The following is a 56823-nucleotide window of genomic DNA, read 5'->3' as shown; positions in this document are numbered from 1 at the left end:
GCCGTCACCTGGATCTCGAACCCGGTGACCTCGCTCGGATACACCCGCGCACCAGGCATGACCTGGACCTGTGGACCGCTCGTGACCCGAGGGATCGACTGATCGAGCTCACGCTTTCGCTGCGCCGACTCCTCGAGCCCACGCACCCACGCGGTGCTGGCCGTCGCGCCCAGGCTCTCGTCGAAGGTCAACGCAGGCCCCGTGAGCTCGACGACGCCGTGGTGGTGCTCGTCGGCCGTGGGCGCCGGGGCGGGTGGGGTGAGGAGCAAGGCAAGCACCAGCGTCGAGGCGTGCACCGCCGTCTCATGGCACAGGCGGGCAGCGCATGTCTGAGAGCAGGCTGAGAGGATCCTCAGAAATCACCGCGCGCTGGGCGACGCTCACTCGCGCGCAGATATGGGACGCTCTGGCATGCTTCACCACGCTCGAACCTTGCTGATCGTGTCGACCGCGCTGACCTTCGGCTGCGGCGACAGCGGGGCCACGGAGGTCGGGGGCGGGGACGCCAGCGAGACCAACCCGGGCGACGGTGACGGAGATCCGGGCGACGGAGATCCAGGCGATGGCGACGGGGACCCGGGCGATGGCGATGGCGACGGGGACCCGGGCGATGGCGATGGAGATCCGGGAGACGGCGACGGAGACGGAGACGGAGACGGAGACGGAGACGGGGATCCAGGCTGCGGCGCGCCCACGACCTTCGAGGACGGCAAGCGACCCAGCGTGCAGATCCACGTGGCGACCAACGGTGCCAACGCCCAAGCCTGTGGCGCCGCCGACATGCCCTGCGCGACGATCGAGTTCGCGGCGGGGCTCGCGAGCCCGGGGGCGGCTGTCGTCGTTCACGCGGGCACCTACCCGGGTGGCGGCTACATGGCCAACCTCGCGGGCACGGAGGCTGCGCCGATCTGGATCGGCGGCGCCGAGGGTGAAGCCCGCCCGGTGATCGACGGCGGCGGTCAAGCCTTTCAGCTCAGCTCAGCCCGCTACGTGGTCATTCACGATCTCGAGGTGACCAACGCCACCCAAAACGGCATCAACGCCGACGACGGGGGGAACCTCGATGATCCCGACGCCGCGCGCTTCATCGTGTTTCGAGATCTATGGATTCACGACATCGGCGCGGGCGGCAATCAAGACTGCTTGAAGCTGTCCGGGCTCGACGACTACTGGGTGCTCAACAGTGAATTCTCCCGCTGCGGCGGCGGTGGCTCGGGCAGCGCGATCGATCATGTTGGCTGTCACCGCGGGTTGATCTACGCCAACAACTTCTCGGATCTCAGCGCGGGGGGCGGCGCCGTGCAGAGCAAGGGTGGCGCCGCGGACATCGAGATCCGCGCGAACCTGTTCGACGATGCCGGCCAGCGGGCGATCAACATGGGCGGCTCGACCGGCTTCGAGTTCTTCCGCCCGCCGCTGTCGATGGATCAGCCCAACGTCGAAGCCCGTGATATTCGCGTGATCGCCAATGTGTTCCGCGGCGGCATCGCGCCAGTTGCGTTTGTTGGCTGTGTTGATTGTTTGGTGGCCAACAACGTGATTCATAGTCCGACGAATTGGGTGTTTCGGATCCTGCAAGAGACGACGTCGACCCAAGAGTATGAGTTCTTGCCGGCCAGCAATGGGCGGTTCATCAACAACATCGTGTACTTTGACGGGCAGGTCGGCGTGGCGGTCAACGTCGGCGGCAACACGGATCCGGGCTCATTCTCGATCGCGACCAACCTGTGGTACCGCTACGATGATCCGGCCCAGTCCAACCCGCCGGGCGGCCTGCCGGTCGCGGAGCAGGGCGGGATCATCGGCCAAGATCCGCTGTTCGTCGATCCCAGCGCGAATCTTCACCTCGAGCCAGGCAGCCCAGCGATCGCCGCCGGGAGCTCGCTCGCCGAGCTCGGCGGTGACCTCGAGAACCGCTGCTTCGCGGATCCGCCCAGCCTCGGCGCGCTCGAAGTCGAGCCATAGCGACCACCGCACGCACCCGGCGCAGGGGGTTGAGCGAATCCGACCGCGACGCACCGCGTGGCAACCAGTGCTCACCATCACCAGCGCAAACCAGGTTCGGGTCTGCCCGTCGGTGGCTCAGCGCCCCCAGAGCCACTGCGAGCAGCGAAGCCACGGTCCGCGAGGAGCGGTGCTCGGCCATCCAGCTTGCGCCCTGGCACAGGGTCGGTAGCTTATCGAGATGCCTCGCATGTCTTCGCTGGCCTTGGTCTCGCTCAGCTTGTTCGCCTGTGCCGATGACGGGGTCGGGCTCGAGGCCACGGGCGGCGCCGATGCCTCGGGTGCCGAGATGGACACGGGCGGCACCACGAGCGGAGGCGAGACCGGGGACGATGGGTCCGAGGGCGAGTCCGCGGACGCAGACACCGGTGACGGCGACACGGGCGACACGGCCGAGCCGCTCCCGCAGTGGGCCCAGCTGATTCGCAGCGACCCGTACCCGCGGCTGGTGATCGAGCTCGACTCGACCCCGGGCTTCGAACCCCGGCCCGAGGTCGCCGACGACATCGTGACGCTGTTCTCGGGGATCCTCGACAAGCCCGCGGGGATCGAGGTCGTCTGGGACGAGGAGATCACGCCGCCCAAGGGCGATGGCGCGTGGACGCCCAGCGCTCGCGCCCAGGCTGCGGCCGAGTATCGCAACCTCGAGATCTCCGATGACGCCGTCAAGATCCACGTGATGTTCGTCGACGGCCACGCGTCGGAGGACGATGAGATGTCCGGCGCGATCCTGGGCTACGCGTGGGGCTCGACGATCATGATGTTCAAGGACACGATCCAGACCAACTGCATGAGCGCGATCTTGGGGCCGCTGCAAGACCAGCTGTGTCGGGAGGCCGAGTATTTGATCTGGGTTCACGAGCTCGGCCACGTGATCGGGCTGGTCGACAATGGCCTGCCCATGGTCGAGGATCACCGCGACCCCGACCCAGATCACGGCGATCACGACGCGAGCTCCGACTGCGTCATGTACTGGGCGTACGCGAGCACCGACGCGCTCGACTCGATCCTCGATCGACTGGTGAGTGGCATGCCTCCGGTCAAGTTCGACGCCGCGTGTCTGGCCGACATCGACGCGGCCAAGCAGTAGGGGTTGGCGGCCAACCTGGGAGGCCAAGATGATCGACGCGCGCTGGGAATTTGGGTCTGAGTTTCACTGGCAGCCTGGCGCCGTGGTTGCCGACGACCCCGAGCGAGCGTGGCTGCTCGACCGGGCCGGCTGCGCGTACGCGAGCGGTCGCGGGGCCCTCGCGGCGCTGGTCGAGCAGCGCGGGTTTGCCCGGGTGTGGCTGCCCAGCTACGTGTGTGAGGAGCTGACTGCGGCCGCGGGCGCGTCGCTGCGCAGCTATCCGGATCATCCGGATCACCCGGGTCAGCCGTTCGATCCTGCGAAGCTGCTCGAGCTGGCGAAGCCGGGCGACGCGGTCGTGCGGATCAACTACTTCGGCCTGCGTGGGCCAAGCCCGGCGGTGGACCTGCGCGCGGCGGGGCTGGTCGTCATCGATGATCACACCCATGATCCCTGCGGGCCGTGGGCCGTGGCGTGCGACGCCGACTATGCGTTCGCGTCGCTGCGCAAGAGCCTGCCGCTGCCTGACGGGGCGCTGCTGTGGTCACCGGTGGGCGCGCCGCTGCCCGCCGCCCCTGCGCCGTGTGAGCCGGCCGCCGCCAAGCTGTCGGCGATGCTGCTCAAGCGGCTCTATCTCGACGGGCATGCCGTCGACAAGGCGACGTTTCGCGAGCTCGCGCTCGCCGGAGAGCGGACCCTCGGGGCGCTGGGCGGCGTCGGGATCAGCCCGACGAGTCGGGCGCTGCTCGGCGCCCTGGAGGTGAAGCGGCTGCGGGAGGATCGGCGGAATAATTTTGTCCACTTCATTCGCACGCTCGACGGCGCGGTCGAGGTGCTCGAGCCAGACCCACGAAGTCGGGGAGGCCTCGCGCCGTTCGCCTGCGTCCTGCGCCTCGACACCCGGGCCCGGCGCGACGCGCTGCGGGCGGGGCTGATCGCCCGCAACATCTATCCGGCCCTGCTGTGGGATCTCGATCCCTTCGTCGGTCATCGCGCTCGGTTTGCAGCCAGCTGCGCCCTCGCGGATCGGCTGCTGGCCCTCCACTGCGACGCCCGCTACGGCCGCGCAGACCTCGAGCGGGTCGCGCGAGCGGTCCGCGAGCTCGTCTCGTCATGACCCCTGTGGGTGGCCCCGTCGCCACAGGTTGTTCGGCCAGCGAAACTCGACGCCCGCTCGCACGCGCAGCCCCGCAGACCCTGGCTGATGCAGCACGCTCGCGTCCTCGATCCGGGTCACGGGTCGCGTCGCTCCGACCCAGCCCTCGACCGCGGCGAACACTCCGAACACGCGGGTGGGCGCCCAGCTCACGCCTGCGCTGCCCGCTGCCGCGACCCAGGCCGCGCGGACTCGGCTGTTGTCGTCCAGGCCAAATCCGCGGGCAGCGAGCGGGCCCGCCTCGACGCCGATGCAGATCGGGAACGCGACGGACGCGTGGCGCAGCGAGGGCTCGCCGCAGCCGCGCAAGCCCAGCGTCCACACGTGCATGCGCGCGCCCGCGTCGGGGCGCTGGGGCAGGGTGACCACGCGGGGAAAGCCGACGTTGCTCACCAGCTCGACCCGCGTCGCCCCGATGCGCAGGCCGAGCGTCCCGAACATGCCGGGTCCGAAGCCCGGGAGCGGGCCCAGGGCGGCCTGACCGGCGAGCTGGGTGATCAGGCCGAGGTCGCGGCGAGGGGGCTGTGGGGCGGGCTTTGGCTTGGGCTTTGGCTTGGGCTTGGACCCGGTTTCGGGCTGCGGCTCGGGCTCGGTTTCAGGCTCAGGCTCAGGCTCGGATTCGGTCTCGGTCTCGGGCTGTGGCTCGGTTTCGAGCTTTGGCTCGGGTACGGGCGAGGTACGGGCGAGGGCACCAACGGGATCGATCGCCGTCGCGATCGCGAGCGCCGTCGCAGCGATCGCCCGCTCGCAAGACGGCGCCGCGAAGGTCTGCTCGACCACCCGATCCGCCAAGCCAAGCCGCAGCGCGACCGACCACTCGTCGTCGTCGAGCTGCCGCAGCTCCACGCTGACCCGGACACCCTCGCCAGTGTCGAGTGGATAGCGGCCGAGCTCGCGTCGCAGCGCGGCCGAGTCGTCGCAAGCGGCCGCAGCCTTCCACTCGATCTCGAGCTCACCAGCGTCAGTGGCCGGGCTCCAGCTCAGCAGCGAGATCGCGAGGGCCGCTGTCGCCAGCACGCCGCACCATACTCCGGGCCGGGCGCTCGTGCAGCGGCGGGCACAGATTCGGCAGACATCGGCGCCCCAAGTCGATACAGTGCAGCTGCGATGCGCTGTTTGAATCGCCAGCCCAAATCGCAGCTGTGGGGCCCCGCCGTCGTGCTGGTGTGCTTCGGCGCGCTCGCGTGCGGCCGCACCGACGCGCAGTGGTGGGCTGATCTCTACGCGAGCGACACGGGGACCGACGAGGCGATCGGGGACGGCGACGGGGACGGGGACGGGGACGACGACGCCGAGTCCGACACGTCCACCGACACCGCGTGGGACACCAGCGACACGGACCCGAGCGACACCGACCCGGACACCGGTCCCACGACGACCACGGACACGGGCGAGACCGACACCACCGAGACCGAGACCGACACCACCACCGGCTGCGAGGACGTCCCGGTCGCGCTCAGCCCCAGCCCCGCGACCGTCGTGTTCCTGCTCGATCAAGGCGCGCACATGAGCCTCGACTACGCTGGCATGACCCGCTGGGAGGCGATCGGCGAGGCGCTGTTCAGCATTCAGCAAGGGGTGGTGTGGTCCTGGGAAGATCAGCGCGAGCTCGGCCTGGTCAGCTTCACCAGCTTCAACGGCAACCAGGGCGGGATGTGCCCGATCCTCGCAACTGTCGCGCCACTGCTCGGCAATGGCGCTGCGATGGACCTCGCGTTCGCCGGGCAAAACCCCGCCGACGACAACCCCGTGGCCGACGCGATCACGGCCAGCGTGCCGCTGTTCGCTGGCGAGCCCGGCCACCTATTGTTGCTCACCGGCCGCAACCCCGACACCTGCACCACTCAAAACCCGCAGCAGAGCGCGGCGGCGGCGGTGCTCGCCGCCCAAGATGCGTTCGCGGCTGGGGTCTGGACCCACGTGGTCGAGGTCGGACAGATCAACGCCAGCTACGCGCAGTCGCTCGCCAACGCGGGCGTCGGGCTGGATCCGCAGGGCCAGGTCGACGCGCCGTACTCGGAGCCCGGCAACGCCGACGCGCTCACGCAGGCGCTCGACGCCTTGCTCGCTGGGATCGTCGACTGCGAGCTGACCCTCGATCAGGCCCTGGCGCCCGGCGGGGAGCTCGAGTGCACGCTCGAGCTCGACGGGATGCCGCTTGGCTTGAACGACCCCGACGGCTGGAGCGTCGCCGCGCCCGATCGCGTGGTGCTGGGCGGGAGCGCGTGCACCAGCTTGTCGCAAGCTGCGACCCCAACCATGCTCTGCACCTGCGACGCGTTCTGAGCGTGCTCTACCCACGCGCCGGACGGGCGCCCTTGCCCGCGCGCACGAGCTCACCATCCGCGACCAGCTTGCGCAGGTGCGCCTCGACGGACATCGCGGCGATCGGCCACAGGTGCTTGGGCACGTCGTCGTACGCGGCCGCCAGGATCCCGAGGAACGCCCGGCTCTTGCCCTCGATCACCGCGCGCCGGATCTTGTCCTCGCGCGCGAGTCGATGGCTGACGTAGTGGTCGAGCACGGCGACGGGGTCGGGCAGCACCGGTCCATGCGCGGGCACGAACGCGGGCGAGCGACCCTCGGCCTGGAGCCGCCGCACGTGCCCGGCCATGCGCCGCAGCGAGTCCAGGTAGACGCCCATGTCGCCGCCGTCGCTGACGTCGACCAGGATCGTGCCTTCGCCCGCGACCAGGTCGCCCGCGTGGGCGACGTCGGTCTTGCGATCCCAGATCACCAGGTGACCGGGGGCGTGGCCCGGGGTGAACAGCGCCTCGACGACGTGCCCGCCGCCAAGATCGATCGTCCAGCCCTCGTCGATGTGGGTGTCGACCGCGAACTCGAGCCGGCTCGCCGTCTGCGGGTGGGCGAAGATCGGGATCTCGTGCGCGTCCCGAAGCCCGGGCGCGTAGCCGATGTGATCCACGTGGTGGTGGGTGACGACGATCCCCGCGAGCGCGCGGCCCTCGGCCAGCAGCGAGGCGATCAGCGCGTCGAGCCGGGCCCGCTCGCGCGGGTGCGGGGTGGCTGGCTCGACGATCAGCAGGCGATCGCCGCCGACGACCAGGGTGTTGGTCGCCGTCGCGGGCGGCAGCGTCGGTGTCTCGAGCGCGAGGACCCAGGCGCCCTCGGCGATGCCGTGCTCAGCCGCCACGCGCAGACACGGCCTTGTCCTTGCCCGCGGCCTCGGCCTTGGCGCGCAGGTAGGGCTCGTAGGTCTCGGCCAAGAACCGGGCCTTGTAGTCCCGATACGAGGCAATCCCGCCCAGCAGCTTGGTCAGACGAATCAACCACCACGCCGTGTCGAGCTGCCACCACAAGAAGCCCGAGCGGGCCCCGTTGGGAAACATGTGATGGTTGTTGTGCCACTCGCCCGAGACGGTGCCCGCGAACAATTGATTGATCGACAGATCCTCACGGTTGAAGTCGGCCCAATCGCGCTTGTCCTTGCCGCAGCCGTGTGCGTCATAGTTGAAGTCGCGGATCCCGATCGCCCACAGCGCCGACATGCCAAAGATCGCGCAGGCCAGCGCGTGGCCGCCGATCAGGTAGAACGCGCCGTACCAAAACAGCCAATTGAGCGAGAAGTGCAGGTACAGGTAAGCGGGGTGGCAGATCGAGCCCCACTTTTGATATTGCGCGTAGGTGTTGGCGTTGACGCCCGTGTGGTTGAGCATCGCCACCGCCCGCTTGTAGTCCTTGCGCGAGAGGTCCCGCGCGATCGGCTGGTGCAACTCTCCGGCCAAGAAGCAGTAGAGCCGGCCGCCGTGGGCATTGTAGGGATCGCCGGCCTGCTCGGTGTAGGCGTGGTGCACGTGGTGCGAGAGCACGTAGGTCTCTTCGGGCACCAGCCGCAGCGGGAGATTGCGGATCACGAACCGATAGATCGGGTGAGTGAACGTGAACGCGCGGTGCGTGCAATAGCGGTGCAGCCACACGATGTTCGTGGTGCCCAGGAACAGCATCGCGTACAAGAACCCGACCAGCAGCAGCGGCCAGCTGAAGTACTTGGTGAAGAACAACACCGTGAACGGCACGAGCGCGAGCGTCCACACCCAGTCGGTGAATGGCAGCCAGTTCTTGCGCGACGCGAAGATGTTCATGCGCGAGAACCAGTGCGACATGATCTCCCGGTGGGTGGGCCGGTAAAATTTGCCATCTCGAGACCAGCCGTAGGCCGGCGGCTCGAGTACCCGCTTGAGAAAGACGCTCATGAATTGCGGAGACTACCCTGTGATCGGGCGCACTGACTATCGTGAGGAACGCGCGGTTCGCTCCGGTCGGTGATCGAACCGCCGCAGAGTCGAATGCGTGGGAGCTCAGGCTTCGGTTCGCGTCATTCACGCGACAGGGTGGTCAGCGCGTGAGCTAAGCGAGAGGCCAAGACACACGCCAAGAACAATCGAGTTTGCCGGGGATCGCGCGATCCGGGCGTTCAGACCATCGCGCGCTGGTACGCTGCGGCTCCGAATGTCGAGCGCCACAACTCCCCGTCCGTGGCGACGTCGCCTGCTGCGTGGCTCGCTCGGCGTGCTCGCCCTGTTGGGGGTGCTGATCGGGATCGCCGTGGTCAACACCCTGACCACCCGCTCGCAGCAGATCGAGGTCGAAGCGTTCGAGCCCCTCCCGGTCGACGACGCGGAGGCGATCGGGCGGCTCAGCGAGGCGATCCGGATCCCGACGATCTCGCCCGAAGACCCGGCCGACTTCGACCCGGCGCCGTTCATCAGCTTTCACGCCCTGCTCGAGCGCTCGTTCCCGCTGGTCCACGCGCAGCTCGAGCGCGAGGTCGTGAGCGACTACAGCCTGATGTACCGGTGGCAGGGCGCCGACCCCAACGCCGCGCCGATCATCTTGACCGCCCACATGGACGTGGTCCCGGTCAGCGATCCCGCCGTGTGGTCGCACCCGCCGTTCGCGGCCGAGCAGGCCGAGGGCTTCTTGTGGGGTCGCGGCACGATGGACGACAAGGGCGCGTTGATGGCGATCCTCGAGGCCGCCGAGGCGATGCTCGCCGCCGGGATCACGCCGCCGCGGACCGTGTACCTGTGCTTTGGCCACGACGAAGAGCTGCAGGGCACGGGGACCGGCGCGGTCGAGATGGCCAAGCTGCTGCACGCGCGCGGGGTCGAGGCCGAGTTTGTGCTCGACGAGGGCACGGGCATCACGGTCGGCCTGTTTCCGGCGGTCGATCAGCCGGTCGCGGTGATCGGCCTGAGTGAGAAGGGCTCGGCGACGATCGAGCTGGTCGTCGAGCTCGAGGGCGGCCACTCGTCCGCGCCGCCGGACCAGACGGCGGTCGGGATCCTCGCGGCTGCGGTCGCGCGGGTCGAGGCCGAGCAGCTGCCGGGCTCGCTCGACGGTCCGTTTCGCCAGACCCTGGCCACGATCGGGCCCGAGATGCACGGGCCGCTGAAGCTCGTTGCGACCAACCTGTGGCTGTTCGCGCCGATCATGACGCGGGCGCTGCTGGCCGCGCCAACCACCGCGTCTTCCGTGCGCACGACCACCGCGGTCACGGTCATCGAGGGCGGCGTCAAGGCCAACGTGCTGCCGACCCGGGCCCGCGCGCTGGTCAACCACCGGATCAACGCGGGCGACACGGTCGAGGGCGTGGTGGCCCACGTGCGCGACGCCGTCGACGATCCGCGGGTTCAGGTCACGCTGGTGGTCGGCAATGACGTCCCGCGGATCTCCGACGCCGAGGCGCCCGCGTTCACGACGATCGCCCGGGCGCTGCGGGAGGTGAACCCCGAGGTGCTCGTCGCGCCTGGCCTGTTCGTGGCCGCGGCCGATGCTCGGCACTATGTGGGGGTCGCCGAGCAGGTCTATCGGCTGTCGGCGTTCTTCATCACCAAGCAGGATGTGCCCCGCTACCACGGGATCGACGAGCGCCTGGCGCTCGACCAGTACGCGGGGATGATCCAGTTCTACGGCAGGATCATGCAGGCGCCCTGACTACCCGCCGCCCAGCGCGAACTAGACGGTGTCTCGGTGGCTGCTAGCGTGAGGAGGACTGGGCGACGAAGCAGCGCAGTCGTCGTGAGCACGGATCGCGTCTTTCAAGGGCAGGTCGGCTCGCCGAGTTGGCACTCTTGCTCGAGGATCCCGCTCAAGCAGTCGAGCAGCTGCTCGATCGTGTCAGCCGAACAAGCGTCGAGATACGCCGCGTCCGGCAGCATCCTCCAGGTCGCCCGCTCGTCGCTGGCTAGATCCGCGAACGTCGCCTCGTGCCACAGCACCGTGCCGTCGCCGAACAGTTGCAATTTTAACGTCCACGAAAATTGCCCGCCGGGACAATCGCGGATGCCCAGCGAAGCCGCCGTATCCTGGCCATTCGCGAGCGCCTGCAGCAGGCAGTTGCCGACCTCGGGATCGTAATCTGCCTGAACCTCGCACTCGTCGGGGTTGCCGACGTACACGACGTCACTGGCGCACGAGGGGAAGCCGCAGTTGGGCGCGTTGATCAAACCCTCGGGCGGAGAGCTGTGGTCGTAGCAGACGTCATCGTCGGTGTCTGTGCCGGTGTCGGTGTCGGTGTCGGTCTCGCTGTCCGAGCCGCTCGCTTCCGCGGTCTCAGTGCCGTCGGTGGTGGCAGTGGAGGTGGCGGAGGTGGTGGTCGTGGTGGAGGTGTCGGACGTGGCGTCGTCGGTGCACCCGAGCGGGGCGAGGGTGACGAGAGCGAAGATCGAGAGCCGAAATTTAACAGTCATGGGGCCCAGGCTAGCACTTGATGACAGCCAAGCAGTCTGCACTTCACTGTGCGCGTGGATGAGTGACGCACCCCCGCAGGTAGGCCTTGGCGACATCCTCGTTGCGTTGCCCCTTGGGGTACGTGAAGAGGTTGAATCGCGACGACGCGCCCTGACTACCCGCCGCCCAGCGCGATCCAGGCCCCGCCAACCGCGATCGCCACGATCGAGGCGCCGAGCAGCGCCCAGCGTCGGACCACCTCGCGGGACCCCGGGAGCCGCCCGACGATCAGCGCGAGCAGCCCCGCGAACGCTCCCATCGCCACGATCGATCCCAGGCCAAAGCCGGCGAGGTAGCTGACCCTCGCGCTCGAGGTCAGCGCCAACGCTGGCAGCACCCCGTACAGGTGCGAGCTGCCGGCGATGCCGTGAACCAGGCCAATTCCAAGCGCCGAGCGGCCGTGCACGCTGTGGGCGACATGGTCATGGCCGTGATCCGGCCGATGGACCTGCCACAGACCCCACACGCCCACGCCCACGATCGCAACGCCGACGATCCGCTCGGTCCACACGCCGACCAGCTCCAGCGGGATCAGGCTCCCGAACGCCAGCAGCACCAGGCCGACCAGCCAGACCCCGCCCGCGTGGCCCAGGCCCCACGCCAGACCCACGCGCGCGCCGGTCCGCTCGCTGTCCGAGGCGGTCGCCAGCGGGGTGATCGCGGCCAGATGATCCGGCCCGCTGACGACGTGCCAACAGCCGAGCAACAGCCCCGTCAACGCGGCCAGCATCAGACCTTCGCCTCCGGGTCAGCTGGATCCGCGGGGCCGGACAGTCGGTTGACCAAGGTTGCCGCGTACGCAGCTCCAAATCCGTTGTCGATGTTCACCGTCAACACTCCCGCGGCGCAGCTGGTCAAGCACGACAGCAGCGCGGTCACACCCTGAAAGCTCGCGCCGTAGCCGGTGCTGGTTGGCACCGCGATCACCGGACAGTGGACCAGCCCCGCCACGACCGAGGGCAGCGCGGCCTCGAACCCGGCGACACAGATGATCACGCTGGCCCGCTCGAGCGTGGGCAGCTCGGCGAGCAGTCGATGCAGGCCCGCGACGCCGACGTCGGCGAGCCGCTCGACCCGGTTACCCAGGACTTCGGCGCAGCGCAGCGCCTCGTTGGCGACCTTTTGATCCGCGGTCCCGGCCGACAGCACGACCAGAGTCCCGCGCTGGCGCACCCGCTGGTCCCCGTGCAGCGAGAGCAGGCCGGCCTGCGCGTCGAACCGGAGCGCAGCGCGGGCCTCGGGCTCCAGCGCCTCGCGGACCGCCTCGTGAGCGGCCGCGGTGGTGCGGGTGCACAGCACGTTGGGGTTGCGCCTGGCCAGGCGCACGAAGATCTCGCGGACTTGATCCGTGGTCTTGCCGGGGCCGTAGATGACCTCGGGGAACCCGCGCCGCGCTGCCCGATCGTGGTCAATCCGAGCCCAGTCCAGGTTCTCGACCCGCGGCTCGACCCCGCGCGCCTCGAGGTCGGCGAGCGCCTGCTCGCGATCGATGCGCCCGTCGAGCAGCGCGTCGATGATCGCGCGGGCCGATGCGGTCGAGGGAGGCGTCACGTCATTCACTGGCAGACCTCAGCACGTTGAGCGAGCCCGAGCGAAACCCCGCGAGGTCGATCGTCACGATCGAGTAGCCCGCGCGCTTGACCGCGGCGATCAGCTCGACCCGCAGCGACAGGGCCCGCTCGAGATCGATGATCGGCAGCTCGATCCGCGCGAGCTCACCGTGGTGGCGCACGCGAAATCCTTCGAACCCGAGCGCGCGCACCCCAGCCTCGGCCTGCTCGACCCGGCCCAGCACCGCAGGATCGACCCGAGTCCCGGCCGGCACGCGGCTGGCCAGGCACGGCGACGCAGGCTTTTGATGATTGGGCAGCCCCAGCAGTCGCGCGAGCTCGCGGATGCCCGACTTGCCGAGCTCGGCCTCGACCAGAGGCTTGCGGACCGCGAGCTGCTTGGCGGCCAGCAAGCCCGGTCGGTGTCCGCCCAGATCGTCGAGGTTGTCGCCCGAGGCGACGCTCGCAAACCCCTCGCTGCGCGCGAGCGCGGTCAGGCGCTCGAACAGCTCGGTCTTGCAGTGGTAGCAGCGATCCCCCGCGTTTTGGCGGTAGCCCGGGCGATCCAATTCGTGGGTGTCGATCAGGCGATGGCGCAGCCCCAGCTCAGCCGCGAGCGCGACGGCGTGCTCGCGCTCGCTGCCGGCCAGCGACGACGACACCCCCGTGACCGCCAGCGCCCGCTCACCGTGGACCCGCGCCGCGACGACCGCGACCAGGGTCGAGTCGACGCCGCCCGAGAACGCCGTGATCGTGGGTCCGTAGCCGCGGATCACCTGCTCGAGTCGGGTCAGCGCGGCGGTCATTGGCGCGCCCGTCCGATCAGCAGGGCCGCGACAGCGTCGGCGACCTCGCGCAGCGGCAGCGCGCGGGCGCGGGCGATCCGGGCCAGATCCTCGTACTCCGGCCGGTCGCGGCCGCCCGCGTGCTTGATCCGGACTGGCCCCCACGGCGTGTCGAGGGTGGTGATCTCTCGCGCCAAGGTGGTTCGCGCGAGCAGCTGCTCGCGGACGCCGAGCGCCGTGGTCTCGCGCAGGATCGTCGCGACCGCCTGCTCGCGCAGCGGCGGCGAGACCAGCACCGTCATCGCGACCCCGGGCCGACCCTTCTTCATGGTCACGGGCCCATACGCGACGTCGAGCGCACCGAGCTCGAACAGTCGCTCCGACACCCACCCGAGCAGCTCGGGCGACTCGTCGTCGAGGTGGGTCTCGAGCGCGTAGACCCAATCGGACTGATAGACAGACTGATCGTGGGCGTTCGCCTCGGCAGCGGGCTCGACCACCGTCAGCCGCAACACGCTGCTGGCCCGGGTGCCCGCGCCGTAGCCGACGGCGTGCGTGCGGTAGCCAAGCGTGCCGGCCTCGAGCGGTCGGCCCCAGGCCCGCAGCAGCGCGGCGCCAGTCGGGGTGACCATCTCGCCCTCGCCGACGCCCGCGAGCACCACGAAGTCCTCGAGCAAGTGCACGACCGCTGGCGCCGGACAGGGCATGTCACCGTGTGCACACGCGATCGTCCCCGAGCCACCGGGCAGCGGACCGCAAAGCAGCTCGCTGATCCCCAGGCGATCCAGCCCAAAGCTGACCGCGCAGATGTCCAGGATCGCGTCCGCGGCCCCGACCTCGTGAAAGTGCACGCGGTCGATCGAGATCCGGTGGACCTTGGCCTCGGCCTCGGCCAGCAGCACGAACGCCGCGTCGGCTCGCTGCTTGGCCCGGGCCGGCAGCGACGACGCGTCGATCCGCTCGCGGATCTCCGGGAGGTGGCGATGATCGGCCTCGTCGGGGACCGTGAAGCTCGCCTTCACGCAGCCAAGCTGGCGCCGCATCGCAGCCGCGGTGTCGAGCCGCCAGCCGGGCAGACCCAGCGAGCTCAGCGGCTCACGCAGGGCCGCCTCGAGCTCGGGATCGAGATCGACCAACGCCCCGACCAGCATGTCACCGGCGAGGCCACCAAACGGGTCCAGCAGCGCGCTGCGCAACACGCTCGTTGAGTTGGGCTCGGACAAAGCTCGGCGGATCTACACCGGGACGCGGGGGTTGTATATGCCTCGACAGGCCTCCTGCGGTCAGTTGACCGAGGCCGTGTAACGGGGTTTACTCGCGCCCAGAGGAACCCAAGCCATGAGTCTCGAGACAGTTACTGAAACGATCAAGGGCCGCGTCGGGGACGACGCAGGGCTCGGTGCAACCCTCAAGTTTGACATGGGCACGGTCGGCGTCGTCTTCATCGACGGCAAAGCGCAGCCCAACACGGTGTCCAACGACAACAAGGACGCCGACTGCACGATCGGCCTCTCGCTCGAGGATCTCGAGGCGATGATGGCTGGCGACCTTGCACCGACGACCGCGTTCATGGCCGGCAAGCTCAAGGTCGACGGCGACATGGGCGTAGCCATGAAGCTCCAGTCAATTATGTAGGTATTCTACCCCAGTCAGCCTGACGCGGATCGTGCTCGCTATTTTGCCCCAGTCAGGCTGACGCGGATCGTGCTCGCTATTTTGCCCCAATCAGCCTGACGCGGATCGTGCTCGCTATTTTGCCCCAATCAGCCTGACGCGGATCGTGCTCGGCTTCGCCTCCGCGCGCTCCGCCACCCTCGCTTCGCTCGGGCTCGAGGTCAGACTGACTGGGGAACGCTTCGCTTGTTCTTGCCTCCGCGCGCTCCGCCACCCTCGCTTCGCTCGGGCTCGAGGGCAGACTGACTGGGGAACGCTCCGCTTTTTTCTAACCCAATCCGCTTCGATCTTGGAGGCGGTGGACCTCTTCGAGGGCCTCGACGCGGTTGCGGAGGTCGTCGAGCTCGGCGTGTGAGTCGTGCGCGGCGTGGTGGGCGGCGGCCTGCCTGGCGACCAGCGCGTCGAGGGTCGCGGTCAGCTCCAACATGCGGGCTGCCCACATGTCGCGCTCTTGTAGATCCGAGCGGTGCTCGGCCTCGCTGGCGTCGAAGTCAGGGTGGCTGACCATGGCGTCGAGCTCGCTCATGCGCTGGGTGCCCACTGTCGCAACCGCGAGCGCGTGGGTCATCTCGGCGTCGACCTCGGCGCGCTCGGTCTCGGGGGTCGCGTGGAGCAGCGCCATGACGCGCTGGACCACGGCGCGCAGTCCGGGTCGGTGACGCGCGCTCACGCTTGGCGAGACCCGCTCGACCTCGCGGAGCCGCTCGTCGACCAGGGGCGGCAGCGCGACGCGGGTGGTCGCGCTGATCCGCAGGGCCGGCTTCGAGGTCCACCACGCGACCGCGCCCACGTACAGGGGAACCAGCGGCAGCGCGAAGATCAACAGCACGATCATGAGCGGCAGGCCGACCAGCAGCAGCGGCAGCGCGACCTTGCTGCGCCGCGCACCGATCCGGGCCATCTTCTCGGTCATCTGCCCGTGTGAGAACCGGCCGCCGATCCGCGCCTGGGCGTGGATGCCGAGCTGGGCGAGCGACTCGGTCAGCGCGCCAGCGCTCTGCTCGGACACCCGGACCACCAGCGGAAACGGGAGACGCGGGATCTGCTCGGCGAAGGTGCCGATCTCGAGGCCCGCGTCGGGGTTGGCCCGCAGCCACGTCAGCAGACCATCGCGGCGGACGCTGTCGAGCTTGTCGCCGACCGCACCCGGGCCCACGACGAACACCGTCCACTTGCCGGGCTCGACGGTGACGCGCAACAGACCGCACTCCAGACACACGCGCACGCCGTGGATCACGGGCGCGCCACACCGAGCGCAGCGCCCCGCGGCCGCGGCCGCGAGCAGGTCACGCGGGCGCGCGCGGGCCAACGTCTGCGGGCTCGCGACCAACGCCGTGACCTCGCGCTCGTGGGGAGCAGCGAGCAGCGCGTCGATCGCCTCGACCACGGCCGAGGCGGCGTGGGGTCGGTCGCTCTGTTGCTTGGCCAGCAGCGCCGCGACCAGCTCGCGCAGCCCGTCCGAGAACACCTCGGGCAGCTTGGGCGCCGGGCGCTTGCGATGGGCGTCGAGCACGGCGAACGGGGTCGGTGCCGAGAACGGCGGCCGCCCGGACGCCATCTCGGACATGATGCAGCCCAGCGCGTACAGATCTGTGCGCGGATCCACAGCGAGCGGATCGAGGGTCTCGGGCGCCATGTAGTCGGGGGTCCCGAGCACGGTCAGTGACTCGCTGTCGACACCCGCGAAGCTGGTCGCCCGCGCCATCCCAAAGTCGGCGATCTTGGCGGTCTCGCCAGCCTCGCCCAGCTGGGCGATCAAGACGTTGGCGGGCTTGAGGTCGCGATGGATGACGCCACCAGCGTGCGCGACCGAGAGCCCGCGGGCGATCCCACGAGCGAGCACGAGCAGGCGGCGCTCGCTCAGCGGGGCGTCCGTGGCCAACATCTGGGCGAGCGTCGGACCGTCGACGAGCTCCATCAGCAGCGCCTGTCGACCCTGAAACTCGATCGCCCCGTAGACACCGATGATGTGCGGATCACTCAGCGTCCGCGCGAGCTCGGCCTCACGGGTGAAGCGTCGCGCGGCTCGGGGGTCGCGGGCGTTGCGGTCGTGCAGCAACTTGAGCGCGTAGTGGTGGCCCGTGGCTCGATCGTGCGCGCGAAACACCGTGGCCACGGCGCCGACGCCGAGCTCCTCCCCGAGCTCGAGCTGCTCGGGCTGGCTTCCTGCGGCGCTCGTCACGGCCCACAGCCTAGCAGGGCGTGGGGGCAGTTAGGATTTGGTTGTTAGGGGTGTAGGTGATTGAATTCGGAGGGCCGGGTCACTCCGGGGCGGTACACCGAGATCGAGTTGGCCAACCACCAATGGGTCGGTCAGGCACGGTCCTTCCAATAGCTTGGCCGCCGCTGTTGGTGCGCGACGGCGTAGACCACGGCGCTGTCACCCTCGAAGCCCACCATCAACGTGTAGCGGAAGACCCGCAGCGGGAACGCGCGCACATCCACCTGGGACGGGAAGCCGGGAACCTGGGCGCCGCTTCGGGGGAAGTGTCGGGCGCGGTCGAGGACAGCGTCGACCTCAGCCTCGAAGCGCTCGCCGTAGCCCTCGCGGCGCTGCTCGAGGTAGACGATCGCCTCCACGTACTCGATGCGGGCAAGAGGATGGAAGCGCAGCCGCATCAGCGTGCGAGGGCCTCGCGTCCGGCGCGGCGTACGTCTTTCCAGGACTCGAGTTCGACCTCGCCCCGACGAACCTCGCCCATACGGCGCAGAACCTCCTCCCGCCAGGCCCGATCGATCTGCTCCTGGGCGTCGGCGGGGAGGCTGTCGAACAGGGCCTCCGCGAGGCGCAGGCGCTCCTCGTCTGCCAGCGAGAGCGCCTGGTCGAGGATGGTGCGCGCGGCATCGGTCATGGGATCCAGTCTACGAAGCGCCGGACGCCGACGCCATCGGCACGTCTTTCGTCGCGGCCGCGCTTTAAGCGCTTCGGGCCGCCGAAGCAGCAACATGGCGCAGGTCTCGTCGCGCCAGTGTCCGCGGGTCGCGGCCCGCGGCGGGTCGCTGATCTCAGCGCCGAGAGCCGAGGGCCGCGAGCGCGATGCCGCGTTCGGCTTCTGCGTCGACGCGCACCGTCGTCGTCGCGCTGTCACAGCGCGGACACGCAAACGCGTGAGGTAGATCGATCAGGATGCGGCAGTGACCGCACACGCTGAACGGCAGCGGGCGCGATGCGACCTCCGCAGAGATGTCCGCGCTTCCGCGCGCGGGGACCTGCCGCGACCGGCTCAACGACACGAAGAACATGATCGCCGCGGCGACGCTCGTCACGATCGCCAGGACCAGGACCGGGATCCCCCAAGCCGGGGCGTCGCTCCAATCCCGGACCATGGACATGTAGCTCGAGCCCCGCCCTCGGGGCGGCGCGGCCACCATGGTGGCGAGGTACAGGCCGGCCCCGACGAGCCCCAGCACGCCGCTGATTTTGATCCCTAGAGCGGAGTTCGAGGTCATGATTCAGCCTGTTCAGGGCTTGGCGTAGATCCAGACGTTGCCCGAAGGGGTCCACGTCTCGCGCGCGGCGCTGCCCGTGAAGCCGACCGAGTGATAGCCGGTGTAGCGGAAGGGATCGTGGTTGCCCGAAGCGTTGGGCAGGCGGTAGCTGCCGCAGGCGTAGCGCGCGAGGTCGTCGGCGTGCACCGTGTTGCTCGAGCCGGGAGAGCTGCGCATCTCGATGCTGCGCGCCTGCACACCCGGCGGGGGGTCGATCCACTCGCAGGTGCCGGTGCGCCCGGTCCAGTCGTCCCCGGTGGCGCCGGACAGGCCACAGCTCAGGGTCGCGCCCTTGGTGCCGATCCAAGCGTCGCAGCTCGGCTCGCCGACGTGGCCGCAGCTCTTCATCTTCCCCTCTTTGCGGATGGCCTGCGTGCCATGTTCGTCGAGCCCGTGTTGTGCGAGCGAGGTGCACTTGGCCTGAAATCGCTTGAAGCTGGTGTCGAACCACATCACGAAGCCCGGTTTGTGGCGCCAGACCAGGTTGGTGCCTGGCTCGGTCCAGCTCGGCTCGGCGAGGGTGAACTCGGGCAGCGGCCCCTTCCGCATATCATCGGGGCCGCCGAAGCGGTAGCTCCACCAGCCCTTGGCGTACCAAGTCTCGCGCGTGCCTGGGTGATCGCCAGTGCGATGGCCCTGGTAGCACCCACACATGTAGTCGCCGAGCGTGGCGCTCGACAGGCTGTCCATCTCGATGCCGGCCGCAGGCGTGACGACGGTGTCGGGCATCCCAGCGATCTGACACAGGAAGCCCACGGCAGGCTGGCCGTCCGGTCCGTCGTAGCTCATGGTGCTCCCACAGTTGAACGACTTGTTGTGCGTACTCAGCCAGCTCTTCGAGCTGCCGCTCTTCTTGACCTTGCCCAGGCCGACTTCGGGCGGCGCGGTGCACATGCCCTTGGTCGGGCGGCGTGCGTTCGCCGGGGGCGCGTACCACTTGCTGCACGCCCCGATCGCCACGACCTTCGCGGCCTCGGTCGGACCACCCGGGAGGGTCGGGTTCTTGGGTTTGACTGAGGGTCGCGGCGCCAGTGGACCAGGTTTGATCGTGCCTGGGGGCGAGGCTGTGGCCCCGGCGGCGGAGGCCAGAAGCAGACAGGCGCCCACGCCGGTTCCGAGGATCGAGAGGCGGACAAAACGAGACAGTTCGACGGTCACCTCTTCAGGGACGGAGTGGCTGGAAAATTGATCCCGGGTGGGAGGAAAAAAGGCGAGGACTCACGATCCCAACATCGAGGTGGGATCATCCCGGGGCCGAGCCCGTCCCCCCATGGCGAGTGGGAACACAGACGAAGCATCGTGCTAACGTCGCGGCCGATGTCGGACGACCTGGCCCTCATGGACGCCTGGAAGCGCGGGGACACCAGCGCAGGCAAGGACTTGTTCGAGCGCCACTTCGACTGCGTCTTTCGGTTCTTGTCGCGCAAGATCGACCATGGCGCCGAGGACCTCGTCCAGCAGACCTTCGTCAAGGCCATCGAGTCGGCAGCTCGGTTTCGCGGGGACTGTGGCATGCGTAGCTACCTCCTGGCGATCGCGCGCAACCTGCTGATCGATCACTTTCGAGCCCGCGCGGGAGACCGCTTCAACCCCGAGGTCGACTCGCTCGTGGATGTCGGCGTCTCGCCCAGCACCTGGATCGCCCGCCAACAGGACAACAAGGTGCTGCTCGCGACGCTGCGCCAGCTGCCGCTGAGCGCCCAGACGATCCTCGAGCTCTATTACTGGGAGGGGCTGGCGGGTGAGGAGATCGCGGTGGTGCTGGGTATCAGCCCCCACACTGTCCGCAGCCGCCTGGTCCGCGCGCGCGCGAAGCTGCGGACGCTGCTCGGGGAGTTCGAGGACAAGGTCGTGGACTCGACGGCGACCGAGCTCAGCGAATGGGCCGCGCGCCTCGCCGCGCTGCGAGCAGCGTCGGCCCCAAATTCGAGCGAGGACCTCGATGCCGAACCGAACGTCTGACGAGACCGCGCCGCCCGTGGGGGACCTCGACGCGTTCGAGCGCGCGCGTGTCAAGTCGATCGCCGCGCGGGGCTTGTTTGGGGCCCAGTCCGCCGAGCGAGTCACGCTGGGTCAGTACGAGCAGATCGAGCTCGTGGCTGAAGGCGGGATGGGCCGAGTCTACCGAGCCCACGACTCGCGGCTGCAGCGCACGGTCGCGCTCAAATTGGTCCGGCCGGACCGCAGCGACACCGTCGGCGCGGAGGCGCTGCTCGCCGAGGCGCGGGCGGCCGTCGCGGTCCCTCACCCCAACGTGGTCGACGTCTACGAGGTCGGCGAGTCGGCCGGCCTCGTCTACATCGCGATGCAGTTCATTGCCGGTGCGTCCCTCGATCGATGGGTCGAGAGCGACCAGGCAGCTCTACCGTCGCTGCTGCGGGGGCTGCTCACCATCGCCAGCGCGCTCGCGGCCGCCCACCGCAACGACGTCGTTCATCGTGACATCAAGCCTCGCAACATCCTGATCGCCGACGACGGCGGCTTCTATCTGGGCGACTTCGGCCTGGCCGAGATCTGGCGGACGAGCGTGCCCGACCCGTCGAGCGAGGAGAGCACACGCAGCGTCGGCGGCACGCCACTGTTCGTCGCGCCCGAGCTCCTCGATGGGGGCGACGCCACGCCGGCCTCCGACATCTTCTCCCTCGGCGTCACGATCTTTCGCTCGGTCTACGCGAGGCCGCCGTTCCCGGGCACGACCTCGCGCTGGGTCGCGGCGGGGGCCGAGCAGCCCAGCTGCCCACGCCGCGGGCGCTTTGGGCTGGTCCCGCGAGCGCTCCGACACACGGTCGCGCGCATGTTGGCGATCGATCCGAGCGCGCGGCCCTCGGTCGAGCAGGTCGTGGCCACGCTCGAGACCGTGTGCCAGGCCCCCGCGACCCGGCGCCGCGCAACCCTGGGACTGGGACTCACGCTCGCGTTCGCGGCCGCCGTCGCGGCTCGCCCAGGTCCTCGCCCGCAGCACCTGTGCGCCGCAGCGGGGCAGCCGGTGCTCAGCGAGGCCGAGCTGCGAGCGCTCGGCCTCCACCTGCAGCGCCTCGAGCGTCCCTTCGCCGCGAGCACGGCCGCAGCCGCCGACGCCTTCTTCCGGCGCGAGAACGAGGCCGCGATCCAGGCTGGCGTGGCCGAGTGTGAGCGCGACGCCGATCGCGGCCTCGCGCGGGCGCTGTTCGCCGAGGACAGCTGCCTCGCGCGCGAGGTCGAGGCTCTCCGGGCGCTGCACGCGAGCTTGCTCGACATCGACGCCGAACGACTCGGTCAGATCGCGCCGCTCCTGGCACGGCTCGAGGTGCGCGGAGACTGTGAGGCCGCGCCCCAGCTGGGCACGCGCTTCGACCCCGCCCAGGCCGCGAGACTCTCGGACCTGCGCGACCGATTGCAGCGCTTCGACACGCTCTTCGAGCTCACCGCCTCAGGCGAGGCCGCCGACCAAGCGCGCGCGCTGTGGACAGAGGCACAGGCCCAAGGTGACGCGCTCACGCGCGCCTGGGCGGGAGTCTTGGCCGGTCGAGCTGCGGCCCGCGTCGGCGAGGTTGAGACGGCCGAGGCCGCCCTCGAGGCCGCGTTCACGGCCTCGCTCGAGGCCGGCTCGTCGCTGTGGGCTGCGCGTGCCCTGACCCAGATCGTCTGGGTCGACGCCAGCTTGCGCGAGCACCCGAACGCGGCCACCCGGGTCGCTCAGCTCGGCCTCGGCTACGCGAGGCAGGTCGGCGACCGCGAGCGCGCGGCGTTGCTCGAGGTCGAGCTTCTCGACTACGTCTCGACTGCGCTGGACCTGGCCGGCGAGCCCGAGCGCGCCGAGTCCAGCTCGCGTCAGGCGCTCGCCATGCTGCTCGCGCTCGACGGCCCGCACGTGGTCCAGGAGGCACGAGTCCGGGCGAACTTGGCGGTCGTGCTCAGCAACCTCGATCGCAACGCCGAGTCCGTGGTCGAATCCGAGGCCGCCTACGACGTGCTCGCGCGAGCCTACGGCGAGACCCACCCCCACGTGGTCTCGGTGCTCAACAACCTCGCCCTCCAGCGCCTCATCGCCAACGATCTCGCGGGGGCGCGACGCGACTTCGAGCGTGCCCTCGCGCTCAAGGCCCACATCTACGGCCGCGCCCACCCCAGCTCGATCTCGACTCGGCTGGGCCTGGCCGGCGTCGCCGAGTCACAAGGCGCGATCGAGGAGGCGCTGAGCCAGCTCGAGGCGGCCCGCGCGATCGCGGAGCTGGCCGTCGAAGCGGGGGCGAGCAGCCGCCAGCTCGAGGCCGTCTGTTACGAGCGGGCGCGCGTGAGCCTCAACGCAGGCCGGCTCGAGGATGCAGGCGCAGCGATCGAGCGTTCGCTGGCGCTCGAGCGTGCCCGCGAGCCGAGCGGGGCGTGGGTGACGTCGGACCTGCTCCACCTACGGATCTTGCGGGCGCAGCTAGCCCCTCGCTTCGCCGCCGCGCTCGCGCAGGTCCGCGACCAGGTCCAAAGTGGCGCGCTGCGAGCGAGCGAGTGGGAGCAGCTGTATCTCGAGTTCTTGGGTCTGAGCGTGGAGCTCTCGCCCTGCCACCAAGCCGACGACCCCCAGCTGCGCGCCTTCTTGCGCCGCCTCGAAGCCGAGCCCGACCCAGGCGAGCTCGCCGACGACGTGCAGGCATGGTTGAGCTGCTAGCAGCCCGTGGTGCAATGCATCGCGGCTCCTCGCGCCGGAATTTTCGTCGAGGGCGAGGCGTCGAAACGCAGCTGTACCGGGTGTACTGCAAGTTTCGGCAACGCTGCCCTCGGCGAAAAGGCCAAGCGAGGGGGCGTGAGGCATTGCACCACGGGCTGCTGAAGCGCCAATCCGTTTGGATTCACGACGCCAGGCACATCTGGGGCCGCCCCTGCCGTCGCCGACTCGGCATCGCACCATACGTCGAGGCACGAGAGTGCGTCAGTAGAACTTGGGCGAGTCGAAGCGCATGTACATGCGCCACTCTTGCGCGTGGACCTCGGCGTCGTGATCGCAAATCCACTTCTGAATTGCGGCGAAGCTCATGTCTTGCTCGTCTCGGTGACCCTCGAGCGCGTACTCCGTCTCTCCCTGGGCCCTCATGAGCTGAGGCTGGGTGCACACGAAGCCACCCCAGGGATCGCAGAGCACCGCCTCCGCCCCCCAGTGAAAGGCCTTGGTCTTGCCCATGCTCTCCGTGTCGTTGCGGTTGAGCACCACGAAGGCGTGGTCGGGCACGCTGATGTACGTCCAACTGGACACGAAGCGCGCGTGCTCGTAGAGCCACCCGTAGGCGACCGCGGCGTGCTCCTGGCAATTTCCGGTCCGCGCGGCGGTGGCCCGGCGGGCGAGCGTCTGGACATGCGCTCGATCGAACTTGTCGGGCTTCTTCAGCGGGCCAGGCAGATCGTAGACGAACCCCTTGTCCTTGTCGCGCACGAGCTGAGGGACGACGACAGGTTGGTTCATTCCGAGCTCCGGCCCGATGTCGACGTTCTGCCACTCGCCGTGCACCCACTTGACGGGAGCCCGGCGCATGCGGAGCACAGACTCTTGGCTCCAACCACCAGTCTTCTCGACGTTGGACTCGATGTTGCTGGCGCCGATCACCAAGGTCCACTTGGTGTAGTCGACGGCGTTCTTGGCGAAGTGCAGGAGCCGTTCTCGAAACGTCATGTGAGGCATGAAGTCCTCCGTCGCAAAAAGACCTACGACACAGCCAGCGCCGAGGCAAATTTCTACCCCGACAGTCGCGCGGACTGTCGGCTCGTCGGCTAGGCCCTTCTCCTTCAGCGCTGACAATCAAACTCCCGATCACGAGCAACCGCGTATTTGTGGGGCACATTGATTCTCTCCGAAATTGCCGCGATTGCCATATGTTGATTCAATGGTTCGCGCCCACTCCGCGAGCCCGCAGCGACGCCAGCGCGGGCGCACCTCGGATTCGCATGGATCAGCAAAGAACGCCGTTGGCGGGGCCATGGCGGGTCCTGTGAAGGTCGCGCGACAACCGGCGACCCGCGCCCAAGAAGCTCGCTATCTTCGAACTCCAACCCTGCGATCACATCGCACCCATGCGTGTCTTCAAATCAGTCGACTCAACCGCTACAGTCCTCTCGTGGTTGAGCTGAAGGCCGGATTGATCAACGACATTCTCGCGCGCATCGAGACCGACACCAGCTTGCAGGGGCGCTCAATCGCGGGGCGGATCACCGAGCGCACGCGGGCAAAGATCCGCGTGTGCACGCGCGCCGACTGGCTGGACGCGGAGTACATGATGGACCTGGATCAGGCCTTGTTCGATGTCCTCGGTGAGGCCGGCTTCGTGAACTACTGGGCGAGCTTTGCGATCGAGGCGACCGACATCCCCGTGCTGCGACCGATCTTCTCGGCGGTGTTCACCATGCACGGCTGCGGTGGGTTCACGCGGCCGAGCTTGTTCGGGCTCGCCAACCTCGGTGGGATTCGGGGTGGCTTCGCGCTCGCGGGCGCCGACGCCGAGGTCGACCTCGAGCTGCTCGAGCTGCTCGAGCTGCTCGAGCTGCTCGAGCTGCTCGAGCATGGCGCGAGCGGGTCCAGCGGCGCTGGTGATCTCGCGCTGCGGTTTCCGATCCGGTGGTGACCTGCCGCGACACGCGCCGACCTCCCGCAATACCCGGCGGGGCCAGGCCACGCTGGCCAGGTCGCGCTGTTCAAGCCGTCCAACTCGGGGTAGTAGAGCCACCTTGGACGACAGCCCGCGCCAGCTCGTGGTCAGCGATGACCAGCACGAGTCGACCCTCGCCGCGCTCGTGCGCGAGCTGATGGACGGCCTGGCGTGGAGTCGTGCGCGCGACCTGGTCCGCAACGGTCGGGTCAAGGTCGGCGGCGCGCTGCGCTTCGATCCCGCCGCGCGGGTGTCCGCTGGCGCGCTCGTCGAAGTCAACCCCACGGCCCAGCGTCGACAGGCGCCCGTGCTCGAGCGCGAGCGATTGATCCACGTCGATCGAGACGTGGTCGTGGTCCGCAAGCCGGCTGGGTTGTTGAGCGTCCCGTTCGACGATCGCGACGACCGCGACACCTTGATCGAGCGGACCCGTCAAGCCCTGCGCGAGCGGGGCTCGGACGACGACGCACACAAGTCCGACAAGCGCGATCTGCTGGGGGTCGTCCAGCGGCTCGACAAAGACACGACCGGGCTGCTCGTGTTTGCCCGCACCCGCGCCGGTCGCAAGGGCCTCGAGGCCCAGTTTCGGGCCCACACCGTCGAGCGCCGCTACGTCGCCCTGGTCTACGGCCGGGCCGAGGCCGCGGTCCACGACAGCTTCTTGATCCCCGACCGCGGCGACGGCCTGCGTGGATCGTGGCGGGGTCGCAACCCGCCCAAGGCCGCCAAGCGAGCGATCACCAAGGTCCGGGTCGAGACCCGGCTGAGCGGTCCGTTTGGTGAGATCACGCTTGTCTCGTGCCGGCTCGAGACCGGCCGCCAGCACCAGATCCGCATCCACCTCGCCGAGGCCGGAAACCCCCTGGTGGGTGAACAGGTGTACGGGCGTGGCCATCGATCCCCGCCAGGTGGGCCCGCGCCCAAGCGCCCCGCCAGGGTCGAGGCCCTGCGGCCGATGTTGCACGCCGCCAGCCTCGGGTTTCACCACCCCGTCAACGAGCGGATGCTCCGGTTCGAAGATCCGCTCCCTGACGACTTTCGCGCGCTGCTGGACTCTCTGCGCTGATTGGTCGAGTTTTGGGTCGGGTTTTGTCTTGGACCGGGTCGACACATGATAGGCTCGCGGTCCGTGGCAGATCCGCGAACGGATCACGTGACGGCCAGGATCGGGCTGGCGTCACCCCAGGCTGGCCAGCCAAGCACACTCGACCAGGCCCAGGCGAATGCGTTGGCGCAGGCGCAGGCGCAGGCGAACGCAATGGCACAAGCCATGGCCGGTGGTGATCTGCCGCCCGGCACGTCCGTCATCCAGCAAAAGCGCTTCGAGGTGGTCGAGCGGCTGGGCGAGGGCGGGATGGGCAAGATCTACAAGGCCTACGATCCCACCATGGATCGCTACGTCGCGCTCAAGGTGCTCAAGCCCGACGTGCCCGAGAGCGAGCAGTCGCGCTTCCACCGGGAGGCCGTGATCGCCGCCAACTTCTCGCACCCCAACCTGGTTCGCGTGCTCGAGGTCGGCCACTCCGAGGCGTTTCAGTGGTTCGCCATGGAGTACCTGCGCGGCAACGACGTCGGCGACGTGCTCGCCCGCCGCCGCTACATCTCGTTCCGGGTCCTGATCGACATCTTCACGCAGACCCTCGACGCGCTGCACTACATCCACACCCGCAACATCGCCCACTGCGACATCAAGCCCGAGAACATCTTCATCACCCGCGACGCCTACGACCGGCGCCTGGTGATCGTGAAGCTGATCGACTTTGGCATCGCCCGCGAGTACGGCGGCCCGCTCGAGCTGCACACCCACATCACGGGCGATCCCCGCTACATGGCCCCGGAGCAGGCGGTCATCAACGGTCGCATCGATCACCGCGTAGATCTGTACGCGCTCGGCGTCACGTTCTATGAGGTCGTGACCACGCGCCACCCCGTCGAGGAGCACTTCGATCTCCCGGCGACCAAGCTGCTCGCGCTGCAGGTCAAAAAAGAGTTCGAGCCACCCAGCCTCTACATGCCAGAGAACACCCCGCCCGAGCTGGCGGCGGCGGTCGACGACTTCGCCGCCCGAGCCTGCGCCAAGGATCCAAGCCAGCGGCACGCGAGCGCGCTCGAGATGCAGGCCGAGCTGGTCTCGATGCTCGGGATCCTCAACCAGATCGCCAGCACCGAAGAAGAAGACCGCGACCTGGGGACCTAATCTCCACTGCCCAGGAGCGCTTGGCGCAGCGAACTGCGCCGAGTGAGGTCCGGGGCGGAATCTGGCTGCAGATCTGGCCGATGCCATTGGGCTTCGCTCGGCTCTAGCCACTAGAGCGCGGACTCGGCGGACACGAGATCTCGCGGGGTGGTGATGGGTTCTAGGTCACGGCCGGGCACCTCGAAAGAACACTGTTTGCTGGTCCCGCCCGGTGAACTCCTGCACGGCCTCATGCGAGCGACCCGCAGATCAGTCTGGTCCCTGCGCCAACCTGCCATAGCTCCAAACCAGCCTCGGCACAGCAGGCTTTGCTGTCGGAGCCGATCCTGGGCCTCCACCCCAAATAGGGATTTTCCTTGTAGAATAGAGTGCTGGTGCCGCAAAATGACAGCCACGCGAAGCCCTCGATCGAGGTTCTCCTGTCAGGCCCCGCACTGCACCCCCGACAGACCAGCCGCAAGCTCCGGTTGGCTTGGAGTCGCGCCACACGAGCGGCGCCGACGGCAGCGATCGCAACCGCCCCCCATCTCATGACGACTCTCCGCCAACTCGACAAGGTCTCTGAGGTCTCTGAGCCCATGGGGGCAGTCCCTGTCGGATCACGAGTGGAGCGACAATTCAAATGGTGATGTCTAGCAGTATGAACCTGGACGCCAGCGGCGATCCGTTGATCGGCCAAACTCTTGGTGGCAAGTATACCGTCGAGCGACTGATCGGGCGCGGGGGCATGGGCCACGTGTACTCGGCGACCGCGACCGACGGCGACGCCGCGGCCCACGATCTGGTCGTCAAGATGATCGCCCCGCCGCTGGCCCAGCAGCCCCAGGCGATGGCTCGGTTCGAGCGCGAGGCCAAGCGGCTCGACGGCCTGCGTCACTCCAACATCGTCGAGATGTTCGACTACGGCCGCGAGGGCGGCCGGGCGTACATCGTGATGGAGTACGTCGACGGCGAGCTGCTCAGCGACTTTCTGGCGCGCAAGGGCCGGCTGTCGCTCGCCGACTTCGTGCCGATCGCGGCGCAGATCCTCAAGGGGGTCGGCCACGCCCACTCGCGCGACCTCATGGTCCGCGACATCAAGCCCGGCAACGTGATGCTGTGCGAGCGCAAGGGCCGGGCCAACTTCGTCAAGATCATCGACTTCGGGCTCGCCAAGATGCTCGAGGGTGACGAGGACATCACCAAGCAGCACTTCATTGGCACCTCGGGCTATCTCTCGCCCGAGCAGATCAAGGGCCTCGATATCGATCTGCGCGTCGACGTGTACGCGCTCGGCGTGCTGTTCTATCAGATGCTCTCGGGCCGCATGCCGTTCGAAGCGGAGAACGACACGACGCTGCTCTACAAGCACGTCCACGAGTTCCCGACCCCGCTGTCCGAGGTCCTGCCCGACAACCACGAGGTCCCCGACGAGCTCGTGCACCTGATCCACGACTGCCTCGAGAAGGACCCGGACCAGCGCCCGCGCGACGCCAACGAGATCGTCGAGAAGCTGATCGACTGCGTGCCCATGGCGATGTTCAAGCTCCCCGCGGTCAGCGAGACCGCCGAGCACGTCGCGATCTCGGCGCTCTCGACCGCGGCGCTCAACGCCCCGACCGGCCAGACCGCGACCTACATGCAGGTCCAAGAGCACGCCGATCACGACGACCTCAGCAGCGGCAGCACCGTGCGGGTCCAGGCCGGCTCCGCGAGCCCCAGCCAGACCTTCGTCCCCGAGCCCCCGGCCAAGGGCAAGCTGATCTGGATCGTGGGCGGGGTGGCCGTGGCCGCGCTGCTCGGCCTGGGCGCCATGCTGCTGTCCAACTCTTCAGGCAACAAGGACGAGACCCCGCCCGACACCGCGCCGGTCGCCTCCAACACCGCCGAGCTCGAGGCCGCGATCGCCTCGGCCAAGCAGCTCGTCAGCGAGGGTGACTTCGACGCGGCCGCGCGCGAGCTCGATCCCGTTCGCGGCCAGCTCGCCGACGCGCCCAACCTGTCCGGCACGGTCACCCACCTCGACAAACAGATCGAGGTCGGTCGGCTCATGACTACCGCCAAGTCGCTCGACACAGAGGGCAACACCGGGGCGGCGATCTCGGCCTATCAAGCGGTGCTCGACGTCGACGCCTCCAACGCGGAGGCCCGCAAGCGCATCGCCGAGCTGCAGGCCTCGATCGGCGCAGACAACGGGCTCTTGCAGATCTCCACGGTGCCCCCGGCTGATCTCCTGATCGACGGCTCGCCAGCCGGCAACACGCCCTACGGCAAGCCGCTGCCCGTCGGCAAGCACACGATCACGATCAGCGCGAAGGGCTACGAGACCTGGGAGCGCGAGATCGAGGTCAAGGCTGGCGACAACCCCCCGATCGACTTCACGCTCACGCCGGTCACCAGCGAGGCTGACAAGCCCAAGCCGACGAACACCACCAAGAAGCCGGTCACCGCCCCGACCCCCGCCGAGGCCGAGCCGAAGCCGGAGCCGAAGCCGGAGCCGAAGCCCGACTCCAAGAGCCCCTTCTTGCCGCCCGAGAAATCGAACAAAGACAGCGGGCCGTTCCTGCCCGCCGGAAAGAACAAATGATCCCCGTGACCCCGCTGCTGTCCGCGCTGTCCTCCATTACCTTGTCTCTCTCGCTCGCGTTGGGCTCGACCGTCGCGTTGGCGGCCCCCGCGGCGACCCCCGCTCCCGAACAGGACGCCCCCACCGAAGAAGAAGAGCGCAAGTCAGAGGCCGAAGAGCTCAGCGACCAAGCGATCGTGAAATTTCAGGCCAAGGACTACGACGGCGCCGTCGCGCTGTTCGAGCAGGCCTACGCGGTCGACCCTCAGCCCAACTTCCTGTTCAACATTGGCCGCGTCCATGAAGAGGCGGGCAACCTCGACAAGGCCGTCGAGTACTACGCCAAATTCGTCAAGCAACCCGGCGTCGATCTCACCTCCCGCGAGACCGCGCTCGACCGCCTCAAGGTGCTGCGCGCGATCCTGCAAGAGACCACCGAGAAGCCGCCCGAGACCAAGCCAGACACCGAGGTCGAGCCGATCGAGCCGCCGCCGCCGCAGCCCGATCCCGTCGACGAAGACGCCAAGCGCAAGCGCAAGGTCCTGCGCGCGGCCGGGTTTGGGCTCACGGGCGTCGGCGCGGCCGCGATGATCGGCGGCGCCGTCGTTGGCGGGCTGGCCCAGGGTGACTTCAACAAAGCGGGCGAGGCCGAGTCGCCCGGTGACAACCAACCGCTGCTCGACAGCGCCAAGACCAAGGCGTTGACCGCTGACATCTTGTTGGGCGTGGGAGGTGCGGTGCTGCTGACCGGCGTGATCCTGGTCGCGGTGGGCTTCAGCAAACCCAAGCAGAGCTCGCGCGTCGCGTTGACCCCCAGCTTCGGTCCCCGCGGTGGCGGTGGTGTCCTGCGCGTGCGTTTCTAGCCACTGGAGAACTTATCATGACTGACCTCACCGCATCCTCACGTCAATCTGCGTCATGGTCCACCGCTTGGGCCACCCGCCTCACTGGCTGGAGCGTAGGGTTCTTGGGCATGGCCATCGCCGTGCCTGGCTGTTCGCTGATCTTGGGCGGCGACGGCGGCTTCCTTCAGTGTCAAACCGACAGCGACTGTGACCAGTTCACGGGCGACTGGGTGTGCGATGTCGCGAACAACACCTGCGTCGAGGACAGCGTCGCCGACGACACCGCCACCGACACGGAGACCGGCGACGGCGACGGCGACGGCGATCCAACCGGTGACGGCGACGGCGACGGCGACGGTGATGGCGACGCGGCCTGCACGACCCACACGGAGTGCGTCGACCTTCACAACGAGAACTGGATGTGTGGCTGCAGCGGCACCTGCGTCAACGCGCTGACCCCCCAGTGCCAGCTGGTCAAGTGGCCCAACGACACCCCCCAGGACAACGTCGTGTTCGTCGGCTCGATCATGCCGACCTCGCCGCCGTTCGACACCCTGGTGCTGCCGCTGCAAAACTCGATGCAGCTCGCAATCGCGGACTTCAACAAAGAGGCCCAGCTCCCGGGCGGCGAGAAGATCGCATGGGTCGCCTGTGACTCGGTCGCCGGCACCCAGGCCGTGCAGGTCGCCCAGCATCTCGTCGACAACGTGTGCGTGCCCGCGATCGTCGGCCCCGTGTTCTCGGAGGCCGTGATCGCCGTCTCGGAGATGGTCACGATCCCCGCCGGGGTGTTCACCATCACCCCAACCGGCACCAGCAAGAAGATCACCGACCTCGTCGACGACGACCTGGTCTGGCGCCCGATCGCCAGCGACATCTACCAGGCCGAGGCGATCGCCGATCGGCTCGAGGCGATCGCGGAGCCCGGCGACAACGTCGTGATCCTCAACAAGAACGACGAGTACGGGAACTCGCTCTCGCTCGACGCCTACGCCAAGACCATGGGCGTCAACGTCACCGACGTGTTCGCCTACGACCTGCAGCTGGATCCGAACGATCCGATCGCCGACGTCGCCGATCACATCGCCAACACGATCTTCACCGACGGTGGCGCGAACCCGCCAGAGGTCATCGTGCTGGTCGGAACCAGCGAGGTCCAGGCGTTCATGCTTGGCTACCTGCAGGCGATCTCGGTCATGCAGCCCCCGCCGTTTCCAAAGTTCTTGGTCTCGCACGGCGCGGTCCCGTCGATGGTCGACGTGATCAAGCACCCGCTCGTCATCGACGAGGACATGACCCAGCAGCTGCTGTACTCGATCCTTCAGGGGGTCGCGCCGATCATCTTCGACGAGCAGAACTTCACGGCGTTCAACACCCGCTACATGGTCAAGTTCATGGAGACGAACTCGATCTCGACCTCGTCGCTGGCCTACGACTCGGCGCTGGTCACGATGTTCGCGATGGCCGCGATCCCTGACGGTCAGGCGATCACCGGGGCCAACATCGCCGCGCAGATGAGCAAGCTCGTCGATCCAGAGGGCGTCTTCATCAGCTTCGGCCCCGAGATCAACACGACCTTCATCAAGACCGCCGTCAACGCGCTCTCGGTCGGGGGCACGGTCGATCTCAAGGGTGTCTCCGGCGAGCTCAGCTTCGACCTGACCACGGGCGACGTCCGCACCGACTTGATCGGCTGGCAGCCCGAGCCGATCAACGCCAACCTCGACACCCCGGGACTGGTGCCCAAGCGCGTGTACGTCCTCGATCCCGAGCCGGCCACTGCTGGCACGTGGATGGAGCTGCCTTAGTACCGCGATAGTACCGCGAGAGTTCCGCGCCCGCCCCCAATCTACCCCAGCTCGACCGAGCGACGCAGCCGCGAGTCAGCCCCCGCGGCCACGCGCTCGAACACCGCGTCCGCGATCTCGAACACCCGCCAGCGCGGTTGCGCCGTCTGGTGGGCGAGGTGCTCGATCACCCGATCCTCGAGCTCGATCACGCGCTTGCCCTTCCACAGCTTGTCGGCGAGCGCGACGAGCAGATCCTCGAGCGCGAGACTCGGCGAGCTCCAGTTCGCGTGGGTGATGCAGAATCGAGCCAGGTGCTCGGGCACGCGCCGGTCGATCAGCAGCGCTCGTCCGGCCAGTTCATGGGCGTGACCGGGTCCGCTGAGCTCCGCTGGATGCACGAGCTTGCCGACGTCGTGCAGCGCCGCGCCGATCTGGATCTCACCCGCATCGAAGCGGGCTCCGAGCTTGCGAGCGAGCGCGTCCGTCAGCTCGATCGCAGCCTCGAGCACGAGCTCATGGTGGCGAAGCAGCCGCGCGGGGACCTGCAGATCCACCAATAGCGCGAGCGCGTCAGTGCCAGTTTCGAGCCTGGGTTTTGGGGCGTTCATTCAAACAATGCTCTCGACAGAAATAGGTGCCTGCAAAGATTACGGCGCTCGGCCGATCAACGCGATGCACAACAATTCTGCGGGGACGGTCGCGTTGACAATGGAGAGTCTCGCACCATCCTCGCGGCATGCACCAGACCACGATGAACGTCGTGCTTGCGCTGTCATGCGCACTACTCACCATGGCCGCCTGTGAGGGCACCAAGGTCGACGACCAGGCCGGCAAGGAGATCGATCGCGCCGCCGACAAGGTCGAGGTAGAGGCCAGGCAGGCAGGCGAGAAGATCGAGGCCAAGGTCGAGGCCGCTGGCGACAGGATCGAGGGCGCTGCCGCGGAGCTCCGCGGGGAGGCGCGGGCCGAGTGGGAGCGTGCCGAGGTCCGGATGTCGGAGCTCGACGAGCGGTTCGCCGACGCCAAGCGCGACGCCCAGGCCAAGCAGCGAAAAGTAAGCGCAGACGTCGAGCGTGACGTCGAGCAGGCGATGTCCAAAGCCAAGGCCAAGGCCGAGGCCGCCAAGAACGCGGCCGCCGACAAGGCGGACCAGGCGATCAAGGAGCTCAACGAGGCGCTCGACGAGCTCGACAGGAAGATCGAGGCCTACGAGACCAAGTAGCTCTGACCAAGTAGCTCTAGCCGGTCTTTGCGTGGGTGGCCGCACCCACGAACGCGTGGACCCGATCCAGCAGCGCCATGCCATCGCGGGCGCCGAGCTCGATCGCCGCGATCACCCGTTCCGGCGAGGTGTAGTCCCAGACCCGCACGGGCAACGGCGCGCGCGCGGCCAGATACAGCACCATCGCGCCATCCACCCACTGCACGGGGCGCTCGGGTACACGCACGTGATGGCTGACCAGACACAGCACGCGTGAGCCTGGCCCTCGCGCCGGCTCCGGGAGCGCCCGGATCGGCACATTGTCGATCAAGCCTCCATCGAGATACCGACGCCCGGCCCGGCGCTGAATCGGCGTGATCGGTGGAATCGTCGACGACATCAGGGTCCAGTCCAGCAGTTGCTGCACGCTCTGGGCCTCGTGCGAGCTCACGACCTCCAGGCCCAGTCCTGGCGGCAGCTGCCGCGGGCCGTGCAGAACGCCGCGACGCCGACGATCCGCGAACGCCCGAACCGCGGCCCAGCTGGTCGAGACAAACGGATGTCCGGCCTCCACGTAGCTCAACAGGATGTGGACCGGAGCGCCCTCGCGGACCTGATCAAACCCGCGATCGCGGAGCACGAAGCGGACCGCGTCGCGGTAGATCTCGTCGTGCGGAAACGGTCGCTGGGCCCGCAGCGCGCGGTCCAGGTAGAAGTTGCGCTGGTTGGCCGCGACGCTCTGGAGGAACCGAGTGAAGGTGTCCTCGAACCGACCCGAGACCTGGGTGAGGGCAAACGCCGCGCCCGCGCTCGCGCCCGCCCAGTGCTCGATCGGCGGGAGCGAGGCGCTGATCGATCGCAGCACCCCGTTGGCCCAGAAGGCCTTGCAGCCGCCACCAGAGAGCACGATCGAGAAGCGACCGGACATGCCGCTAGTATACCCCGGAGAAGGCTAATCTAGGCGGCCGCGATCACGCGCTTGTGCGAGCGTCGGCGGTAGCGAAGTCGGCAGGGATGGCGCGGCCCAACGAGCAAGCGCGAGTAGTCGGGCGCGTAGCTGTCCTCGACCGGCTCGAAGTCAAAATTGCGCAGCAGGTGGCTCCACAGGGCGCGCAGCTGCAGCTGGGCAAACATGATGCCCATGCAGCGATGCCGGCCGGCACCAAACGGGATCCACGCCATCGGGTTCTTCTTGTCCTCGTTGCGTGGATCCATGAACCGGGTCGGGTCAAACCGCTCCGGCTCGGGGAACACCTCGGGCATGTAGTGCGACACGGTCGGCGAGGCGAAGATCATGCTCCCATGCGGGATGTCGTAGCCGCCGAAGCTGAAGTCGTTGACGACCTTGCGCATCATCACGACGATCGGTGGGTACATGCGCAGCACCTCTTTGATCGTCGCGTCGAGCTTGGGCATCGCGCGGAGGTCCTCGAGCGTGAGCTCGTCGCGATCACCGAGCAGCGCGCTCTGCTCGGCGCGCAGCTCGGCGACCCACTCGGGGTGCTGGGCGAGCAGGATCCCCGTCCACGAGAAGGTCACCCCGCTGGTGTGGTGGCCGGCGAACATGATCGTGAGCAGCAGGCCGCTGATCTCGTCTTCGCTGAGCTTGCGGCCGTCCTTGTAGCTGGCGTCCATCAGGCTCTGCAGCATGTCCTCGCCGACGGTGCCGCGGCTGCGCCGGTCGTCGACGATCTTGCTGATCAGCTCGACCATCCGCGCGCGGGCCTTGTCGCGCTTGCGAAACGCGGGCGTCGGCAGGTTGGGGGCCATGAACGCGAGCGCGCTGAGGCCCGCCTCCATGTCGGCGTAGAGCTTCGCGAACTCGCCCGAGAGCTGCTGGCGAAATTCATAGCCGAGCAGCGAGCGGCTCGAGGTGTAAATCGTGAGCTCGTTGCCGACCGCGTACATGTCGACGACGCCGAAGTCGTCCCAGCTCGAGAAGTAGTCGACCGCCTCGTCGATGAAGCCCTGCGCGTAGGTTCGCATCTGGGCCTCGCGCAGCGCCTCGTGGAAGAACCCCAGCTGCTCTTTCATGATCGGCGGTGGCGCGTCGTAGGCGATGCCCTTGCCGAAGATCGGCGTCATCAGGCGGTAGGCCTCGGCCTGGCTGACGTCGTCGTCGCTGATCCGAAAGAACTTCTCTTGCGCCTTGGCGCCCGTCATCACGATCGCGTCGGTGCCCGGCATCGAGATGGTGCACAGATCACCGTGCAGCCGTCGGGCTCGGGTCATGAGGGCGATCGGATCGTTGCGAAACTCGAGGGCGTGGCCCAGCAGCGGCAGCCCACCCTCGAGGCGCGGCGGCAGCTTGGGTTCGGGGATGCTGGGCTTGCTCGGGGCAGAAAAGATCGTGCGGCGCATGGCGAGAGGAGCAGCTCCTGGCGGGACCTTAGCGGCGCGATGGCGGGGACAACAGCGAAGCGGGCGACCGTGTGCCAGGGATCACCTTGGTGGACGCGGCGCGGCGAGTCCCGCTACCTTCTCTAGGTGCACTTGCGCGGACTGATCGGCGTCGTTCACTTGCCGGCCCTGCCCGGGGATCCGGCCTACCGAGCGGGCGGGTTCGCGGGCGCCTACGCGCGGGCCTGGGCCGACGCGGAGGCGCTCGTCGCTGGCGGCGTGGCCGGGTTGATCGTCGAGAATTTTGGCTCGGCGCCGTTCGTCAAGGGCAGCGCCGGGGACCGCACGCCACCCCAGCAGGCGGCGGCGCTGGCCCTGGTCTGCGAGCGCAGCAAGCAGCTCGGGGTCCCGGTCGGGGTCAACTGTCTGCGCAACGACGCCCACACGGCGCTGGGGATCGCGGCCGCGTGTGGGCTCGACTTCATCCGCGTCAACGTGCACACGGGCGCATATGTCACCGACCAGGGCCTGATCGAGGGCGAGGCCGCCACCACGCTGCGCCAGCGCGAGCTGCTTGGGGCCCGGTCCGTGCAGATCTGGGCCGACGTGCTGGTCAAGCACGCGACCCCGCTCGCCCCGCTCGAGCCCGAGACGGCGACCCACGACTGTATCGACCGGGGGCTCGCCGACGCGGTGATCGTGACCGGAGCCGCGACCGGGGCTCCCGTCGACGTGGCCCTGCTCGAGCGCGTGCGCGGGGCGGCCTCGGGCCGACCGGTCGTGATCGGCTCCGGCCTGGGGCCCCACAATGCGCAGGCATTGCTGCCTCACGCTGACGCCGCGATCGTCGGGACCTGGTTCAAGCGCGGGGGCGTGGTCCGCGAGGCCGTGGACCCCAAGCGCGTGCGCGACCTGGTCGAGCGCTGCAGTGAGTTGTTCGCGTCCGTGTGAGCCTGTTCTCACGGCGCCATCGAGCCAGCGCGACTGCCCGCGACCGGAGCCACGAGCCTGGCCCGAGCTGAACACAGCCGGTTTCTCACGCAGAATTTCTATCGCCGTGGGGGATGGTCGGGGCGTGTGGGTGAGCTACAGTGCCGCGTGGCTTTCGAGTACGAACGCGCAGCCGCGCTCCGGATCCTCCAGGGCATCGAACAGGGCCTCCTGTCGACGGCCGACTCGTACACCTTGGTCGAAGAGGCCGACCCCACGCTGGTCTACTTGATCATCACGTGGCTGCGGACGCGGTATCGCTCCGACCCGGCAGCGGAGGGCGTGATCGGGCGGCTGGTCGAGCTGTGTGAGGCCTACCCAGCGGTCACGGAGATGGTCAAGCAGGGCAAGGAAGACTCGGTCGTCGAGTGGTTCGAAGACGGCTACTCGTACCGAGCGCTCGAGGCCGAAGAGTTCGTCGACCTGATCGTCGACAAGCTCGAGAGCTAGCGCGAGCTTCTGCGCGGGGTCGTGATCGATCCAGCCGTCGCGCGGCACATCATGTTGGAGGCCGGCCTCGCCGGACCCATGACATGAAGACGCCTCGCCTGACCTCGATCCTCTCCTGCGCGCTGCTTGCCAGCCTGACCCTGGCCGGCTGCGATCGCACCATCGAGACCCTGGACTCCGGTGGGCCCTTGGACGCCATGGGCGCGCCCAGCGATGGCGACTCTGAGACTCCGACCGGCGATGCGTGCAGCGTGCCCGGCGAGGCCATCACGTGCGGCGATGACGAGTCCACGGCGTACTGCAGCCTCATCGAGAGCGAGCAGGCCCTACAGTTCGGCCCTTGCCTGACGCTGGAGGAGCGCGAGTGCGAGCCTGGCGACTGGAAGCACGTTCCAGGACCGGCGGCGCCGCCAGTCGACGAAGAAGAGGACTGGGGAGATCCCTGCAGCGGCACCGACTATCTGTGCGAGATCGAGGGCGGCGTGCCCTACTGGGCCGAGCAGTACTGCGACACCCCGCTGGTGTTGAGCTTCGACGCCTCACCAGTAGAGATGATCGCCGCCGAGTCGACCCCAGCTGCGACCTTCGACATCTCGATGCGCGACGACTCGTGCATCAGCACCGACTGGCCGAGCGCCGTGACGCCGTGGCTGGTCGTCGATCTGGACGGCAACGGCAGCATCGACGGGGGCCACGAGCTGTTCGGCTCGGGCACCAGCTTGGTCGACGGCAGCCACGCTCGCAACGGCTTCGCGGCCCTGGCCGAGTTCGACGCCGACGGCGACGACGATGTCGACGGCGCCGATCCACGGTTTGCAGAGCTGATGCTGTGGCGGGACTGGGACGCCGATCGGGTGTCGACCCCCGATGAGCTCACGTCGCTGCTCGACAGCGGCGTCGAGCGCCTGCCGGTCGAGTTCGAGATCGCCGTCGAGTGCGACGAGCGGGGTAACTGTGGGGTCCAGCGCGCGGCCTTCGAGCACAGCGGCGGCGTCGGAGAGCTGGTCGACGTGTATCTCACTTGCCACTGACGAGCGGTCGACCCTCACTCGCGCGTGGCCGTGAACCACGCCAGACTGCCGCCGTGATCGACGAACACGTCGCAGCCAACCTCGCCGAGAACATCCGCTCACTCCGCGACGGGCGTGGGCTCTCACAGGGCCAATTGGCCAAGGCCGCCGGGATCCCGCGTCCGACGTGGACCAACCTCGAGTCCGGCAGCGCCAACCCGACGCTGGCCGTGCTGCTCAAGGTCGCGGCCGCGCTGCACGTGCGCCTCGAAGAGCTGTTGGCACCCCCGCGCGGGATCGGGAAGATCTACAAGGCGTCCGAGCTGACGGTTCGCAGGCGCGGCAAGGTGACCGTGCGCAAGCTGCTGCCCGAGGTCCTGCGGGGCCTCGACATCGAACGGTTCGAGCTGGCCGTGGGCGCGACGATGATCGGCGTGCCGCATACGGCCGGCACTCGCGAGTACCTGACCTGCGAGCGGGGCAGCGTGGAGCTGTCGGTGCGCGGGCGCAGCTTCACGCTCGAAGCTGGCGATGTGGTCGTGTTCGCGGGGGACCAGCAGCATGGCTATCGCAACGTCGGGCGGGGGCTCGCCGTCGCGCACAGCGTGGTGACCTTCGCCCCTCGCAGCGACTCGGACGAATTTCTATAGTCAGCGTCTGACGACCCTTGCAGCCTGATGTTTCGGGAGTAGTGTTCCGCGATGAAGCGTGCTGCTTGGAGTGTTTGGCTTGTCGTGCTCATGTCAGCTTGCCCAGCCGAGGAGGCCGAAGAATGCCTCGGCACCGTTCCGGACGATCCAGAGTCCCTGCCAACGCGAGCGCTCGAGCTCGGCGAACTCCACAATCGGAAGTTCAGCTCCTATCAAGATGGCGACGTGGTCGAGGTCGAGACCGGGGGGCAGGGCTTTCAGATGATCACGCCCTACGTCGAGATCCCGCTCATGAAGGGCGACTCGGACACGGAGTGCTGGTGCATCTCGGGCCAGTTCGTCGACGAGCCGATCGGACCCGACGCCTGGAACAACGAGTACTGCATCGGGCTGACCTTCGAGGAGGTCGACGGGCGCATGCGGGTCGGCCCGGTGATCAGCATCCTCGACGGCAGCGAACCTCGCGGGGTGCCGTTGCTGTTTCAGGTCCGCGTGGCGGGCCAGAACTTCACGGCCTCGAGCACGGTCGAGCTGGTGCTGAGGTAGCGAGGCGTCAGCTGGCGCTGATCGCGGGCACCTGAACGCGCACGGATGTGCGCGAGAGCACGGGCCCGCCGCCGCCGACCACCCCGCGCGACTGCCCCTCTACTTGTCAATCCACACTGCTTCGCGTAGATCAGCCGCCCCCCAGGGACCACGTCCCTGGGCTCCTTGCTCCGCGGATGGTCCGCGGGGCCTCACGTCCAAGAGGAGACCCAATGGCAGAAGCACAAATCCGGTCTTACGGCGCCCTGCGAAACACGCAGCGCGAGTTCGAGACCACGCTGATCCTACGCCCCGACAGCAACAAAGACGGCATCGCCAGCATCGTCACGCGGATCCAAGCGATCTTCGCGAAGAACGGCGGCCGGATGCAGAAGATCGACAACTGGGGTCTGCGGACCTTGGCCTACCCGATCGAGACCAACAAGCGCGGCATCTACCTGTACATCCGCTTCCTTGGCGGCTCGGACATGGTCAAGGAGCTCGAGCGCAACCTGCGAATCTGGGACAACGTCATGCGGTACCTGACCGTGGTGATCGACGGCGACGTCGACCCGGCGGCGCGGCCCAGTGACGTCGACGACCAGACCCTCGACGCGGCCTCCGATGTCTCGGCCGATCCGCTCGACATCGAAGCCGAGAAGGCTGCGGCGCTGAGCGCAGAGATCCACGACGCGGACGACGACGACGACCGCGATGACGACGACGACGACGACGAGGAGGAAGAGTAATGTCCATGTCTGAAGACACCGACGAACGTGAAGGCGGACGGCGCGGGAGCCCGCGTCGCAAGCGCGTATCTCCGCTGGCCGACCCCAACGTCGTCATCGACTACAAGAACCCGCAGCTGCTCAAGCACTTCCTCACCGACCGCGGCAAGATCGTCCCGGCCCGGATCACTGGGGTCACCGCGCGTCAGCAGCGATCGATCACCAAGGCGATCAAGCGCGCGCGCTTGCTCGCCCTGCTCCCCTACTCGGTGCAGTGATGGCCATGCTGCAGATCATTTTGACCAAGGATGTCGACAACCTCGGCCGCGCCGGGGAGCTCGTCCGCGTCAAGCCCGGCTACGGCCGCAACTACCTGCTGCCCCGTGGGCTCGCGTTGCTCGCAACCAAGTCCAACCTCGCGCAGCTCGATCACCATCGGCGCGAGATCGCGTCGCAGCAAGCCAAGCTCCGCACCGAGCTCGAGGCCAAGGCCGAGAAGCTCAAGGAGGCCGTCGTCTCGATCCCCCGCAAGATCGGCAGCGAAGGCAAGATGTACGGGTCGGTCTCGACCAAGGACATCTCCGAGGCACTCGCCGCGCAGAACGTCGAGCTCGATCGCCGGCTGATCAAGCTGAGCGAAGCGATCAAGCTGGTCGGTGAGCACGAGGTCGAGGTCCGGTTCTCGGCCGACGTCTCGGTCTCGATCAAGGTCGAGATCATCGGCGTGCCGGCCTAGTCGCCGCGCTCGTCGCCGCGTTTCCTGGCGGAGCTTCCGCCGGGTAAAGAAGAGGGACCGTCACGGTCCCTCTTTTGTTGTTGGAGCGGTTGGTCGATGGGAAGCTCGAGCTCGTGGCCAGGGTGTTGCTGTTCAATAAGCCCTACGGGGTGTTGACTCAGTTCAGGGCCCAGGGGGATGTCCAGACCCTGGCCGCGTACATCGACGTCCCCGGGGTCTACGCGGCGGGGCGGCTCGACAAGGACTCCGAGGGGCTGCTGGTGCTGACCGACGACGGCGCGCTGCAGCATCGAATCAGCGCGCCCAAGCACAAGATGGTCAAGACCTACTGGGTGCAGGTCGAAGGCGAGCCTCGCGACGAGGCCCTGGCCGCCCTGCGCGGGGGCGTGGAGCTCAAGGACGGGTGGACCAAGCCCGCGAAGGCGCGACGGCTGGCGGCGCCGAGCGTGTGGCCGCGCGACCCACCGATCCGCGAGCGCAAGTCGATCCCCACCGCGTGGCTCGAGCTGAAGCTCAAAGAGGGTCGCAACCGGCAGGTGCGGCGGATGACGGCCGCCGTGGGTCATCCGACCTTGCGATTGATCCGCTACGCGGTCGGCCCGTGGACGCTCGAGGGCATCGCTCCCGGCCAGTTCGTCGAGCTCTGCGCTTGATGTTCTTTGGGGGCTAGCTTGACCCCGGTGAGGTTCTGGCCCACACTTCGACCAGTGGTCAGACCAGCGGTCTGAGTCAGGCCAAGCGACACCCCAGCAGCTCCCCGAGGAGATCCTCATGCAGGCTTCCACGACACTTTCGCCCAGCGTCCCCACCCAGATGGTGGTCCCAGAGTTCGGCATGCGCGGTCAGTACCAGATCGCGGGCACGTCGATGACCCTTCGCGAGGGCCTGGCCGAATACTATCGGGTCAACCCGGGGCTCGCGGACCCGGCCCAGATCGACGACGTGGCCAGCGCGACCTTCTTCCACAACCACGATTGTACCCACGTCGTGTTTGGAACCCACACGGGGATCCTCGATGAAGGGGTCAACGACATGTGGACGCTGTTCGGGGCGGACATTCGTTTGCGTGACTACTTCAAGGCCTACATCTCGACCGAGGAGTCCAAGTCAATCAACAAAGAATTCCTGAAGTGGTCGGTGTTCTCGCTGTTCTGGCGCACGCTCCGGCTCACCCCCAAGGTCTGGCGACACACACGGGCCATGACCCGCAAGTGGCCGTGGACACCGCCACCCGAGCTCATGGACCGACCGCTGCGTGAGATCCGGGAGCTCTACGGGATCGAGGTATTTCGCCCGAATGTCGCGTTGGGGCTCGAGGATTGATTCACCGATTGGGCGATCACCAGCCCAGGTCGGCCTCGATCATCTCGATGATCGCGTCGCGTGACGTGTCGCCTACGGTCTCACCGAGCGACACGCCCTCCTCGTAGTCGTCGTTGAGCCCGGTCATCCACTCGTCGCTCGGCACGAAGTAGCCGAGCGCGTCGCCAGCGTTGCCGAGCACGGCCTTGTAGGGGGCCGCCATCGCGTCTTTGATCGGCAGGCCGCAGCGCGTGAGCGACTCGCCCGGGAACGCGACGATCTGCGCCTGGGTCCCGAGCCGCACATAGGTCGACTGGGTGATCACCGACGACGCCAGGCCGTTTTGGATGAAGTCGTAGTCGAGGATGCCCAGCTGCCCGGCCAGGTTGAACAGCGCGTTGTCGACCGGCAGCTCCCACTGAGCGTGGTCATGGACCAAGATCGGCTCGACCGGGACCGCGTCGGCGAGCATGAGCTCGGCCTGCGCGGCCACGTAGCTGCCGTAGGCCTCGGCCCGCGCGAAGTCGTCGGCGTACATCCCCTCCGGCACGTCGGGACTGACGTCGCCGAGGATGCCGTTGAAGAACACCACTGGCGCGCCCGTGCTGGCCTCGAGGGTGTCGACCGCGTAGCCGCAGTAGTCGCGCGAGAGCTCGGTGTTGTCGGACCCGATGATCACCGGGTGCGCGGCGAACGACATCATCGTGCCGAGCAGGGCCGCGTCGGACTTGCGGTGGGCCTGCAACACGAACACGGTGTCGTCGGTCATCGGCCAGTCGCGGCGGTTGCGGTTGGCCGCCGTCGAGTTGCTGACGCTCAGCTCGGCCGGCTGTCGGGTCTCCCAGGCCGCGAGCATCGAGCCCACGGTCTCGATCGTGACCTTGGAACGGTAGCTGTCGCCGACCCCACCCCACAGGCCTTGAAAGTCCGGGCCCGAGTGCGAGTGGGTGGTTGCAATGATGATGCGATCCTCCGCGAGCCCGGTCAGGTTGGCGGCCTGGCTGCGGATCGCTCGGGTCCACTGGTTGCCCATGCCGATCGCGTCGACCACCGTGAAGATCACTCCCTCGTCGCCGATCCCGACCGCCATCGAGCGGGCGAACACGGAGTCGTGGATCCCCGTCGCGGGGCCGCCGACGAACGGCGCACCAAACCCGCCGAGGTAGACCGAGCCGAGCTGCGCCTGGCTGGGATCGACGTTGCGCACGTCGAAGCCGACGGCGAACTCGGGGTCGCCATCGCCATCGCCATCGCCATCACCATCGCCATCGCCATCGCCGGGATCACCATCACCATCACCATCGCCATCCCCGTCCCCGTCGCCCGTGGTCTGCGTGTCCTGATCCCCATCCCCGTCGCCAGCGGTCTCCGTGCCCGAACCGCTGGCGTCCTCGGACGCGGCGCCGCGATCGTCGGCGCAGCCGAACAGCAACACGAGGGACAGACAGGGCAGCAGGGACCAGTTACGCAGGTTGACGTTCAGCATCGACAGTTCTCGGGACGCAGCGACCGCGGAAGGGTCGCGCACCCGGCCCGGCTCGTCGAGCCCCCATGGTTTTTCCGATTGGGCGGCGCCCAGTGATAGGCTGACCGCCTACATGCGCTGTCCGATCGAGCTGACCACCCTCCTGTCGACCACCTTGCTGCTCGTGCCGCTGGGCGCATGCGCGGAGCCCTCGAGCGAGGACAGCAGCACCAACGCCGAGTCGAGCGACACCGACGCTGGCGACGGCGATGGGGATCCCGGCGACGGTGACGGTGACGGTGATGGCGATCCGGGCGACGGCGACGGCGAGCCGCTCGAGCCCCCCGCCCTGTCGCTGTGTGGAACCGAGCCGCCGCCCGGGGCCACGCTCGCGCCCGCGCTGCCGAGCTACGGCGGCCCAGGCAGCTGCCCCACGCTCGAGACCGGGGCCGAGGTCTTCAACATCATGCAGACCGAGCATGGTGAGCGGCGGTTCCTGGTCGTCGCGCCGAACGACGCGCAGGCCGACGAGGTGTTCCCGGTCATCTTCATGTACCACTGGCTCGGCGGCGAAGCTGTCGACTTCTACGAGCAGGCCGAGGCTCAGTACGCGGCCGACTACTATCGCTTCATTGCGATCATCCCCGAGGGTCGCGACGGCGACAGCGGCGTCCCGTTTCGCTGGCCGTTCTCAATCGCCGACGACGACGCCCAATTGGACGAGGAGTTCACGTTCCACGACGACATGCTCGCCTGCGTCGCCGAGCAGTTTGCCCTGGACAAAGAGTGTGTCTCGACCATGGGCGTGAGCGCCGGGGCGCTGTTCTCGGCCCAGCTCGCCAGCCGCCACGGTGATCACCTGGCGAGCTTGATGTCGCTGTCTGGGGGCACGGGTGGGGCGCTGATCAAGCCCTGGGTCCCCGCCGCCCATCGCATGCCCGCGCTGGTGTTGTGGGGTGGGCCCTCGGACCTGTGCCTGGGGGTGAACTTTGACAGCACCTCGATGGAGCTCGAGGCCGAGCTGCAAGCGGACAATCACTTCATCGTGGAGTGTGTGCACAACTGTACCCACGCCACGCCGCCGTTCGAGCCGGACGATCCCTCGCTGCCGACCTATGCCTCGACCTGGCAATTCGTGCTGGATCATCCCTATTGGCTCGAGGATGGGGAGTCGCCCTATACCGACTACGTCACCGCGACCGGCGGGCTGCCTCCGGCGTGGCCCGAGTGGTGCGCGATCGGGCCCGGGAACGCGATGATCCGCGAGGGCGAGTGCGGCGGGTCGCAGTGCTGAGCTAGCGAAAATCGCGCGAGTGAACCGGTCGCGGGTGTCGACAGACTGACGGCGGTGAAGGGCCTGCGGGCCCCGAGCAAGCGAACACCTGATGACTAAACTGACTCGTAATACGCTGTTTTTTGCCTGTATTGGGCTTCTTCCGGGGGTCCTGGGCGCCTGTCCATCGGCTGATGATGTCGGGGAGGACGAGACTGGCGAGACCGACATGGGCGACGGAGACGGGGACCCGGGGGACGGGGACCCTGGCGACGGCGACGGTGATCCCGGCGACGGCGACGGTGATCCCGGCGACGGCGACGGTGATCCCGGCGACGGCGACTCCGCGGAGGCGGCCTGCATGACGACCTGCGCGACGATCGATAGCTGCGACGCGGCCCCCAAGGTCCCTATGTGCGTAGAGGAGTGCGTCGTCATGCACGAGGAGCTGGCGGACAAGCCGAAGTGCCTCGACGCCATGTTTGCCTTGACTGTGTGCGTGGGCAGCCTCGATTGTGCAGAGCTCGAGGAGTACTACACCAGCGAGGACCCGCCCTACCCCTGCATCGAGGAAGAACAAGCCCTCTGCGGGCAGTTCGGCTAACACCCCGGCGCGCGGGCAGCAGTCGTCCCGTGGTGGCCAGCGGCTGCGGCGTGGGACAAACTCGAGTGCGTGAGCGAGCTGAGCACCCTCGAGCTGCTGCGGAAGATCCGTGAGGCCCAGGCGAACCCTGCGTTGATCGGCGACGTGCCCGTCTACAAGGGTGAGCTGTCGCGGGCGCGCGCGCGGCCAGAGGTCGAAGCTCAGCTCGATCGCGTGCGGGGCTACGCGCCGCCCGTCGAGCTAGACGCGCTCGCGCAGCTGCCCGACGGCACCCTTGGCCGCGAGTATCTGCGGTTCTTGCAATCCAACGATCTGCACCCGATCACGCTGACCGGCAACTGCGATCCCGAGATGGTCGCGCGCAACGCCTTCACGGTTCGCTACGCGATCATTCACGACATGGTCCACGTGCTGACCGGCTTCGACGCGAGCTGGCCCGGCGAGGTCGGGGTCTGGGCCGTCGTCGGTGGCCAGAACTACAGCCGAGGGTTTCGGGTGGCGGCGTTCATGGCGTTGGTGGTCGCGCCGCTGCGCTGCCCGCTGCGGCTCGGCGAGGCGTGGCGGAGCTTTCGTCGGGGGTGGAGGATCGGCAAGCAGGCCAAGCTGCTGGTCGCGATTCGGCTCGAGGAGCACTTCGCTCGGCCGCTCGACCAGCTGCGCGCGGAGCTGGGGGTTGTTCTCAGCTCGGACTAGAGTACGGAGGCGCCCGACCCTCGCCGCAAACGAGCGCTTCAATCTACGCAGGCGCCCGCAAGCGGGTCAGAAGCCCGACCCGAGCTGAGAACAGCTCGAGGCGCTCGTTGGCAGCGAGGGGAATCGCTTCCTGCCGCGGTTCGGACTACGGTGGCCCATGCCGCGACGCCGCAAGCTCGTGCTCGTCTCCCTGGCCGCCGCCCTCGCCCTGGCGCTCGGGTGGGGTATCTACCTGCTGGTCCTCGCGGGTGAGCTGTCCAGGCTCGCGTACCACTCCGACGCCGAGTGCACGCGCGTCGAGGGCGTGGTCGGGGCCGAGGACCTCGCGTTCACCCGCGCGTCCGGGACCCCGGAGGGCGGCGTGTTCGTGTCGTCCGACGACCGCCGCGCCACGGTCGCGGGCACGCCCGTCCGCGGGGCGATCTACTATTACTCGCTGGCTCCGACCGCGCCCGGCGTCGCTGCCATTGAGGTCGCGAGCGGCGACGATCCAGAGCTATTTCACCCGCACGGCATCGGCGTGACCCCGGCGTCCGCCGAGCGCGAGCGCCTGTTCGTCGTCAACCACCCGCGCGCGTCGCTGTTCGGTCCCAACGACCACTCCGAAGGGCCCGGGCACACGATCGAGGTGTTCGACGTGATCAGCGAAGCCGGCCGGGTTCGCCTGGACCTGCAACACACGATCGCGGATCCCCTGTTGGTCAGCCCCAACGACGTCGCGCCGGTCGACGCCGAGCGCTTCTACGTCACCAACGATCACCTCGCGACCAGCAAGCTCGGCCACAAGCTCGAGGACTACGGTCGGCTCGCGCGCGGCCACGTGCTGTACTGGGACGGCGACGCGTTCTCGGTCGTCGCGGACGGCATCCTGTTCGCCAACGGCATCGACGTCAGCCGCGACGGCACGACCGTCTACGTCGCGTCCGTCACCGGGGCGCGCGTGCACGTGTTCGACCGCGACCCAAGCTCGGGCGCGCTGACGGCCCGCGAGCAGGTGCCGGTCCGCGGCCCCGACAACATCAATATCAGCGACGACGGCTCGCTGTGGATCGGCGCCCACCCCAAGCTGCTCACGTTCACGAGCTACGCCAACGATGCCGCCAAGCGCTCGCCCTCGCAGGTGTTTCGGCTCTCGCAGACCGAGTCGGGCGCGTGGGAGACCGAGGACGTGTGGCTGTCCGATGGCAGCGACATCTCCGGCTTGAGCGTCGCGCTGGGGGTGGGGGAGGGCCGGTTCCTGGTCGGCTCGGTGTTCGACGCGTGGCTGCTCGACTGTCAGCGCGTGGTGGACTAGTTCAGCTCTGGGCAGTCGACCGCGGGCTCAGCCGAGACCACGCACGAGGCCACGGTCGAGGCTCCACTGGGCGGCAGCACGCCGGCGGCGTAGGCCAGCTGAAACTCGACGTTCGCGCCCAGATCGACGCAATACTCGGCGATGTCATCCAGCGCGTCGTCGGACTGGCCGCCAACGTCGGTCCGGGCGGCGAAGCAGACCTCGTCCTCGGTGCTGGGCATCACGTAGCTGCCCGAGGCCGGATCGACCGCGTAGGCACCCACGGCGTCCCGCAGGCACTCGGGCACGTCGCGAACCCCGAACCCGGGCACGTCTTGCTCGACCTCGCAGATCGCATCGATCAGCTCCGTGTCTGGGTTGGTGTCGGCGCCGCACTTGTAATAACAGGCCGGAATGATCTTGGATCGGATCTGATCCGCGATGGCCTCGAGCGCGCCGGTATAGTCGGTCGCGCAGATCGAGTGCAGGTTGTCCGGCGTGAAGCTGTTGGTGAAGTCGCGCAGGCGGGCCGGCGGCGCGGCGGCCTCGCCCAGCGGCCCGGTGCAGCCAGGGCCGATGCCAAAGTCGTGCTGGAACGCCGGGTCGCTGTCGCCGACGTCGGCGTAGACCAGCGAGCCGTCGGGTTGGACGCCGCCGATCAACGCGACGATGACCTCGGACTCGGCGTTGAGGGCCTGCTTGTCCTGCTCGATATCGCCGAGCTGGGCCACGTAGCGACTCAGCGGATGCAGCACCGCGTCGCTGGGATCGGTCGTGGGATCGCCGTCGACGTCCTTGTCGACCGGATCACAGCTGTCGTAGCCGCTGGGATCACCCACGCAGTCAACGCCCGCGTTCCAGCACACCGCCGAGCTTGGGAACATGTCAGCGGGGTCGGCCCAGAACACCTGGTTGCCGTCGGGCTCGAAGATCGACGCCCACGACTTGTTGTAGGAGCAGTCGGCCTCGTCGGTCACGAACACCACCGCCAGCAACGCGCTGCTGCGCATGAACCCGTAGCTGTCCTCGTCGGGGTTCCGCGCCCGGGTCAGGGCCAGATACATGCTCTCGAGCGGGCTCTCGAACCCACAGCCGTTGATGCCTTGGGGCCCGAAGCACCGAAACGCGTCGAAGGTGCTGGTCCCAGCGGGGATGTTGGTGAAGCCCTCGATCCGCTCGAGCCACGGGCGCGGCTTGGGGTTGGCGTCGTCCTGTGTGAGGGTGGGCTGGATCTCGAGCGCGGCAGCGTCGAGGGTGCAGATGTCGTTGCAGGCTAGATCGCTGACGTCTTCCTCGCCGTTGTTGAAGATGAAGTCGCCGAGCCGCTCGCGGCACGAGCTGAGCACGAGGTTGCCGGCCTCGGGCGTGGTCGAGCCGGGTGGACACCACGAGTTGCCGTTGTCCGTGGTCGTGATCCCGATCCGATAGTTCGCCTCCACGTCGTTGGCCTCGAGCACCTCGATGAACGCGCCAAAGTTGGCGGCGAGGTTGGCCTGCTCGGCGCCCATCGAGCCGGAGTTGTCGATCACGAACAGGATGTCGACGTCCTTGTTCTCGGTCAGCTGAAGCTGGTTCTCGGCCGCTGGCTCGGTCTCGAGCACGACGGGCACCAGCCCCGGGCTGCCACAGCCCGCAGCCCACGAGCACGACAGCACCAACGTCACAGCCAACCCTCCACGCACGGTCATGCCGACGATCATCGCACACTTGGGAGTTCGCGTGCGGGTCTGCGATCAGCTGTTCATCGATGCCCGGTCACCGAACCATTCGTCGATCGCGGCCCGGGTGGCTTCATCGGCGACCTTGCCCAGCAGCAGCTCAAACGGCTCGAAGTAGGGTGAACGCGCGAGCGCGGCGTAGCCATCATGGCTGAGCTTGCGGTTGTTGGCGAGGCGCAAGCGGGTGACATGGCGCAGCCCCGGCCACGCGGCGAGCTGCTCGAGCGCGGCGTTGGTCAGCTTGTTCGAGGACAGATCGAGCTCCGTGAGTCGCTCGAGGTTCGAGCTCACCAGCGCCGCGATCGCCTTGTCCGACAGCGAGCAGCCGTTGAGCTTCAGCGCAGTGAGCGAGGCGCCCGACGAGCTCGCGAGCAGCGTCGCCAGGCCCGCGTCACCGATCCTCGTGGTGCCGAGATCCACGTGCGTGAGGTGTTCAGCGCAGGCCGCCAGCAGCTCGGGTTTGGTGGCCAAGGCCTTGTTGCTGGTCAGCACCAGCTCCCGCAGCTTGGCGCTGGGCTGCGGGAACAAGGCCGTGAGCGCGTCGAGGGTGGTGGTCTGTGGAAGCGCGAGCCGCCGCAGTCGCGCGATCGGTGGCCAGCCTGCGAGCCGACCGAGGTGCGGCCCGAGCTCGTTGTTGCCCGCCAGCGAGAGCGCGCTCAGGTTGTCGAACACCGCAGCCTTGCGCAGCGACTCGAGTGATGGCTCGGTCAGCCGATTCTGGGTCAGGTCCAGGGTCTCGAGCGCCGCCAGGGTCGGCGCGCGGGCGAGCACCTCGAGGCCGGCGTCTCCGACCGCGCAACCCCGCAAGTCCAGGGCGCGCAGCTGTCCGATCGGCAGCGGCGGTGGGGCCACGTAGTCGTCGAACGACTGGCCCAGATCCGTCGCCTCGTTGGCCAGCAGCTGACACCCGCTCACGCCCAAGCTGCACTTGGCCAGCGACAGCTCGCTGACCTGGGGCAGTCCCCAGCCAAGCACGTGCGCGACGCTGTAGTCGGTGAACCATCCGTCAGCCTCGACGCCCAGCTGACGCCAGCCGCTGATCTCCGGGAAGCTCCGCTGCGCGTCGGGGATCGACTCCGAGACCAGCAGCGTCATGCCGTCCAGCGGCTCGAGCCGTGCGAGCTCGCCCGCGACCCGTGACGCGGTCTCGATGTCCATGGCCAGTCGGGACAGGAACCCGCGCTCGAAGGTCCATCGCCCGGTCCGCAGCGCGTGCTCGCGCCGATCTTCGGGTACGTCGAGCACCTCGAACAACGGCGCCAGCCAGGTCACGGCGTGGGTCGCCCGCAGTCGCTCGGTGCTGGCGCGCAGCAGCGGGTAGTCGGCGTCGAGTGGGTCCATGCCGTCGAGCCGGCACTGCTGGGTGATGAACGTGCCGCGCGGGTCACCTTCACCCATCAACAGATCCGCGTAGACCAGGCGTCGGGCGGCGTCGCCCGGTTCCGCGTGAATGGCTTGCAGCAGCGCAGTCTTTTGGCTCACGTCTGGGTTTTACCCCACCAACTCGCAGCGGTCCCCTGGGTCTCGAACCCCAGCCTGATCGGGCAGCTTGACCGTGCCGGGCGGCGACCCAGATCTTCAAGCCATGTCCGCGCCGTGCCTGTCGATCCCCCGCGAGCAGTGGCCCCACCACCCGCACTTTCCAGATCAGGTGTTGCTGCTCGGTTCGCACGCCAACTTTCTCCGCCTGAGCAGCTACCTGATCCGGGCGGCCGAGGCTGGTGAGGACCGAGGCGGGATCGCGTCCTCGTACCTGAGCTGGATCGCCGGCATGCGCAGCCACGAAGCGTACGAGGAGCGCAAGCTCTATCCCTATCTCGCGCGTCGTTGGGGCGTGAACTTCGACGTGGCCTGTGCCGGGCACGAGCTGCTGCATCGGCTCCACGACGACGTCGTCCTCGCGCTGTCACCCACCACTGAAGACCGAGCGGCGACACCTCCGCTGGCCGCGGCGCTGCGCCGCCACGACGCCGCGCTGGCCGAGCACCTCGAGCTCGAGGAGGACCTGGTGATCCCGTGCTTGCTCGCGCTCGAGCCTGAAGAATTTCACATATATACGATGTCGTCACTGCCGGCTCTCCTCGCCCAGCTCGATACGTAGATTGACCGATTGGTCCAGTGGCTCTTGGGGCGGTAGCGCCCCGGACCTCCGAGCCAATATTAAATGTCGCGAATCCAGGGTTGAGTTAATCTCATGTGGATCATAGATTTCTTCAGATCGAGCGTGAACATGGAAGCGACGACCTCATCCAACTTACCGTCCATCAACGTCCAAGGCGTGGGGTTCGAGTGGGACCCAGCAGACGGGCTGGTCCGCGTGTACGGCATGCCAGTGCTGACCATGTGGATCGAGTCCAGCCTCGTTGGCATGATGCTGGGCATGCAGCGCATGGTCGGCACCGAGCGGTTCAAGCTGTGCATGCAAAGAGGTGGGATCGAGAGCATCGAGGGTGATTGGGGGGTGATCTCCAGCGCCCCTAGCTTCGAGGCGGGCTTTCGTGCGCTCGCAGACTGTGCGGTGACCTGCGGGTGGGGTGATTGGAAGCTGCATTCACTCGATCGACGCGAGCGCGAGGCCATATTTCACGTGCGCAATAATTTCGAGGCCCTCTACCAGAAGGCGCTCGGCGTCGACTGGGGCACCGACATGACCGGTGGCAAGTTCGCGGGGTACTGCGCCCGGCTGTTCGGGGTCGACTGCTGGGCCACGCAGACCCGGTTTCAGGCCCGGGGCGACGAATACGACGAGATCCACGTCAAGCCGTCCACCATCTCGCTCGACGACCAGCTCAAGGCGTTGTTGCACTCGGGCGCAGCCACGGCGGCAGACCTCGCCGTCGCGCTCAAGCGCCTCGAAGACGAGAACCTCGAGCGCAGGCGCGCCGAGCGTGAGGCCCAAGAACGGCTCAGCATGATCGAGAGCCTGTCCGCGCCGATCCTCGAGGTCTGGGTCGGCGTGCTGGCGCTGCCGATCGTTGGCTCGCTGTCTGGTGATCGCGCGACCACGCTGATGGAGCGCCTGCTCAACGAGGTGCAGCGAACTCAGGCGCGACATGTGATCCTCGACGTCACCGGGGTCGAGGTCGTCGACACCCACACGGCCGACTCGATGCTCAGGGTCGCCCGCGCGATCGAGCTGCTGGGGGCGCAGTGCATCATCACGGGGATCCGGCCGGCGGTCGCCCAGACCATGGTCGCGCTGCAGGCCAACCTCGCAGACATCGTGACCCAGGCAACCTTGCGGCACGGGCTCGCGTACTGCATTCGCGCCAGCAAGTGACTCGGTCTACTCGAGCCCGCGCTTGTCGAGCTCAGCCCCGCGAGCCCGCGATAGCGCTGCCCAGCCTCGCGGACGACCATCCAATTCACAGCCAGGTGGGCCGACTCGTCGCGGGTGATTCGCTTGACGAAGTCGTCGAACCACGGGCTCCTGAGCGCGGGGTGGGTGCGCAAGAACGGCACGGTGCCCGCGTCCAGCATGGTCTCGAACACCGGGTTGGCGGTGGCGATGAGCAGGACGTCGGCATCCGACGCCGGGTCGAGGGCGTCGAACTCGTCGAGCACCAGCGAATTGCCGAGCCCGGGACGCCGAACGCAGGCGCCGTGGAGCGCGAGCACCCGGCGCAGGCCGTCGGCGTGGCGGCGCTCCTCGTCGGCGAAGTAGCCATAGAGCGCCCGCAGATCCTCGCTGGTCGAGGCCTTGGCCAGGATCGCGAAGTTCATACCCGCGATCTCCTCGATGTAGATGAGCTCGCTGATCAGGCGGACCAAGATCGGGTCGAGGGGCGGCAGCGGACCCTCGGGCCAGTCGACCTCGTCGAGACTCCACTGGTAGCCCTGCGCCGCCAGCCGCAGCTTGGCCGCGGCCTTCTCGTGGGCGTCCCAGGCGAGCGTGAGGCCCTCGGACCGGACCCAAGCTGGCGTGGTGGTGTCGCCAGCGAACAGCTTGGCCGCCGCCCACCAGGCACCAGGCCAACCCACCCACGATCATGCCGCTGGGGACGTCGACGACGAAGTGCTGCTTGGTCGTGAGCGTGGTGACGCTGATCGTCGCGGCCCACACCAGCGGCGCCCCGCGGGCGATCCACCGCCAAGCCCGGGCCCCGCCCGCGGTCCGGCGCTTCAGCGTGTCGGCCCAGGTCAGCGCGATGCCCCAGGCCAGCGCGACGTGCAGCGAGGGCAGACAATTTGTCGGGCTGTCCGCGTCGCGCACCCGCGCGAGCTCGCGGGCGCTGGCGCTGTCGAGCTCCGTCAGCGGATACAGCTCGCGCGGGAAGCTGGTCGGGACCAGGACAAACACCAGCGCGCAGGTGGCCGAGGCGATCAGGATCGTGGTCATGAGCCGCGCGCCGTCGGCCCGTGTGGGGATCGTGAGCCACGCGATCAGGCTCACCCAGGTGATCGTGCCGTACAGCCAGACTGTCCAGGGCACGAACGGCACCGCGCGGTCGAGGCTGGTCAGCGGGAGCACGTGGGGCTCGAACACGACGGCGCTGAGCTTGCCCACGGCGTAGCAGCACAACAACAGAACCAGGCTGAGCGCCCACATGCTCACGCGCTTGGCGACGTGGGCCAGCGACAGCGTGGCCCCGCTCAAGATCGCCGCTCCCCGAGCTCGAGCGCGAAGCTGGCGATCGTGTCTCGCGCGGGGCCGGGCGCCAGGGCCTGCAGCGCCATGATCGCTCGGTCCGAGTGCGAGCGCGCCCGCGCGTGGCAGTGGCCCGTCGCCCCGCTCGCAGGCCAAACCCGCGGGAGACCTGGATGACCAGCGCGCCCCCCAGCTTCGTGCGCGGCAGCGTCCACGGATCGCGCTCGAGCGCGACGAGCTCCAGCGCCTGCCGGACCGTGGGGTACACCGGCCGCAGCAGCGGCGCGTACCATCGAGCTTCGATGCCAGCGGTTGGAGCCACGCGCGGATTCTATCGCGTGTTCGTGCGCGTCACGGACCCACGCTCGCATGGACCAGCTGCAGCCCGTCGAGCACCTCGCGGACCGCCTGGGACAGGTCGCGCAGCGACACCGGCTTTTGCAGAAACTTGGCGCGACCCTGCTCGACCTGCGCGCGCAGATCCTCGACGTCGAGGTTCCCCGACATGAACATGACCGGCAGGCCCTTGGGTTGCGCCCCCGAGGGCTCGGCAAGCCGCTCGGCGAGCTGCGCGGCGAGCCGCTTGGCCATCTCGGCGCCGCCCATGCGGGGCATGGACAAGTCCGTGAGCACCAGATCGACCGCGAGTCCGGCGTCGAATAGCTCGAGCGCCTCGACCCCGTCGCACGCGGCCGTGACCGTGTAGCCCAGCGCCTGCAGGGTCTTGGTCATCGTCACGCGGACCCCGGCGTTGTCTTCGACGAGCAGGATGTTCTCGCTGCCGCGCGGCACCGCGTGCGGCCCTGAGTGCGTGCGCGTGAGCGGCCGCCGAACCAGCGGCAAGTGAACCCGAAAGCACGCGCCCCGGCCCGCTTCGCTCTCGACCTCGACGTTGCCGCCGCTCTGCCGGGCCACGCCGTACACGTTGGCCAGGCCCAGACCCGTACCGCTGCCGGCCCCCTTGGTGGTGAAGAAGGGCTCGAAGATCTGCGGCAGGATGTCGGCGGCGATCCCCGTGCCGCTGTCGCGGACCTCCAGGCAGGCGTAGCGTCCAGCCGCGAGCGGCTCGGCGGCCACGCTGAGCTCACGGACGCTGCTCGAGTAGCGCAAGAATCCGCCCTGCGGCATCGCGTCGGCAGCGTTGACGGCGAGGTTGACCAGCACTTGATCGAGCTGCGAGGGATCGAGCCGCACCCACGCGGGGATGTCGGGGACGTCGAATTCCAGCGTGATGTCGTGGCCGATCAGCCGGCGCAGCAGCTTGCCCGACTCGCGCAGGCGCTCGTTCAGGTCGATCACCTGCGGGCGGACCACCTGGCGCCGACTGAAGGTCATCAGCTGGGCGACCAGCTCGCGGGCCGACTGCGCGACTCCGAGGATCTCCGACACGCGCTCGCGGGAGCTCGGCGACAGCGTGCGATCGAGCGATAACAGCTCACCCGCCCCAAACACCACCGTGAGCAGGTTGTTGAAGTCGTGGGCGATGCCACCCGCGAGCCGACCCACGGCCTCCATCTTTTGGCTGTGACGGACCTTCTCCTCGAGCAGCCGCGTCTTGGTGAGATCCTCGAGCATCGCCATCGCGCCCGTCACCCGCTCTTCGGCGTCACGCAGCGGGGCCGTGTGCATGCGCGTCTCGACGCGCGAGCCATCTTTGCGCAGGCGCGTGCTCTCGACCCCGGTGAACCCCGAGCCACGCAGCACGACCTTGTCGAACAACTCCTCGAACTCGGGCCGCTCGTCCTCGGGCACCAGCGGATACGGCCGGCCCAAGATCTCCTCGCGCGTCCAGCCGAAGGTTCGCTCGGCCGCGCGGTTCCACATGACCACGCGCTGGCGCTCATCGACCGTGAGGATCGCCAGCGGCGAGGCCTCGATCACCGAGTCGAGAGTCTGCCGCGCGACCCGTAGCTGGCGCGCGAGCACGGTCTCGGTGTGCTTCCGCTCGGCGCTCACGCAGTACGCCACCGGCCCCGTCGTCGCGGTTCGGATCACGAGCTCGACCCGGGCGTCGCCGAGATCCTGCTGGACCGACGTCGCTGCACCACTGGGCAGCGGCAGCGGCGGTGCCCACCGGACCAGCTCGGACAGCACCCGCCCAACCGACACGCTCGCCCACGGCAGCTCGACGATCCGCGCGAAGTCGGCGTCGAACTCGAGCACGGCACCGTCCGCGTCGAGCAGACAGATTCCGACGTCGTGCTGGGTGCTCCCCACTCGCATCACAATAGCTCCGCGTTTTCACCGCTGCTGCGATTGCGAGCGCTTCTCTTCGTTGTTTTTGACCGCCTCGTAGATCACCTGCCCATCACCAGCAGATGCGGCGCCGGAGTGGTCACCAGCGCGAACGAGGCAGCGGCGATTTGAGGGGTCCCGCGTGGTGCGGACATCTCGAGTGGACCACTCCGGCCAGTGCCCTCAGTTGGAGATGGTGACCGGGTCCTCAGCGATTCGCTCACGGATCTTTGCCCGGATTGCTCGGCCGTCAGGGCGTCGACGGCCTCTCAGGTCAGCGCGCTTGCGCACCTCCGCCGCGCCTCGCGTGGCCGCGAGCTGCTCGTTCACGTCGTGGTCGCTCATCTCGGTCGAGATCGGATCCTCGGCGGCCGCACCGTTATCCTTCCGATCGTCATGCGCTCGTACCTGCCGATCTCCTTCGCCGCGCTCATCATGGTCGCCACGTACGGCTGCGCGGCCACGCCCACGAGTGGTGACCTCGGCGACACGCACGCCGAGACCAGCACCGTCGGGGACGGGGACGGGGATGGAGATGGGGATGGAGATGGAGATGGGGACGGAGATGGAGATGGGG

54 protein-coding genes and 1 pseudogene (1 of these 55 only partly in view) are annotated in these 56823 nt (G+C 68.2%); 32 read left to right on the top strand and 23 right to left on the bottom strand.

Translation table 11 applies throughout. The features are described 5' to 3' along the window. Window positions 1-296: the beginning of a TolC family protein gene (locus ENSA7_RS26665; protein WP_106092170.1), read on the bottom strand. Its footprint begins 991 nt before the window's first position; only the first 296 of its 1287 coding nucleotides appear in the window; it begins with the start codon at window positions 294-296; the stop codon falls past the left edge of the window. A 115-nt stretch (window positions 297-411) separates the two neighbouring features. Here ENSA7_RS26665 and ENSA7_RS26655 point away from each other — a divergent pair, with 115 nt between their 5' ends. The 3 genes from ENSA7_RS26655 (at window position 412) to ENSA7_RS26645 (ending at window position 4190) form a co-directional block, all read left to right on the top strand. Beyond that, the gene (locus ENSA7_RS26655) at window positions 412-1965 is read left to right on the top strand and encodes a right-handed parallel beta-helix repeat-containing protein (protein ID WP_181234142.1); all 1554 of its coding nucleotides are present in this window, start codon (window positions 412-414) and stop codon (window positions 1963-1965) included. 229 nt (window positions 1966-2194) lie between these two features. Further along, complete coding sequence (locus ENSA7_RS26650) at window positions 2195-3094, top strand: hypothetical protein (protein ID WP_106092168.1); 900 nt, start codon at window positions 2195-2197, stop codon at window positions 3092-3094. 28 nt (window positions 3095-3122) lie between these two features. Next, window positions 3123-4190 (top strand): hypothetical protein, encoded by a 1068-nt coding sequence (locus tag ENSA7_RS26645; RefSeq protein ID WP_106092167.1) that lies wholly within the window; start codon window positions 3123-3125, stop codon window positions 4188-4190. Here the strand turns inward: ENSA7_RS26645 and ENSA7_RS44210 are convergent. Then, window positions 4185-5246 (bottom strand): hypothetical protein, encoded by a 1062-nt coding sequence (locus tag ENSA7_RS44210; RefSeq protein ID WP_181234141.1) that lies wholly within the window; start codon window positions 5244-5246, stop codon window positions 4185-4187. The genes ENSA7_RS26645 and ENSA7_RS44210 overlap by 6 nt on opposite strands. Window positions 5247-5336: 90 nt before the next feature. On the opposite strand from ENSA7_RS44210, the gene ENSA7_RS44205 reads away from it, so the two are divergent. Next, on the top strand, window positions 5337-6515 hold the full coding sequence (locus ENSA7_RS44205; protein ID WP_181234140.1) for a hypothetical protein: 1179 nt from the start codon (window positions 5337-5339) through the stop codon (window positions 6513-6515). Between the two features lie 7 nt (window positions 6516-6522). Here ENSA7_RS44205 and ENSA7_RS26630 read toward each other — a convergent pair whose 3' ends face one another. Further along, complete coding sequence (locus ENSA7_RS26630) at window positions 6523-7383, bottom strand: MBL fold metallo-hydrolase (protein WP_181234139.1); 861 nt, start codon at window positions 7381-7383, stop codon at window positions 6523-6525. Further along, on the bottom strand, window positions 7373-8443 hold the full coding sequence (locus tag ENSA7_RS26625; RefSeq protein WP_106092164.1) for a fatty acid desaturase: 1071 nt from the start codon (window positions 8441-8443) through the stop codon (window positions 7373-7375). The genes ENSA7_RS26630 and ENSA7_RS26625 overlap by 11 nt, the downstream gene beginning before the upstream one ends. A gap of 256 nt (window positions 8444-8699) precedes the next feature. Between ENSA7_RS26625 and ENSA7_RS26620 the strand changes: the two genes are divergently transcribed. Beyond that, window positions 8700-10187: a M20/M25/M40 family metallo-hydrolase gene (locus ENSA7_RS26620; RefSeq protein ID WP_106092163.1), complete on the top strand. Its 1488-nt coding sequence runs from the start codon at window positions 8700-8702 to the stop codon at window positions 10185-10187. A gap of 104 nt (window positions 10188-10291) precedes the next feature. On the opposite strand, the gene ENSA7_RS26615 is transcribed toward ENSA7_RS26620, so the two are convergent. The 5 genes from ENSA7_RS26615 to larC form a co-directional block, all read right to left on the bottom strand. Further along, window positions 10292-10942 (bottom strand): hypothetical protein, encoded by a 651-nt coding sequence (locus ENSA7_RS26615; RefSeq protein WP_106092162.1) that lies wholly within the window; start codon window positions 10940-10942, stop codon window positions 10292-10294. Between the two features lie 155 nt (window positions 10943-11097). Then, the gene (locus tag ENSA7_RS26610; RefSeq protein WP_106092161.1) at window positions 11098-11712 is read right to left on the bottom strand and encodes a High-affinity nickel transporter; all 615 of its coding nucleotides are present in this window, start codon (window positions 11710-11712) and stop codon (window positions 11098-11100) included. Then, complete coding sequence (larB, locus tag ENSA7_RS44200) at window positions 11712-12542, bottom strand: nickel pincer cofactor biosynthesis protein LarB (RefSeq protein WP_244923917.1); 831 nt, start codon at window positions 12540-12542, stop codon at window positions 11712-11714. Before larB ends, ENSA7_RS26610 begins: the two co-directional genes overlap by 1 nt. Beyond that, window positions 12535-13338: an ATP-dependent sacrificial sulfur transferase LarE gene (gene larE, locus ENSA7_RS44195; RefSeq protein WP_181234138.1), complete on the bottom strand. Its 804-nt coding sequence runs from the start codon at window positions 13336-13338 to the stop codon at window positions 12535-12537. Before larE ends, larB begins: the two co-directional genes overlap by 8 nt. After that, window positions 13335-14540, bottom strand: a complete 1206-nt coding sequence (larC, locus tag ENSA7_RS26600) for a nickel pincer cofactor biosynthesis protein LarC (RefSeq protein WP_106092160.1) — start codon at window positions 14538-14540, stop codon at window positions 13335-13337. The genes larE and larC overlap by 4 nt, the downstream gene beginning before the upstream one ends. 115 nt (window positions 14541-14655) lie before the next feature. Between larC and ENSA7_RS26595 the strand changes: the two genes are divergently transcribed. Continuing rightward, window positions 14656-14952, top strand: coding sequence for an SCP2 sterol-binding domain-containing protein (locus ENSA7_RS26595; protein ID WP_106092159.1), 297 nt, complete (start codon window positions 14656-14658; stop codon window positions 14950-14952). Window positions 14953-15259: 307 nt separating this feature from the next. Here ENSA7_RS26595 and ENSA7_RS26590 read toward each other — a convergent pair whose 3' ends face one another. From ENSA7_RS26590 to ENSA7_RS26570, 5 genes are all read right to left on the bottom strand, one after another. Then, window positions 15260-17173, bottom strand: a complete 1914-nt coding sequence (locus ENSA7_RS26590; RefSeq protein WP_146158160.1) for a serine/threonine-protein kinase — start codon at window positions 17171-17173, stop codon at window positions 15260-15262. Window positions 17174-17304: 131 nt separating this feature from the next. Further along, window positions 17305-17610, bottom strand: coding sequence for a hypothetical protein (locus tag ENSA7_RS26585; RefSeq protein ID WP_106092157.1), 306 nt, complete (start codon window positions 17608-17610; stop codon window positions 17305-17307). Next, window positions 17610-17843, bottom strand: coding sequence for an addiction module protein (locus ENSA7_RS26580; protein WP_181234137.1), 234 nt, complete (start codon window positions 17841-17843; stop codon window positions 17610-17612). The genes ENSA7_RS26585 and ENSA7_RS26580 overlap by 1 nt, the downstream gene beginning before the upstream one ends. A 154-nt stretch (window positions 17844-17997) precedes the next feature. After that, on the bottom strand, window positions 17998-18441 hold the full coding sequence (locus ENSA7_RS26575) for a hypothetical protein (protein ID WP_146158159.1): 444 nt from the start codon (window positions 18439-18441) through the stop codon (window positions 17998-18000). 12 nt (window positions 18442-18453) lie between these two features. Next, the gene (locus ENSA7_RS26570; RefSeq protein ID WP_146158158.1) at window positions 18454-19638 is read right to left on the bottom strand and encodes a hypothetical protein; all 1185 of its coding nucleotides are present in this window, start codon (window positions 19636-19638) and stop codon (window positions 18454-18456) included. A 159-nt stretch (window positions 19639-19797) separates the two neighbouring features. Here ENSA7_RS26570 and ENSA7_RS26565 point away from each other — a divergent pair, with 159 nt between their 5' ends. Together ENSA7_RS26565 and ENSA7_RS26560 are read left to right on the top strand one after the other, a co-directional pair. Continuing rightward, window positions 19798-20442 carry an RNA polymerase sigma factor gene (locus ENSA7_RS26565; RefSeq protein WP_106092153.1) on the top strand — a complete coding sequence of 215 codons (645 nt, stop codon included), beginning with the start codon at window positions 19798-19800 and terminating at the stop codon, window positions 20440-20442. Further along, complete coding sequence (locus ENSA7_RS26560; RefSeq protein WP_106092152.1) at window positions 20423-23122, top strand: serine/threonine-protein kinase; 2700 nt, start codon at window positions 20423-20425, stop codon at window positions 23120-23122. Before ENSA7_RS26565 ends, ENSA7_RS26560 begins: the two co-directional genes overlap by 20 nt. 261 nt (window positions 23123-23383) lie before the next feature. On the opposite strand, the gene ENSA7_RS26555 is transcribed toward ENSA7_RS26560, so the two are convergent. Continuing rightward, window positions 23384-24118: a hypothetical protein gene (locus ENSA7_RS26555; RefSeq protein WP_106092151.1), complete on the bottom strand. Its 735-nt coding sequence runs from the start codon at window positions 24116-24118 to the stop codon at window positions 23384-23386. 442 nt (window positions 24119-24560) lie between these two features. Between ENSA7_RS26555 and ENSA7_RS44190 the strand changes: the two genes are divergently transcribed. The 6 genes from ENSA7_RS44190 (at window position 24561) to ENSA7_RS26520 (ending at window position 32483) form a co-directional block, all read left to right on the top strand. Continuing rightward, window positions 24561-25064: a hypothetical protein gene (locus tag ENSA7_RS44190; protein ID WP_181234136.1), complete on the top strand. Its 504-nt coding sequence runs from the start codon at window positions 24561-24563 to the stop codon at window positions 25062-25064. Window positions 25065-25167: 103 nt separating this feature from the next. Next, entirely contained in the window at window positions 25168-26154 is a 987-nt protein-coding gene (locus tag ENSA7_RS26545) for an RluA family pseudouridine synthase (RefSeq protein ID WP_181234135.1), read from the top strand. A 63-nt stretch (window positions 26155-26217) separates the two neighbouring features. Beyond that, window positions 26218-27285, top strand: coding sequence for a serine/threonine-protein kinase (locus ENSA7_RS26540; RefSeq protein WP_181234134.1), 1068 nt, complete (start codon window positions 26218-26220; stop codon window positions 27283-27285). A 628-nt stretch (window positions 27286-27913) separates the two neighbouring features. Further along, window positions 27914-29851, top strand: a complete 1938-nt coding sequence (locus ENSA7_RS26535; RefSeq protein WP_181234133.1) for a serine/threonine-protein kinase — start codon at window positions 27914-27916, stop codon at window positions 29849-29851. After that, entirely contained in the window at window positions 29848-30693 is an 846-nt protein-coding gene (locus ENSA7_RS26530; RefSeq protein ID WP_146158156.1) for a tetratricopeptide repeat protein, read from the top strand. Before ENSA7_RS26535 ends, ENSA7_RS26530 begins: the two co-directional genes overlap by 4 nt. A 110-nt stretch (window positions 30694-30803) precedes the next feature. Continuing rightward, window positions 30804-32483 (top strand): ABC transporter substrate-binding protein, encoded by a 1680-nt coding sequence (locus ENSA7_RS26520; RefSeq protein ID WP_181234132.1) that lies wholly within the window; start codon window positions 30804-30806, stop codon window positions 32481-32483. Between the two features lie 41 nt (window positions 32484-32524). Here ENSA7_RS26520 and ENSA7_RS26515 read toward each other — a convergent pair whose 3' ends face one another. After that, entirely contained in the window at window positions 32525-33073 is a 549-nt protein-coding gene (locus tag ENSA7_RS26515) for an HD domain-containing protein (protein ID WP_106092144.1), read from the bottom strand. 128 nt (window positions 33074-33201) lie between these two features. On the opposite strand from ENSA7_RS26515, the gene ENSA7_RS26510 reads away from it, so the two are divergent. Further along, window positions 33202-33687, top strand: a complete 486-nt coding sequence (locus tag ENSA7_RS26510; RefSeq protein WP_106092143.1) for a hypothetical protein — start codon at window positions 33202-33204, stop codon at window positions 33685-33687. A 16-nt stretch (window positions 33688-33703) separates the two neighbouring features. On the opposite strand, the gene ENSA7_RS26505 is transcribed toward ENSA7_RS26510, so the two are convergent. After that, a complete protein-coding gene (locus tag ENSA7_RS26505; protein ID WP_106092142.1) occupies window positions 33704-34594 on the bottom strand; it encodes a patatin-like phospholipase family protein in 891 nt (296 codons plus the stop codon). Between the two features lie 29 nt (window positions 34595-34623). Then, window positions 34624-36027, bottom strand: coding sequence for a cytochrome P450 (locus tag ENSA7_RS26500; RefSeq protein ID WP_106092141.1), 1404 nt, complete (start codon window positions 36025-36027; stop codon window positions 34624-34626). Window positions 36028-36153: 126 nt separating this feature from the next. On the opposite strand from ENSA7_RS26500, the gene ENSA7_RS26495 reads away from it, so the two are divergent. The 10 genes from ENSA7_RS26495 (at window position 36154) to ENSA7_RS26450 (ending at window position 42418) form a co-directional block, all read left to right on the top strand. Beyond that, window positions 36154-36957, top strand: a complete 804-nt coding sequence (locus tag ENSA7_RS26495; protein ID WP_106092140.1) for a BtpA/SgcQ family protein — start codon at window positions 36154-36156, stop codon at window positions 36955-36957. A 147-nt stretch (window positions 36958-37104) separates the two neighbouring features. Beyond that, entirely contained in the window at window positions 37105-37446 is a 342-nt protein-coding gene (locus ENSA7_RS26490) for a hypothetical protein (protein ID WP_146158155.1), read from the top strand. A gap of 83 nt (window positions 37447-37529) precedes the next feature. Further along, the gene (locus ENSA7_RS26485) at window positions 37530-38477 is read left to right on the top strand and encodes an SPM autocatalytic domain-containing protein (protein ID WP_106092138.1); all 948 of its coding nucleotides are present in this window, start codon (window positions 37530-37532) and stop codon (window positions 38475-38477) included. A gap of 53 nt (window positions 38478-38530) precedes the next feature. Then, on the top strand, window positions 38531-39106 hold the full coding sequence (locus ENSA7_RS26480) for a helix-turn-helix domain-containing protein (protein WP_106092137.1): 576 nt from the start codon (window positions 38531-38533) through the stop codon (window positions 39104-39106). A gap of 90 nt (window positions 39107-39196) precedes the next feature. Beyond that, a complete protein-coding gene (locus ENSA7_RS26475; protein WP_146158154.1) occupies window positions 39197-39652 on the top strand; it encodes a hypothetical protein in 456 nt (151 codons plus the stop codon). A 212-nt stretch (window positions 39653-39864) separates the two neighbouring features. Further along, window positions 39865-40380 carry a 30S ribosomal protein S6 gene (rpsF, locus tag ENSA7_RS26470; RefSeq protein ID WP_181234131.1) on the top strand — a complete coding sequence of 172 codons (516 nt, stop codon included), beginning with the start codon at window positions 39865-39867 and terminating at the stop codon, window positions 40378-40380. A 5-nt stretch (window positions 40381-40385) separates the two neighbouring features. After that, window positions 40386-40637, top strand: a complete 252-nt coding sequence (gene rpsR / locus ENSA7_RS26465) for a 30S ribosomal protein S18 (RefSeq protein ID WP_106092182.1) — start codon at window positions 40386-40388, stop codon at window positions 40635-40637. An 8-nt stretch (window positions 40638-40645) separates the two neighbouring features. Next, window positions 40646-41095, top strand: coding sequence for a 50S ribosomal protein L9 (gene rplI, locus ENSA7_RS26460; RefSeq protein ID WP_106092181.1), 450 nt, complete (start codon window positions 40646-40648; stop codon window positions 41093-41095). 113 nt (window positions 41096-41208) lie between these two features. Beyond that, window positions 41209-41748 (top strand): pseudouridine synthase, encoded by a 540-nt coding sequence (locus tag ENSA7_RS26455; protein WP_106092180.1) that lies wholly within the window; start codon window positions 41209-41211, stop codon window positions 41746-41748. 118 nt (window positions 41749-41866) lie between these two features. Further along, complete coding sequence (locus tag ENSA7_RS26450) at window positions 41867-42418, top strand: hypothetical protein (protein WP_146158153.1); 552 nt, start codon at window positions 41867-41869, stop codon at window positions 42416-42418. Window positions 42419-42434: 16 nt separating this feature from the next. Here ENSA7_RS26450 and ENSA7_RS26445 read toward each other — a convergent pair whose 3' ends face one another. Continuing rightward, window positions 42435-43883, bottom strand: coding sequence for a hypothetical protein (locus ENSA7_RS26445; protein ID WP_106092133.1), 1449 nt, complete (start codon window positions 43881-43883; stop codon window positions 42435-42437). Between the two features lie 112 nt (window positions 43884-43995). Here ENSA7_RS26445 and ENSA7_RS26440 point away from each other — a divergent pair, with 112 nt between their 5' ends. From ENSA7_RS26440 to ENSA7_RS26425, 4 genes are all read left to right on the top strand, one after another. After that, on the top strand, window positions 43996-45156 hold the full coding sequence (locus ENSA7_RS26440; RefSeq protein ID WP_106092132.1) for an alpha/beta hydrolase family protein: 1161 nt from the start codon (window positions 43996-43998) through the stop codon (window positions 45154-45156). 91 nt (window positions 45157-45247) lie between these two features. Beyond that, the gene (locus tag ENSA7_RS26435) at window positions 45248-45739 is read left to right on the top strand and encodes a hypothetical protein (protein ID WP_106092131.1); all 492 of its coding nucleotides are present in this window, start codon (window positions 45248-45250) and stop codon (window positions 45737-45739) included. Window positions 45740-45808: 69 nt separating this feature from the next. After that, window positions 45809-46432, top strand: coding sequence for a Coq4 family protein (locus tag ENSA7_RS26430; RefSeq protein WP_106092130.1), 624 nt, complete (start codon window positions 45809-45811; stop codon window positions 46430-46432). Between the two features lie 157 nt (window positions 46433-46589). Continuing rightward, entirely contained in the window at window positions 46590-47726 is a 1137-nt protein-coding gene (locus tag ENSA7_RS26425; protein WP_106092129.1) for an SMP-30/gluconolactonase/LRE family protein, read from the top strand. Here the strand turns inward: ENSA7_RS26425 and ENSA7_RS26420 are convergent. Further along, window positions 47723-49393 carry a vWA domain-containing protein gene (locus ENSA7_RS26420; RefSeq protein ID WP_146158152.1) on the bottom strand — a complete coding sequence of 557 codons (1671 nt, stop codon included), beginning with the start codon at window positions 49391-49393 and terminating at the stop codon, window positions 47723-47725. The two genes, ENSA7_RS26425 and ENSA7_RS26420, sit on opposite strands and share 4 nt — an antisense overlap. Window positions 49394-49438: 45 nt before the next feature. After that, on the bottom strand, window positions 49439-50905 hold the full coding sequence (locus ENSA7_RS26415; RefSeq protein ID WP_106092127.1) for a TIGR02996 domain-containing protein: 1467 nt from the start codon (window positions 50903-50905) through the stop codon (window positions 49439-49441). A 103-nt stretch (window positions 50906-51008) separates the two neighbouring features. Here ENSA7_RS26415 and ENSA7_RS26410 point away from each other — a divergent pair, with 103 nt between their 5' ends. Then, window positions 51009-51524 carry a hemerythrin domain-containing protein gene (locus ENSA7_RS26410; protein ID WP_146158151.1) on the top strand — a complete coding sequence of 172 codons (516 nt, stop codon included), beginning with the start codon at window positions 51009-51011 and terminating at the stop codon, window positions 51522-51524. Window positions 51525-51653: 129 nt separating this feature from the next. Beyond that, window positions 51654-52703, top strand: a complete 1050-nt coding sequence (locus ENSA7_RS26405) for an STAS domain-containing protein (protein ID WP_244923919.1) — start codon at window positions 51654-51656, stop codon at window positions 52701-52703. A 6-nt stretch (window positions 52704-52709) separates the two neighbouring features. Here the strand turns inward: ENSA7_RS26405 and ENSA7_RS46180 are convergent, their stop codons facing one another. Both ENSA7_RS46180 and ENSA7_RS26395 read right to left on the bottom strand, forming a co-directional pair. Then, window positions 52710-53972, bottom strand: a complete 1263-nt coding sequence (locus tag ENSA7_RS46180; RefSeq protein WP_372237572.1) for a phosphatase PAP2 family protein — start codon at window positions 53970-53972, stop codon at window positions 52710-52712. Between the two features lie 390 nt (window positions 53973-54362). Further along, window positions 54363-56234 (bottom strand): hybrid sensor histidine kinase/response regulator, encoded by a 1872-nt coding sequence (locus ENSA7_RS26395; protein ID WP_106092124.1) that lies wholly within the window; start codon window positions 56232-56234, stop codon window positions 54363-54365. A gap of 408 nt (window positions 56235-56642) precedes the next feature. Here ENSA7_RS26395 and ENSA7_RS42500 point away from each other — a divergent pair. Further along, a pseudogene (locus tag ENSA7_RS42500) lies at window positions 56643-56823 on the top strand (hypothetical protein); the annotation flags it as partial.

Source organism: Enhygromyxa salina, assembly GCF_002994635.1.
GTDB classification, from domain to species: domain Bacteria; phylum Myxococcota_A; class Polyangia; order Nannocystales; family Nannocystaceae; genus Plesiocystis; species Plesiocystis salina_B.
Note: the sequence above shows the minus strand (reverse complement) of the source record. Positions and strands in the feature narration are given on the sequence as shown.

Coding starts and splice junctions, on each gene's coding strand:
- ENSA7_RS26655 (WP_181234142.1), top strand. CDS start 412: ATGCTTCACCACGCTCGAACCTTGCTGATCGTGTCGACCGCGCTGACC.
- ENSA7_RS26650 (WP_106092168.1), top strand. CDS start 2,195: ATGTCTTCGCTGGCCTTGGTCTCGCTCAGCTTGTTCGCCTGTGCCGAT.
- ENSA7_RS26645 (WP_106092167.1), top strand. CDS start 3,123: ATGATCGACGCGCGCTGGGAATTTGGGTCTGAGTTTCACTGGCAGCCT.
- ENSA7_RS44205 (WP_181234140.1), top strand. CDS start 5,337: ATGCGCTGTTTGAATCGCCAGCCCAAATCGCAGCTGTGGGGCCCCGCC.
- ENSA7_RS26625 (WP_106092164.1), bottom strand. CDS start 8,443: ATGAGCGTCTTTCTCAAGCGGGTACTCGAGCCGCCGGCCTACGGCTGG.
- ENSA7_RS26620 (WP_106092163.1), top strand. CDS start 8,700: ATGTCGAGCGCCACAACTCCCCGTCCGTGGCGACGTCGCCTGCTGCGT.
- ENSA7_RS26615 (WP_106092162.1), bottom strand. CDS start 10,942: ATGACTGTTAAATTTCGGCTCTCGATCTTCGCTCTCGTCACCCTCGCC.
- ENSA7_RS26610 (WP_106092161.1), bottom strand. CDS start 11,712: ATGCTGGCCGCGTTGACGGGGCTGTTGCTCGGCTGTTGGCACGTCGTC.
- larE (WP_181234138.1), bottom strand. CDS start 13,338: ATGACCGCCGCGCTGACCCGACTCGAGCAGGTGATCCGCGGCTACGGA.
- ENSA7_RS26595 (WP_106092159.1), top strand. CDS start 14,656: ATGAGTCTCGAGACAGTTACTGAAACGATCAAGGGCCGCGTCGGGGAC.
- ENSA7_RS26585 (WP_106092157.1), bottom strand. CDS start 17,610: ATGCGGCTGCGCTTCCATCCTCTTGCCCGCATCGAGTACGTGGAGGCG.
- ENSA7_RS26580 (WP_181234137.1), bottom strand. CDS start 17,843: ATGACCGATGCCGCGCGCACCATCCTCGACCAGGCGCTCTCGCTGGCA.
- ENSA7_RS26575 (WP_146158159.1), bottom strand. CDS start 18,441: ATGACCTCGAACTCCGCTCTAGGGATCAAAATCAGCGGCGTGCTGGGG.
- ENSA7_RS26565 (WP_106092153.1), top strand. CDS start 19,798: ATGTCGGACGACCTGGCCCTCATGGACGCCTGGAAGCGCGGGGACACC.
- ENSA7_RS26560 (WP_106092152.1), top strand. CDS start 20,423: ATGCCGAACCGAACGTCTGACGAGACCGCGCCGCCCGTGGGGGACCTC.
- ENSA7_RS26555 (WP_106092151.1), bottom strand. CDS start 24,118: ATGACGTTTCGAGAACGGCTCCTGCACTTCGCCAAGAACGCCGTCGAC.
- ENSA7_RS26535 (WP_181234133.1), top strand. CDS start 27,914: ATGTCTAGCAGTATGAACCTGGACGCCAGCGGCGATCCGTTGATCGGC.
- ENSA7_RS26530 (WP_146158156.1), top strand. CDS start 29,848: ATGATCCCCGTGACCCCGCTGCTGTCCGCGCTGTCCTCCATTACCTTG.
- ENSA7_RS26520 (WP_181234132.1), top strand. CDS start 30,804: ATGGCCATCGCCGTGCCTGGCTGTTCGCTGATCTTGGGCGGCGACGGC.
- ENSA7_RS26515 (WP_106092144.1), bottom strand. CDS start 33,073: ATGAACGCCCCAAAACCCAGGCTCGAAACTGGCACTGACGCGCTCGCG.
- ENSA7_RS26510 (WP_106092143.1), top strand. CDS start 33,202: ATGCACCAGACCACGATGAACGTCGTGCTTGCGCTGTCATGCGCACTA.
- ENSA7_RS26505 (WP_106092142.1), bottom strand. CDS start 34,594: ATGTCCGGTCGCTTCTCGATCGTGCTCTCTGGTGGCGGCTGCAAGGCC.
- ENSA7_RS26500 (WP_106092141.1), bottom strand. CDS start 36,027: ATGCGCCGCACGATCTTTTCTGCCCCGAGCAAGCCCAGCATCCCCGAA.
- ENSA7_RS26485 (WP_106092138.1), top strand. CDS start 37,530: ATGAAGACGCCTCGCCTGACCTCGATCCTCTCCTGCGCGCTGCTTGCC.
- ENSA7_RS26475 (WP_146158154.1), top strand. CDS start 39,197: ATGTCAGCTTGCCCAGCCGAGGAGGCCGAAGAATGCCTCGGCACCGTT.
- rpsF (WP_181234131.1), top strand. CDS start 39,865: ATGGCAGAAGCACAAATCCGGTCTTACGGCGCCCTGCGAAACACGCAG.
- rpsR (WP_106092182.1), top strand. CDS start 40,386: ATGTCTGAAGACACCGACGAACGTGAAGGCGGACGGCGCGGGAGCCCG.
- ENSA7_RS26450 (WP_146158153.1), top strand. CDS start 41,867: ATGCAGGCTTCCACGACACTTTCGCCCAGCGTCCCCACCCAGATGGTG.
- ENSA7_RS26445 (WP_106092133.1), bottom strand. CDS start 43,883: ATGCTGAACGTCAACCTGCGTAACTGGTCCCTGCTGCCCTGTCTGTCC.
- ENSA7_RS26440 (WP_106092132.1), top strand. CDS start 43,996: ATGCGCTGTCCGATCGAGCTGACCACCCTCCTGTCGACCACCTTGCTG.
- ENSA7_RS26435 (WP_106092131.1), top strand. CDS start 45,248: ATGACTAAACTGACTCGTAATACGCTGTTTTTTGCCTGTATTGGGCTT.
- ENSA7_RS26425 (WP_106092129.1), top strand. CDS start 46,590: ATGCCGCGACGCCGCAAGCTCGTGCTCGTCTCCCTGGCCGCCGCCCTC.
- ENSA7_RS26420 (WP_146158152.1), bottom strand. CDS start 49,393: ATGACCGTGCGTGGAGGGTTGGCTGTGACGTTGGTGCTGTCGTGCTCG.
- ENSA7_RS26410 (WP_146158151.1), top strand. CDS start 51,009: ATGTCCGCGCCGTGCCTGTCGATCCCCCGCGAGCAGTGGCCCCACCAC.
- ENSA7_RS26405 (WP_244923919.1), top strand. CDS start 51,654: ATGGAAGCGACGACCTCATCCAACTTACCGTCCATCAACGTCCAAGGC.
- ENSA7_RS46180 (WP_372237572.1), bottom strand. CDS start 53,972: ATGTGGGCGCTCAGCCTGGTTCTGTTGTTGTGCTGCTACGCCGTGGGC.
- ENSA7_RS26395 (WP_106092124.1), bottom strand. CDS start 56,234: ATGCGAGTGGGGAGCACCCAGCACGACGTCGGAATCTGTCTGCTCGAC.